This window comes from Chryseobacterium sp. GW821-FHT04C04, from assembly GCF_059420365.1.
In genome coordinates this window covers 1,192,574-1,250,244 of record NZ_JBWKTO010000001.1, presented here as the reverse complement: position 1 = coordinate 1,250,244, position 57,671 = coordinate 1,192,574, and the positions used below count along the sequence as shown (strand labels likewise).

Sequence of the window (57,671 nt, the reverse complement as noted above, 5' to 3'; positions counted from 1 at the left end):
TTTAATATATAAATATTTTCGTAAAAGACCGCCCCGGCGGTTTTTTTTGTATTTTTATGCTATAAATTTTGAATTGATTATTTTTGTACTTGAAATAACATAAATGAAGAAATATTTAAAGCTGCTTCGTGTGGAGCAATGGGTGAAAAACCTTTTTGTATTTGTCCCTCTATTCTTTTCGGGTAATATTACCAACATAGATCTGCTTCTCAAGAGCATTTTCGCATTTGTTATCTTTTCGCTTGCGGCAAGTGTTGTGTATATTCTGAATGATTATAATGATATAGAAGCAGACAGAAAACATCCTGAAAAAAGAAGAAGACCGTTGGCGAGTGGAGCTATTTCAAAATCAAAAGCTATAGGAATTCTTTTGGGGCTTGTCATTGCAGATATTGCTCTTGTATTTTTTACAAAGATCTATTTCCATGAACTGCTTTGGAAGTTTGCGATCATCATAGGATTTTATGTGGTGATGAATTTGGCCTATACTTTCAGGCTCAAGCATGTCCCAATCATTGATATTTTCATTATTGCCATAGGATTTGTACTGCGTGTACTGGCTGGAGGGTATATTACCGGAATCAGTATTTCACAATGGGCAATTCTGTTAACATTCGTATTGGCATTAGTACTGGCTATCGGGAAAAGAAGAGGAGAGCTTATCAATGCACAGGTTTCAGGAAAAACAAGACGGGCACTGGATGGCTATAACGTTCAGTTTGCAGATATTGCATTATCCATTTCTATTACGCTGGCTATTGTGTGTTATCTGATGTTTACTCTGTCACCGGAAGTTCAGGAAAGATTCCATGAGAGAGTTTTTTATACGGTAATTTTCGTAGTCTTTGCGTTGTTGAGATATCTTCAGCAGACATTGGTTTACAACAGAACGGAATCTCCTACAAAAATTGTGTACAGAGACCGATACATACAGGTTACCCTATTACTTTGGGTAGCTGCATTTTTAATTCAAATTTATTTTAAGAAATGAAGCCTAATTTCACACAGAAAGTTACAAACTGGGGAAATTTCCCGGTAGTGGAGAAAGAAATGAGATCTGAGGACAGTTTCAAAAAAATAAAGGAATTTGTACTCAATCACAACGAAATTATTGCAAGAGGGAACGGAAGATGCTATGGAGATGCTTCGTTGGGAGAATCTATATTTTCAACGAAAAAATTAAATAAATTCATCAATTTTGACCGTTTAAACGGAGTGATAGAATGTGAATCCGGGGTGCTGCTTTCAGATGTTCTGGAAATAGCAGTTCCACAGGGATACTTTCTGTATGTTACTCCAGGGACAAAATTTATATCAGTAGGAGGTGCTATCGCTTCTGATGTTCATGGAAAAAATCATCATGCGGAAGGTTGTTTTTCAGAATATGTGATTGAATTTAAGCTCATGACTGAGAAAGGGGAAATTATTACCTGCTCCAGAGAAGAAAATGTGGAGAAATTCTGGGCTACCATCGGTGGAATGGGACTTACAGGAATTATTCTTACAGCAAAATTTAAGCTTAAAAATATAGAATCCGCTTATATCCGTCAGGAAAGCATTAAAGCGGAAAATCTGGATGAAATTTTTAAACTGTTTGAAGAAAGTGAAAGCTGGACCTATACGGTTGCCTGGATCGATTGTCTTCAGAAAGGAAAAGATATCGGAAGAAGTATTCTGATGAGAGGAGAGCATGCTTTTCAACATGAGCTTCCCCAGAATTTTGCGAAAACTCCTTTACGGTTGAAGAAAAAATTACAGCCTACAGTTCCTTTTTATTTTCCGGGATTTGTATTGAATGCATTTACGGTGAAAATTTTCAACTGGCTTTACTATAAAAAACAATCTAAAAAAGAAGTGAAAAACTTCATTGATTACGAAACATTTTTCTATCCTCTGGATGCCATTAATAACTGGAATAAGATCTATGGAAAATCCGGTTTTATACAATATCAGATGGTAATTCCTAAAGAAGCAGGAAAAGAAGGGATGAAAAGAATCCTTGAAACGATCGCCAATAGTGGAAACGGATCGTTCTTAGCTGTTTTAAAACTCTTTGGAAAGGACAACCCTCAGGCGTATAATTCATTCCCTGTAGAAGGGTATACCCTGGCCCTGGATTTTAAGGTCAATTCAAAACTAAAAAAACTGGTAGATCAGCTTGATAGCATTGTTCAGGAATTCGGAGGGAGAATTTACCTTACCAAAGACAGCATGAGCAGATCATCATTGACCAATTATCTGAAAAATATTCAAAATCCTAAATTTGTGTCTTTACAGCACAAAAGAATCATAAACAACAATTCATAATGATAGTTCTGGGAAGTACATCTGAAGTGGCACAGGCTTTTGTGGAAAAAGCACTTCGGGAAGGAGAAAAATTTGAAAAGATCTATCTTTTTACCTCAAATAAAGAAACTACAGAACGGTTTGCAAGGCATATTGATGTCAAGTTTCTGCAGCAGGCGGAAGTCATCGAACTGGACCTGACAAAAGAAATAGATTACAATAGATTTGATAATATCAATTCAAATGTATTATTTTGTGCCGTAGGATATTTGGGCGAAGGAACAGAAGAAGGGTTGTATGATAACAGAAATACAGAACGTATCATAGATATCAATTACTCAAAGTTGGTTCCGGTGATGAATTATTTTGCCCATAAATTTGAAAACAGAAGATCCGGAACGATTATCGGGCTTTCTTCAGTGGCAGGAGATAGGGGAAGACAGAGTAATTTCATCTACGGAAGTGCAAAAGCTGCTTTTACAGCTTATTTGAGTGGTTTGAGAAACTATCTTTTTGATAAAAAAGTACATGTTCTTACGATAAAACCAGGATTTATGGCGACCAAGATGACGGAAGGTCTGCCTTTAAATCCAAAATTGACAGCAACGCCGAAACAAGCGGCGGCCTGTATTTATAAAGCCTTCAAAAAGAAGAAAAATGTGGCATATGTTTTGCCGGTTTGGAGTATTATTATGATGATTATCAGGAATATCCCTGAGTTTATATTCAAGAAATTAAAGCTTTAAGAAAAATGAAAAAATTGTATTGTTTTGATTTTGACGGAACCCTGACGTATAAAGATACCATGTTTATGTATCTTAAATTCTACGATTCTACAAAATACCGGATACAATTTTTAAGACACGTACCGCTCTTTATTCTGTTGAAGCTGAAACTCGCTGAAACAGAAAAAGTGAAAAAAAGCTTTATCGGTTCTATTTTGAAAGGACAGACTCAGGAAAAGATAGAATTGAAGTCTAAACAATTTTTTGAACAGCATTATCCTAAAATTGTGAGGGAAAATGCACTAGACTTTATAAAAAATATCGATAGGAATAATATACAGAGTTTATTGGTGACCGCTTCATTAGATATCTGGGTAAAACCTTTTGCCGAAGAACTGAAAATGGAGCTTGTTTCTACGCGGGCAGAGTTTAAGAACGGAGTTTTCACAGGAAATTTTGTAGGAAAAAACTGCAACGGGAAAGAAAAACTGGTACGAATTAAAGAAGAAATCAACGACTCTAAGTACGATAAAATTATTGCTTTTGGGGATACTTCAGGAGATCGTCCAATGTTGAAGTGGGCAAATGAGGGACATTACCAATTTTTTCATTAATTTTGGGAGATAAAATTGTAGAAAATGAAAAGCTTGTTAATTGCATCTGCACTCACTTTTATGAGTTGTGCAAGCACATCATCTCAGAAATCCCCTGATATGCAAGAAAATACAGAACTTATTGTTTCCCAGTCACAGGGAGGTACAGAACAGGCAGGCTTTAGAATCATTAAAGAAGAAAAAGATTTTCGCAATACAATCAAAGGAAGTTTTGGCGTTATAGGGACAGGAGATGATGGATCTTATGTCAAGTACCCGCAATTTCCTAAAGATAAAAAGGTTGTTCTCTACAATTTAGGTGGTTTCAGATCAGGAAGTCACAGTATCTCAGAAATTAAAGGGATCTCTGTGAAAAATAACATTCTGTATGTAGAAGTTCCGGCGGGAGAACCTTCCGGTGGAATGGAAATTCAGGTGCTTTCCAACCCATGGTTTATTTTCACTGTTCCTGCAGACTACCAATTTACCTCCGTAGAATTAAAATATTCAAAATAATAATGGATAAAATATATTTAGATAATGCCGCAACCACACCGCTTGCAGAAGAAGTTATAGATGCAATGGTTGGCACTATGAAGATGAACTTCGGAAACCCGTCTTCAACGCACAGCTTTGGCCAGGAAGCAAAAATCCTTATTGAAAATGTGAGAAGACAGGTTGCAGACTATCTTCATGTAAGTCCTGCAGAAATCATTTTCACTTCCTGTGGAACAGAATCCAACAATATGATTATCAAATCCTCGGTAGAACACCTTGGTGTAGAAAGAATCATAAGCTCTCCTCTGGAACATAAATGTGTTTCTGAAAGTATTCTGGATATGAAAAGCAGAAAAGGAGTAGAAGTAAACTACATCCGTCCCAATGAAAAAGGAGATATTGACCTGAATACATTAGAAGAGCTGTTAAAAGCTTCAGATAAAAAAACATTGGTAAGCTTAATGCATGCCAATAATGAAATCGGAAATATTGTTGATATTAAAAAAATTGCAGCAATATGCAAAGCAAATAATGCTCTTTACCATTCCGATACGGTGAAGACAATGGCCCATATGGAATTTGATTTTTCAGATATCCTTGTAGATTTTGCTTCTTGCAGTGCTCATAAATTCCATGGTCCAAAAGGAGTAGGCTTTGCTTTTATTAGAAAAGCTACTGGTTTGAAAGGAATTATTACGGGTGGACCTCAGGAAAGAAGCCTGAGAGCCGGAACTGAAAATGTTGCCGGTATCGTAGGGTTAGGTAAGGCTTTAGAGCTTTGCATCAACAATATGGAGGCTTATGCTGGTCATATCAGAGACATTAAAGAATACGCTATTGAAAAATTATCTGCAGAGGTTCCCAATATTAAATTCAATGGAAGAAGTGGAGAAATGGAGAATAGTGTTGACAGTGTTTTAAGTGCATTGCTTCCCTACAAAAATCCTTTAATCGGACTTCAGCTGGATATGAAAGGAATTGCAATTTCTCAAGGAAGCGCATGCTCTTCCGGTGCATCTAAACCTTCAATGGTCATGATGATGGTGCTTTCTGAAGATGAAATGGATCACTGTACTCCATTACGTATTTCTTTCAGCCATATGACTACAAAGGCAGAAATTGACGCATTGGCGAAGGCTCTAAAGGAAATTTCAAGCGATTACACTATAGAAAAAACTAATGTTGAGCATAGATAGTCTTATGCTCTAAAAATCGTAATTTTGAATATCCAATAGAGGATAAAAAAGAAAAATAATATTAATTAAAATAAAAGAAACAAAATGGCTTTAGAAATTACAGACAGCTCATTTCAGGATATGGTTTTAAAATCAGATAAACCAGTATTAGTAGACTTCTGGGCAGTATGGTGTGGACCTTGCAGAACTTTAGGACCAATCATCGAAGAGGTAGCATCAGATTTTGAAGGGAAAGCAGTAGTTGGGAAAGTGGATGTAGACAACAACCAGGAAATCTCTATGCAGTATGGGATCAGAAATATTCCTACAGTTCTTATTTTTAAGAATGGAGAAGTAGTAGACAAATTAGTAGGTGTGGCTCCAAAAGAGGTAATCGCTGAAAAATTAAGCGCTCACTTATAAAAAATAAAGTTTGATAATGAATGCCTTCCATGATTGGGAGGCATTTTTTTTGAAAATAATTTGCAGGTAACGAAAAAAGGTGTAATTTTGCAACCACGAAAAAGAAAGGAAGTTCTTTACAAATTAGATCCGGTAGTTCAGTTGGTTAGAATGCCGCCCTGTCACGGCGGAGGTCGCGGGTTCGAGTCCCGTCCGGATCGCAAAAGTTTTCAATTTACTTTTTAAAAAAATTAGATCCGGTAGTTCAGCTGGTTAGAATGCCGCCCTGTCACGGCGGAGGTCGCGGGTTCGAGTCCCGTCCGGATCGCAGAAGTTTTATCAATTTCTTTTAAAAAAATTGATCCGGTAGTTCAGCTGGTTAGAATGCCGCCCTGTCACGGCGGAGGTCGCGGGTTCGAGTCCCGTCCGGATCGCAACTATTAAATCAAAATAGTGAAAATGCTTTAAAACATCTGTTTTAAAGCATTTTTTGTTTTGTATCGGTTCAGAGAGTTAAAAAAAGCACAATCTGAAAGTGGACTGTTGAAACAGGTTAAAAAAGGTCACTGGAAATTCAGACAAAACCTGTTCAGGAGCAAGTTCAGAAACTGAATATCTTGTAATAAGGTTTTGCTAAGGTTAATTTTAAATCTTAAAAGCCACACAAAATGAACAAGACATTTAGTTTACTTTTCTATGTAAAGAAAGCTAAGGTTAATTCTGTAGGAGAGGCTCCTATTTACTTGCGAATTACCATTGATGGTAATCTTCGATTTGACCGATTCCAGAAGGAGGAAAATACAATATCAAATGATGGGAAAAGATCCTGAAAAAATCATACTCCAAAAGTTTACTCCATCTAATCAAAAGACCAGCTTCAATGCTGCATTTCTTTCACTTCTTCTTCACTGTATTTTAGAAATCCTATGATCTTATCCATAGAAACTCCCGTTTCCATAACTCGTTGTTCTATCAATCTGCCAATGTTAATTTCTTTAAAGTCAAAGTTTATTATGTTTAAAAATCCCCCCTCGTTTTTCTCATCATATATTTTTAAGTAAAGTGGGAATAATAATTCTGTGAGGGGGAAGGATATTGAATAATTAATATGAAGAAGAATGTTATATTTTAATAAATATTATGATACCTAATTGTTTAAAACCTCTAATAAAATAATTGTCACTATATATTAATTATTAAAGACTCCTCGTTTTGTTTGGGAATAATTCTTTCTTATCATTATATTTTATATAAGAAATCGAGGAGTCTACATTTAATTTCTAATTATCTTTAATATAAACATCTCCTTTAGCCTGAATTCCCCAAATCCCAAAATTATCAGTGCCTGCAACCACCGCTCCTGCACCTTCCTCTTCTCTTACTACCTGTACCCTAAATGTATATGTTCCAGGTGCAAGATTATTTATTGTATATAATACTGGAAAATTAAATCGAATAGTTGTTGCAACATCGCCCCCAGCCCAAGAACTCATCATTACCGAATTATATACTGCAGAGGATGCTCCTGTTTGAAGAATTTGGAAACGTAATGAACCTGTTTTATTTACACCAGTTAGAACATGGCCCCAACCTGTAAAGTTTAATGCTACTTTAGATAGTGCTGCACCAGGAGGAACGACAACAGTGACAGCACTATTATTGATTGTTGTATAAGTCGTCCCTACCGGTATAGCTTGAAAAGTATTTATTATACCATTTAGATCACTATTAACCAAGGACCAATTATTATTAATAACACTTGTAAGATCTATATCCCAACCGTTTATACCACTGGCAGTTATAATTACAAAAGTTCCGGGATTTATAGCAAATGTACTAACTGGGCCGCCGCCACCAAGACGCAACGTTTCACCTGTGGCAGCGGTTAAGGTCAGTAGATTAGCTACACTGTTATTTTTTATGTAATACTTTCTTCCTCTGAAATCTGCAGTGGTGTTATCCGTAGATGACTTAGTAGGTAAATTTAAAACTGAGTTCGATGTTCCAGAAAATGAGACGTGATAGTCGGTAGCATTAAGGGTTTCTGTTGCTGTTATTTCTCGAAAGTTACCTTCAATAGAACCTTTTACATCTAATGTACTAGAGGGTGCTGTTGTTTTAATTCCAACTTGCGAGAATAAGAAGAGTGAGCTTGTCACTGCTAATAAGGTAAAAATATTTTTTTTCATTGTGTTTCATTTTTTAATTTAATGTGCTTTTATTTATCGAACTTGTCTAAAGTTTCCTGATATATACTGCTTGTTTTTCAGAAGAAATACATCACCTTGTTTAAAATCGCATCTCCCTCCTGCCGCATTAAGGTAGTCTTTCCATCTATGATAAATACCAACTGATCATCTGTTATGTATTCTTCTGCTGGCTCATCTGCCTTAGCTGTGAGGTAAAAAAAAGGATAAAATGCTGTTTCCCCATATGCATTGGGAGTTATGAAGCTAATATCTTGGTATTACGGGAATTTTAGGTTTTCTATAAGGCTCAAATTAATTCTATTATTTATTTCTAAAAACAAATAAAATCATATATTTTAATCATTATAATTCAACAAATAGAGAAATATTTATTATATTCGTATACTAAATCATAAAAACTTTAATATGAACAAAAAGAACCAACAGTCTGCTTTCCTTCCTTCTTAAAACCTTTACTAAAGAATGATTATGGGGATATGTTTTAATTTTCGATACATCAATATGAACTTTTCAATTATTTTTTGAATGCCCTAAATCCAAAAAAGAGTTACCCTCTTTTTTATTATATCTTTTTCTAACACAACTTGTTTGAAAGCATGATACCACTTTTTAGAAAATATCACTCTTTCTTTTACTTTAGACAAGTTCATCAAATATATCTTAAATAACAATGATTTATAAATGGATTATTATACTTTTTTGTTTATAAGATCTTGATAAAAGATGACAGACTTTAGATTCACCTGATCATTACAGTACTGAATATTTTTGCAGCCTATCATCTGTTCAACATAAAAAAATGGCCGGAAGAAATTCCGGCCATCATTGTTATTAAACAGCGTTTTTATAATTACTTTTTAATAATTTTTACAATAGTTTCAGAGTTGTTAATTCTTACCAGATAAGCTCCGGTCAACAATGAAGCAACATCTGTCTGCTTATTGATAAATTTACCTTCTTTCATCAACTGTCCGGACATATTATAAATTTGATAATAGTAGTCCTTATCGTCTTTTGCTTCAATATATAAGATATCTTTTACAGGATTAGGATATAAAACAAGCTTATCATCTTTTACCTTTTCTTCGATAGCCACTTTACTGAAAGCAGTTCTGGCTTGAATTCCTGTATTGGGTGTTACAGGAATCCCTGGAAGCGGACCTCTGGGAGTACCATTATCTTCTTGTTTTACACATCTGCAGCTTAGAGATGCAAAAGGATCTATGTCGGTATTTTTTACATTATTTCTACTATAAATATCAAAATACATATAAGTAGATCTTCCTGTCATTTCACCATTTAGATTTGCATACCATACTCCTCCTGATGCACCAACAGCGGTACTTAGGGCAGCGGCATACATTACACTTCTGCTTCCTCTGCTAACGGCTTTTGGATAATTTCCGATGTTATACAAACTGTTCGTAAATGAATAACCTACTGTTTTCCCCCAAAAACTTGGTGCAGTTACACTGTAGATAGGGGCTCCATAATAACCTGCTTCTGTTCCGTCAATAGTTCTAAGGGCTTCAGGATTACTTTTAAGACTCCATGGAGAGGTCTTTGTTGTTCCTTTACCAAGAACCTCCGGGATTCTCCATCCATTAGGACAAGGGTCAAATACTGATTTTTTACCACCGATTCCCCATCTTTCGTCATATAAACTATGGTATTGAGTATCAAATAACCAGTCTGAAGCAAGAGTATAATGAGGGGTATTATCACCGCGATACGGATATGCAGTAACGGGCATCATTAGCTTTAATGGATTGGCAACGGAATATCCAAGAATTTTTTCTATTCTTACATCTATTTTATCAGTTGCAGTAATGCTGCTTTTATAGGTATTATAATTCACGATATTACTTGAATTATAATTCGCTTCTGTAAAGGTTGAATAAGTTACAACCCCGTTATTATTGGTTCCTAAGAATACATTGTATTTAGTACCGTTTATATTATTGAATATAGGCAGAGGGTCTTTTCTTCCCCATTGGTAATGTAATCCCTGCGAACTGTTGAGCTGACTTACCTGTGCCGGTACAGTTGGGTTATATGGACTTGGCATTGCCTCGGCAGCTCCTAAGTTCCTATCCATGATAGTTGTTTTCATGATAGTTCCATATGGAGTATAGTTGACATAATTATCAGTAGTGACAGGAGTGTCATTTACGTGAGTAAAAGAATTGACAGAATTATTGGTTACCCAAATATGCCAGCTCCAATATACAGGATTACTGATGGAACCATTATGCAAGGTAACTACAGCATTTCCGGATTGATTGGCATTCACCTTCACGTTGATATTAGCATCTTTAGAAGCTGTATTATCTAGGGTTAATTGTGTGACCAAAGCAGGGTTATCTGTCCAAAGTATATTCGCTTTTAAATCATTAAAGCTTGTCGTATTCAAAATTTGGGTATTCCCTAAATAATTACTTTGTACAGAAAAAGCTTTACTTACGGGTACTGAAATTACCTGATCAGCAGTAGATTTTGTAACCATATATGTATTAGGGTTATCTAATCCTGTTGTATAGGTTTCGGTTTCAGTAAAGAAAGTCGTTTCAAAATTATAGTTATTTTTTATAAACAACGGATCTTTGATACATCTGCAGGCATGTGCGTTATTGGTTGAATAGTCATCAGAAGGTCTATAACTATACAAACCATAGACATTAGGATAATTAGCAGCATCAGGTCGATAGTTATTCGCGATCTGGTCAGCAGCCGGAATTAATCGTAATGCACTTGCTATTGTTGAATAATCACCCAAAGTAGTCATTGTAGATGTCCACAGATAAGTTTCAAGCTGGTCAGTAAAAGTTGCTTTAGTGTGATATCTTCCATCTGTAGCAGCTCCTCTTCCTATCCATCCTGTTCCTGGAAATATCCCGATATTGTTACCACCAACATTGGTCATATCAAAACCAGACTGAGGGTATACTTTTATACCGGCAAGATAAGTTTTTAAATTAGATAACCCCGGCGGAATATTGGATTGAACCCCGTTCAAAGCCGACAATGGACTGTTTACCTTAGCTCCGAAAGGTGTAAAATCCATTCTTACATTCTTTGTTGATGAGGCCACCAATACTGAAGGTAACCTCCATCCATTCGGACAAGGGTCGTAAGAAGATTTATTTCTATACGGCTGCGGAACAGAAATATCTGTTGCCTGTACTCCCTGAGAGTTATCTGACCATAAGTTAACTTTACTCAACTCATTGGTTTGTAATCCCGGTACCTGCCCAAACCAGTTGTAATAGTAAGGAATATTGCTAATCGTTCCATAGGTGGATGGGGTAGTAGTACCGTCATCGTTGACGTACATCAGACTTAAAGGGTTTTTAACCGATGCTCTGATGTTATCCGTTATATTAGCAGCTGATTTATTAACAAACAGCCTCAGCTCATTGAAATTTTTATAGTCATTAAAAGGACTGTTGGCAAATCTCAATCTCGGTATTGCATCATCATATATAATCTTTCCTAAGCTGCCGGTTACCTGATAAAAACTGGCATCAGTATAAGTTAATGATGGAAACGGATCTTTTCTTCCCCATTGGTATAAAAGTCCTCCGTTTTTGTGCCAGCCATTTCCATTAAGAGTACTTCCGATGGCACCAAGGTTTCTATCCATCCAGCCCCATTCAGAGTTAGGAATAGTTTCTACAGTTCCATCACTCAATTGTCTCTTTACATCATCATAGCTTTTGTAGGTAGAGCCATTTGTTGGGTCATCTGTTACCCAAACATGCCATGACCAGAAAACTTCTCCATTTACTTTATAGGCAATTACGGCATTTCCTTTTTTAACCTTGTTTACAGGAACTTTTATTTTTGCATTTTCGCCCGAACCTATAATATCCAAAGTATAACTTTCTTTAGATTTTATCAATCCCATGTTATCTTCCCACAATACATCAGCTGTTATGGTTCCGGAAGGCACGTCGATCCCTTTTATATAATTCCCGTTGTGCCACATTTCATAGGCTTTTTTTACAGGAATATAAAGGCCGTCTACATTGTTGCCATCATTATCCTTACCTGTGAAAATATAACTGTTAGGAGCTTTGGTCCAGTCTGCTATTGTATTATCAGGCAGTGCTCCGGGATTAATTACAAAACAGGTGCTTGAACAATCTGGTGAATCAAATGCTGTTGAATTTCCAAAAATACCTACGTATTTTATGAATTTTTTGATTTCAGCTTCTACTTCCTGAAGTGGTCTCATCGGTCCGTTCCAGTCAGCACGTACTTTTCTGTTTCTGATGGCTCCAATACCATATAAAGAAGCTTTAGGAGTATTGCTCAGAAAGAAATTTTCAGATCCGGGACCTCTCTGTTTATCATATAAAGGAGGGTAGCCGAAATCATTCACTGTATTATAATTGCTTAATGCATTCACAGTGATATACTGTCCGGTAGATTTATATACCCTGAAACCTGTTATTTTGCTTACAACAATAACGACGGGCTCTTGATCCGAAATAATTTCCGTCAGTTTCTCGTTGATGTAATTGTAAAGGTTGTAATACCTGTTAACTAAAGCATTAGGGTTTGTAAAATCCAAATATCCTCTGCCCCAGGGTTCTCCGCCCTCCTCAGGAGGTAAAAACCAATTACTGAAGTTAATAAAGAAGCCCGAACTGGAAAACTTACCTGCAAATACATAAACAGGATCATGATAAGAAAACTCAAAAGGGCTTGTGTCACTGCCCTGGTAGATAAATTTCTGTGAGCTGGCAATCGTACCGAGATTATTAGGATTCTCAATGTTGATGACAGGTGCATTGGGATTCGTGTTATCTAACGTACCGTTTGCATTGACTGATAAAACAATATTATCCAGTTTCTTCGTCAAGTGGTGTGATTTTACCCTGTCTTTTACGCCGGAAACACTTCCGTTAGGATTAAACAATACGGTACCATTCTTTTTCGGAGTGAATAAGATTGTATATTCATTTTCATCCAGTTCACAGGCACTTGCTGAATAATCTCCCAACTTATAATGACTTACCGCTTTATTCCATGTTATACCGGTGAAATTATTGGTTTCAGAGCTTAGCTCAACTTTTAGATTATAGGTACCGCTGCTTGCAGAGGCTGGCAATTCAAAAGTGGCATTGAGATTTTCATTATACACATTGGTGGCATATAATGTTTTGCACCATGCACTGATCCATTCTCCCAGAGCATTCTGATATTTTACTGAAATCAAAACATCACTGGTGGTAACAGGTTTGCTGAACTGACCACTCATGACAACCGCTCCTTTTTGATTAACATTTTGTGAAATTACAATCAGAGGGTCCAGATCAAAAGTATAAGTCGTTACAGGAATGTAACTCCCCAAAATAATGGGGGCATTGCGAAAATGCCAATCCGTATCGCCTCGTGGAGAAGCATAAACGGATGCCGCTGAGCATAATACAGCCCAGATTGATAAGAAAGTTTTTTTTCTCATACGCATGTTTTTTTAGGTTATTATTCGATTCTATTTAATGAATAGCTTGTATTCACATTTTACAGTTGAAGTGTCCCAATCATAGAAAAGGGAAGAAATACAATAAGGTATACTTTTGTGGAATAGCAACTATTTGTAAATCAAAACATTACTTCTCGTGGGGGATCTCCAGAGCTGGACATCCATTACGACTGTTCATTTTTTCGTTGATGAAATTGAAGTTACAATATGAAAATTTGGATCATCATTGTAAGCTATCATTAGAATGTAACTTCCCAATTAAGTATGTCTATTGTAAGGATACCAGTTCGTGTTGTTCTATGAAGAACGATTGGCTGATGTAATAGAAAATAGTACAGCCCAGATTGGGGATAAAGGTCTTTTTTTTCATGTTTGTGTTTTTAGGTATTAGTTTTTATAAAAAAAATTGATAATCAACTTTTACAATTATACCAACTTACAATCAGGACAATTATGAAGAAATATCATAAAATAAATATTATATTAATAAGAATTTTCTATTGATTTTTTTACGCTTTTTGCAATGTTTCTTATCAAATATGGGTGTAAAGTTGTATTAATTGGTTAATAACCATTATGTTTGCAAATATACGATATTAAAAAAAACACACAATGAGTCAAAAAAATATGACTAACCCAAACTCGATAGAGAGTGAGGAGATATGTCCTGCAAAAAAACTTTTGAAAGTACTTTCAGGTAAGCTAAGGCCAGAAATATTTAGTCTGGCAGCTAAATCAACTTTACGTTTTAGTATGCTGTTACGGGAAATAGAAGGTGCCAATAAACAATCATTATCCATTGCACTGAAAGAATTGGAGGAAATGGATTTACTGGAAAGGGTTGTCATCAAACAGAAACCTTTACACATAGAATATTATCTTACCCCAAAAGGAAAATCATTGATTCCTATTTTCCAGCAATTGGAGGGGCTGGTATAAAAAAATTAAGGGATTTTCTCATAAAATAGAGATCGTAAAATAAAAAAACCGGTTCTCAACAGAACCGGCCTACTATTTATTTGCATGAAGAGTTTAAAGGATTATTAAGATAATCTTTCTGCTGAGGCGGCTGTACAAAGTAAGGCGTTCCATAGGTGTTTCCTGGGCGGAAAAAATCTGTGGAAATAACCTGTGCACCACTGCTGAATGCTGCTTTTGCTCTTGTGAAATCATTGGTTTTAGCCTCATAAGTTTCAATATCTGATCTTGTTCTGACCATAAAGCCTTGTTTCACAAGATCCTGTATCTCTTTCTGCCTTACGATGGCATTATCCCGCAATATAAATCCAGCGAAAGAATCATCGGGTTCACTGTTCAGGAACATTACTCTTTCTTTTAATGAACCCTCTATCAGATAAGGATTGTTCTTAGAAGACAACGTTCCGGCACTGCCGGGAAGCAGCATAAAAATAAATTTCCCTTTGCTGTCATTCAGTTTGGGCCAGTTATTATGTATTACAGCTTCTTTCAGTGTTTTGTAATTCCTCTGAACTTCTTTTGGAGTGATAATTTTATCTTTTCCAAGGTATTTTACAATCTCTCCGTCCAGCTCATCATATGCTTTTTTATCAAAAGGCAATACTTTCGTACTGTTTTCAAGAATCGGGAAACCTGAATCTTTTGCTTCGATCATCATAAAAACCGGAGTATGTCCGGGATGTTGATCAGACCATGTTTTAAGAGCTGTAAGCGCATCTTTTAAAGTCGGATAATGAGTTCTGAAATCGATATCTGCCATATGCAGCACTTTGAAACCTGGCTGATCCAGTCCTTTCGTATTAAAAGGTGCAAGATCAGTTACTCCCTTTGCTTTTAGTACCTCGTAGGTTGCAGGGTGGGTGAACCTGCCGCCTTCCGGATCATAATAAACATCTATTTCCAGTCCTCGGAGATTGGCATTGAGCTGTTCTGTAAAGTCAGGATGATTGTAATTCAGGCCTTCCTTCAGATCCATTCCGTATGGATGGTATTCTTTGAATTTGGCTTTTTGGTCTTCAGACATCATGCTGTTGTATTTCTGCATCATTCCGTTGATGATCGGGGTCACCAGATCCAGCACTTTGGGATCTACCGGCTGTGCATATGAATTATGAGTTCCTACAATCTGCAGTTGATTGATCCTTACATTCTGGCATTTATCCTGTGCCTGTACCAGTGCTGCCATACAAAATGCAGCTCCATATATATACTTTTTCATATGAATAAAAACGTTTGATTAAAAATTGAAGTTGAACCCCAGCTGTCCGCGTATTCCTGAGTAAGAAATATTTTCTACACGGTCTTTTGTTCCCATATAATAGCGGTTGGGCTCATTAAGAATATTGTTAAGCTCTATAAACAGACGGACCTTCTTTGTAATGCTGTAGGAAGTAGAAAGATCCATTGTAAAGTTTTTATCAAAATACTGATAATGATCTGCCCCTGCTGCGGCTCTGATTTCGCTTACATACTTTCCTTTATAATTCCCGGCAAGGCGTACCATCAATTTGCTGGTTTCATAAAAAAGGATGGTATTAAAAATATGCTTTGCCTGATTGGGAATTGTGGTCGTCATTGTTCCTGTCTGTTTGCCATTTTCGTACACCGGCATATCCATTTTAGAGGAGATATAGGTATAGTTTCCTTCGAAACCTATGTTTTTCAAAAATCCCGGAAGATTTTCAAAACGTTTGGAGATTCCGAATTCAAAACCAAAGAGCTTAGCGCCTTCCAGATTTTTTGGGGCTGTAAAAGTATAGGTTCTTCCTGCCAGATCAACCACTGATTGATCTTTGTAAATAAGATTCGTAATATCTTTATAGAACACGCCGGCTGTTATCAGATCCAGTTTTCCGAAGTAGTTCTCAAACATCAGGTCAAAATTGTTTGAAAATGTAGGATCCAGTTTGGTATTTCCCTGAGTAATGGTATTGGTAATATCATTCACAATGGTTCCGGGGTTAAGGTCGTTGAAATCCGGTCTCGCAAAAGAGCGGGTATAAGCAAGTCTCAGGATACGGTCACTGCTAATATTCCATTTCATATTGAACATGGGAAGCACTACATTGTAGGTTTTTGTATCCTTAATATCTTCCGTTTTATTGTCTTTATCAGAGACTACTTTTTTGCCCCAGAAAGTAACGTCATTATATTCATTTCTGAAACCTCCCAATACCTGAAGCTGCTCTGAAATTTTCCATGTTCCCATCAGGTAAGTGGCCCATACGTTTTCAGTACCTCTATAGGAACTTGTAATATTAGAATTGCTGTCTTTACTGCTTACCTGCATCAGCCCTAAACTGTTTTGTGTACCGGGATTGTACATCTGGTCGATCTGTGCATTGGTAATCTGATCGATGATCACAGCATTATAAGGATTGCCCAAAGGATTCATGAAACCTCCTTTGTATGGGAAACTTTCACGCTCAAGCTGGCTTAAATAGGTTATTGGAGATCCCGGAATTCCCAATGATGATTTAGGCATCCAAACCAATATGGAGCTGTCAACTATTTTATTCTTGTTGTTATATTTTGTTCCGAATTTAATCTCAAAATTATCCGCTGCTTTATATTTGATATCAATCTGTCCTCTAAGATCCGTTTCACTGTTATGATTCTGGCTTAGGATAATCTGATTCAATTTGAGTTTATCTGCCGCTATTGCCTGTTGATTATACGGAAGCGTATATCTTCCGGTATCACCTATACCGTCCGGAGCATCCATTGCCATATATTTTCTTCCGTCAGCAGATAAATTTCCATAGGTCATAGGCTGTATGAAATTAATGATAGGATAACCCCTTTGATCCTTTTCAAGATTATCCGGCGAATTGAACTTAAACTCAGAACGCGCTTTGGATAAAGACCAATCTACCTGCATACGCTGTCCTACCTGATGATTACCACCCAGCTGCATAGAATAGAGATCTGTAAGATAATCTGCATGACGGGCCTGCAGCATGACATTTTTACTATCAAAATTAAAATAGGTTTCCCTTACCGACTGACTGTCTTTATATTGGCTGTATAGCGCTTTTGCATATAGCTTATTCCTGCTGTCTATCTCATAATCCAACCCCAAATTGAATCCCAGCGTTCTCCGGTTCGCCAGATAATCACGAAGCTGAAGTTGATTGATCGAATAAGAGGCTGTTTTATCTTTCAGTCCATAGTTGTAAATATTCCTCATCTGATCAATAGCGGTAGAGCGCTCCCAGATCACTGCTGAGGTAATGAATTTCAGCTTATCAGTAATTTTATTTCCGTAGACAATGGAAGTATTGTAGCTAGGAGATTTTGACATGTTGACGTATCCTGTAGCCATACTTACAGCCAAAGTCTCCTTATTGGGGGAGGTTTTCGTGATAAAATCAACATTTCCTCCAATGGCATCACCATCAAGATCCGGAGTCAGGGCTTTGGACAAACGGACATTTTGAATAAGTTCTGAAGGAAAGATATCCATCTGGACTCCGCGGTTGGCATTATCACCGCTGGCACTCGGCATTCTGTTGCCATTCAGGGTAGAAGAGGTCCATTGTATAGGGGTTCCTCTTACGGCTACAAAACGTCCTTCACCCATATCCCTTTCAATAGATACACCCTGCATACGCTGTACAGCATCGGCAGCATTACGGTCCGGCAGTTTTCCTATGGCATCTGCAGAAAGTACCTCAGTGATTGTATTGGAGTTTTTCTTCATGGTAATCGCCCTGGCCTGTGATGCTTTATACATACTGGTAACGACTACCTCCTGAAGGCTGTTTTCTTTAAACTTAGCTCCAAATTTAATTAATCCAAGATCTACCTCCTTTTTATCCGTAATCGTAAAAGGAATATAAACATTATCATATCCTTTGTATTCTACAACAAGCTTATAACTTCCGTCATAAACATTATTAAGAACAAAAGAACCGTCAGTATCAGAAGTGACCTTCTGTCCGCTGTTTTCAATATAAACCAGGGCATTGGGAAGGTTTCCCTGACTGTCCACTACAGTTCCGTGTAGGGTGGTTTGAGCAAAGGCCAGAGACCCAAGAAGAAAAAATGCTGCTTTTGTTAAAAAAAGTCTTTCTCGTGACATCCTTATAAAGTTTGGTGCAAAGATGTCAGCTCCTTCAAAAGTTTTGGTTCATTTAAATTTTATACAACTGTATCTGTTGAGTTTGAAGCGAACTGTATTGTAAGTCAGTAAGTTGCTAATATTAAATAATTGTAACTAATGAACAAGCTGAGAGGGAAGGCAGTCGAATTCCTTCTTAAAATATTTATAAAAAGTAGATTTGGATTTAAAACCGCATTGAAACGCAAGATCCGTTACACTGGCGGAAGGATCTTCCGATAAAATCTGCTTAAAGTGCTGTATCCGGCTTCTGTTGGTATATTCGTGGAAATTGGAATGAAGATGTTTGTTAAAAGTGATGCTTAAATCCGCTTTGCTTATTTTCAGATGACCGGAGAGCTGATCCAATGTAAATTCCTCATCCAGATAGACATTGCTTTTCTGATAGAAAGAGGTGATGGCATTTTGTACAGCATCAAAATCTATTTTTGAAAGATCTTTATACTGATAGGTTTCTTTTGGAATAGAAAAAAGAGCTGGAGTTTGCTGTTGCTGCAGTTTATGCTGGTACGTTAAAATATAAACGTACAAAATCCACCCGAATTGGAAAAGAAACAGTAGGCTGTAGATCTTCTGATAGATTAAAGTATCCCAACCCAATTGGTAAACTGTCCAGAAAACTATAACCCCCATCAATACATAACAAACCAGATAACGAAAATTACCGGCTGCTGGATGGGTAATGTTTTTGTGGTATTTGGTCAGTAAGTAAATACATAAAACCAAGCATGCAATCCAATAATAACTGTAATAAACGAAGTAGGATTTATAAGTTCTGATCGCCAAATCTGCCCAGGAAAGATCGAGCATCTTTGCAGAAAGAGCAATGGCATGATGAATAACAACCAACGTTAGCGGAGCAATCAGGTATTTGAGTTTGTCTCTCCACCTGGCATGAATTAAATACGTTGTAATATACAAGAAAATAAGTCCTTTAAAAACGCGAAGGCTTCCCGGAATTTCATACAGAACAGATTCGTAACCGAATTTTTGAATGATGAAATATTCATACCCCATATCCAGTGTGACCACTCCGATATACAATAGTAACATATTCAGTACAGATTCCCTGTTTTTGATAAGAGAAATGAGTAAAGTAAGGGTGATAAGTGCCTGTAGTACAACTACCATAATGATGTATAACATGATAACTGATATTTTGCCAAAATTATAGATAATATGGGCATAGCATCTTTAACAAATTATTAAATATCAGTTCTGAAAAATAGAGGGTAATTAATATGTAAATTTTAATAATTTTTTTTCGGTTTTGTATATTGAACGGATATTCCTATTTTAGCTAGTAAGCACCAATCGAATGTCCAAAAGAAAATTTATTGTCTTCTCAATACTTAAGACCTGGCTGATTTCTACAATAATCTCCATAGTGCTTTTGATTTTATTTTTTAATGCAACCAAAGAAGTAAGAGACGAACCAAGGAATTGTGATATGAGCGGTCTTGCCTATGTTTTTATAGTTTTCTGGATATTATTTCTGAGCATACTCTCTTTAAGCAGTCTGCTTTCTCTTTTAAAGCCATTCTATGGGAAAATTAAAACCATATTGTGTTGGTTTTTGCTGCCTGCGATAGCTTCTATTTTTTCCTTTTTTTCCATTACAGATGGAAAGGTAGATGGTGAAGAAACGGTGGTTTTCCTGATTATGAATCTGCCATGGCTGGCTTTTTGGATATTTTACTATTACAGACTGAATACTCGTTTCAATATAACTTCCCACTGATATGACTTTCATGAAAAAACAATTTCAAAACTGGACGCTCTTCTTTATTGCAGGAATCATTGCTATCATTGCAGGATTGATTATTTCCATTATTCTCATCACTGGAAACTCTGCAGCCGATGGATTATTCGGAATGTACTTACTGTTCAGCTTAGTTCCGGTGTTGCTGGTGATGATCATAGATAGAATTCTGGTATGGAAGTTCGGGAATAAAAATGTCAATAAAGTTCAGTTTTCAATACTGCTCTTAATCGTGTTTTTATGGATTGTAAGATTTGTATTGAACCTGTTTATGTAAATTGGTCGTTATGAAAAACCTGTTTTTATTTTGTATCATAATGGTTTCTGCAATGATCTCCGCACAGCCGTTTACCCTGAAATCGGTAGGAGAAGCGAAAGAGTTTACGCTTACCCTTTATTACGGATCAGAAGGGAAGGGAGCTTTCGTGCAATATTCAGGGAAGAAAGACATCATTCCTTTGCAGATAAAAAGCTTTAAAGTTGATAAAGACGGGAGAAGTGACGGACAGCCGGATATCTATTATTATATCTGGAATGAAGTGATTGGTGGAAAGGTAAACGGAGTATACAGGTTTGAAATAATGAATCATACTGCTTCGAATATTAGCTATATAAGAGGAAAAGATAATAGAAAGTTTAAGCTTGAAATGGTTGAAGATGAGAAATATGATGGAAGTGACAAATATCTGCTTCACGGTGCTGTGCTTGCCTTTAATCATTTTTATAACAATCATTTCACCATTGATTATCCTGATGGTAAAAAAACAGCTATAGAGCTCCCTTCTCCGGATACCCCATCATTTGCCAGACAGAGTATTGTAGCAGATTACAACTTTGACGGGTATGAAGATATTGCATTTTCTGTTCCTGATGAAGGAATGGGCGTTTACAGAATATTTGATATTTATCTGTATAATCCTGGGAACAAACGCTTTGAAAAGCTTAAAGAACCAGATTATTCCCGTTCAAGCTGTTCCTGTCTCTGTGATGTGGCTGTAGAAAAAGATAAAAAGCTTTTAAAAACAGGATGCAGAGGGGGAGCAAGGTGGCACCAGGATATCTACCGCTTTGGTAAAAAAGGAGTTTTAGAATGGGTGGCTACGAAAGAACAGACGGAAGAATAATTTTACCTGTAAAAGTCATGAAACCTCCTTGTAGCTGTAATATTTATAAAATCAATCAGATACAATTTTATAAAGCATCCGTTTTTTTACGGTATTTTTAAAAATGGCTTTTATGATTCAATTTTAGGTCTGATATTTGTACTGGGTAGCCAAACTAGACGGCCAATTTATTTATGAAAAACATATCTGTGAAAAAGTCCTTTATCTATGCATGTTTATGCGCTGTTTTCCTTGTTTCCTGTAAAAAAGAAATAGAGAAAATAAGCGATACTTTTAAAGATACAGTTTCTGCTTCGGAAACACCGGAGGCAGAAAAAGATTCTATAAAGAAAGATTCTGTTCCTGTAGTGAAGAAAGAATCTATTCCACCTGCCATGCAGGAGAATGGCTTTTATAATGCATTTGTTCTTCCAAAAGATAAAAAGATGCGGGATTCTGTGTATGCAGAATTCAGCAAAAAATTCAGTGTAGGAGAGCGTACTGCTATTTTAGCTTTAAACAGACTCGATTCTAAAAGTAAATGGAATTCCGATACATTGGTAGTTCCTGCGAAAATAGATACAACATTAATGGCTTATTCACCATTTCCAATGCAATTGGATGTTCTAAGCGGGGTGAAAAAGTTTGTTATCTTCTCATATCCTATACAGGCTTTTGCGGTATATTCCAATGGAAGTCTTGTCAAATGGGGACCTACAAGTATGGGAAAAAAAGCGGCTCAGACAACAAGAGGACTTACTTTTGCGAACTGGAAAAAGCAATTGGCAATTTCTACGGTGAGCAGTGAATGGAAACTTCCTTATAATTTTAATATTCACAATATTGGAGGAATCGGATGGCATGAATATACCCTTCCGGGATATCCTGCGTCACACTCATGTCTGCGATTATTAAGGAAAGATGCCCAATGGTTGTATTCCTACGCAGATACCTGGATTCTGAATCCGGGGGGAGCAACTACCAAAGCCAAAGGTACGGCAGTAATGGTATTCGGGGATTATAATTGGGGTGGAAGAAAACCATGGCGAAAACTTTTGGATGATCCGAATGCCAACAATATATCCGTTGAAGAACTTACGAAACTTCTGGAACCGGATGTTCCTAAAATGCTGAAAGAACAAAGCAACAGAGAAAAAGTAGCGGATTCTATCAAAGCAGCAAAAGCGATGGCGACACCGATTCAGAATGAAAAGCCTGTAGAATCACAGTCTAATTAATTTTCTTTTCAAACTGCAGAGTAGATTCTTCAGCAAACCTTCTCAGCTTAATCATTTCATCTTTACCCTTATGCTGCCCGAATCTTGCAGCAATATAAGTAAGAAGAATAAAAAATAACATCACAAAAGAAGCGCTCAGTGCCCAAGGGTATTCAGCGCTTTTTATTTGCTTTTCTACGTAATACATGGTGAAAAAGGTCATCCAGAGAATAGAAAAGGAAAAATAAAGGAACATAAAGAAGGTCCACACTGCAGAACTGGGACCAAATACTCCACGTATTGCCGTATGCTCATCTTCCATTTCTATCCGTAAAGCAAGACGAGGCTTCCAGTAATTGTCGTATTCCGTTTTCACCCAGATTGTTGCAACTTCCTTATTGATATTGCCGGAAAATTCATTTTTATGATCTTCCATATATTTTTTCAAACTTTCAGCATACTCTTCTTTTGTAAGATGAGTAAACATTTTAAATCTGGGTCTTGTTCTTATTCTGTCTAAGGTGCTTTCTTCAGTATTCATATTGTTATTCTTGATAAGGAATCGGGTCTTCCAGTGCGAAACTCAACGTCAGTTTTTGATTTTTTCTTTGAATAACCATGTTGATATTTCGGCCTTCATTAGATTTCATCAATTCTACAATTTTTTCCAGGGTCATATTTGAAGTTTGCTCACCATTGATGCTGAGAACTCTGTCATCCTTTTGCAGGCCTGCTACATCTGCAGGAGAATCCTTTCTTACTCCGGCAATGGAAAATATAGGTTTTAAACTGAATTTATACTGGAAAGAGTCTTTATAAACCTCCGTGGCTACCATGTTAGATTTTTGGGTCTCAATTTTTAACTTGTCTTCCTGCCATTCCAGCCCGTCCTGTTTGAAGTCCAGTCCGCTCATATTAAAATGAAAAGGATCGTCAAAATATCTGTTTTTTCTCAAATACAGCTTTTTGTTAGGGTAATCAAAAACTACAGTAAATCTCCTCATAATTTCACTTCCCACAGAACCTTTTCTGCTTTCCACCAATTTGACATGCTGAATAGAAAATTCATCCGGCATAGCGGTAAGGGGCTTTTCAAACTTAAAGCTTCCAAGATAAAAATTATGAATCCGGCTTCTTTTGCCATAGATATCTCCATTGAAACCACGCCCAAGAAAATCATCAATATTGGGTCTGTTGTAAACAAAATCCTTAATAAGAGTAGGGAAGAGCCATATAGCATCACTGTTGCCAAGGTCTATCAGCAGTTTTGAGTCTTTCTTTTCATTCGTCATTTCTACACCCGCATACAGATAAGGTTTATCTTTTTCAATAGTCACTGGAAATTCTTCAAAACGTCTGATTTTCTTTTTGATAAGATCAGAGTTTTCATAGACCGTTATTTTTTTTGAGGCATAATCAATGTAAATAGGATGGTCTTTGAAAAAATGATAACCGATTACTCCATTTACAGGAATTCCTACGTGAGGCGAAATATTAAATTCTTCATCAATAATGATATAGAGAGACATGGAAGTATTGACAATTTCAGTTCCTATTTTTCCCAAATTGCGGTCAGATTTTAAGCCATCGATACTTAAGCTTCCTCCAAGACCGGAAAATTTAACTTTTTCAACATTGCTTAGTTTGAGTTCCTTATTTTCCAGACTGAAAAGAATGGTCTCTGATACTCCCGTATCAAGCAGAAAGGTAAGTTCTGCACCATTGACATTAATAGGAATAAAGATAAGGTTGTTGATCAACTGAAAAGGAATAACCGCTTTTTTAGTATTAATCAACTCAAAAGAATTCTGGGCATTTATAAAAATGCTTAGAAATAATCCCAGTAAAAGCAATTTAAATTTCATTTACTGAATTTACTGAATTTATCTGTATAATAACAAAAAAACATTCCAAAAGCTGGAATGTTTGTACAAACTACAATGAAGTAGTGTTATTTGTTGAATTTATTTTAATTGGGATTCTGCTTATTTGGAGAAAAATTCCATCAGATCCATATAATTCTTTTGATTGACACCATGTCCGCTCATATATTCTCTGAAAGTAAAATAGCAGCTAAGGTCATAAAGAAGGTCTGCCGCTTTTCTTCCCCATTCAAGTGGGATTACAGCATCATCAGTACCATGAGAAATGAAGAAACGAAGTCCTTCAAGTTTCTTTTTATCTTTTACAATACCATCCAGAATTTTATCTTCAGGATAACTGCTTAAACAGGCAACATAATTGAAAAGTTCAGGATGCTTCAAAGCCAAAGCATAACACAATATTCCTCCCTGGCTGAAGCCGCACAGATGAGCCTTACTTTCCGTCAGTCCATAATGGTTGATGATCTTTAATATACTTTCCAGTGCTGCATGTAAAGATTCCTTCGCCTGAGGGACATCAATAAAGTTTTCTGGATTGTTGAAATTAATATCATACCAGGAGTATCCTTCAAACTGAGTATCATGCGGAGCTCTGAAACTTACAATGATCCAGTCATTAGGAAGAGTTTCTCTGAAACTAAAAAGATCCTGCTCATTACTGCCATAGCCATGAAGCATAAAAAGAATAGGCGTGCTGGGTGTAATCGTTTCCGGTTCTCTTACTAGATAATCTAAATTCATACAGCAAATATACTTAAATTACCTTCAGAATTTTAACTTTTATTATTCATACAACGAACTTGATCAGTATAATGCCGTATGTTTAATGATTGATTCTTTGAAGTGTATTTTTGAATTTTGTGAGTACTTTTCCTTTTTATTAATTTGATATTATTTAGAATTTTTTGTTGGAAAATTTTCATAAAAGTTATTTTTATATTAATAAAAAACTTATATTTGAAACATTAAAAAATCTATTTGGAGAAATGAAGCAATTTTACAATTCAAAAAGTTTACTTAGACTTTCTTTTTTATTCGTTTTATTATTTTCTGTAATTACTGTTGTGAATTCTTGTAAAAAAGATGACGACGAGGAATTTAAGGATCATGTGGTTCAATTCGAAGTGAAGACAACTGCCGGAGGAAATATTATAAGTGTTGTAACACAGGTTGGTACAGCGCAAAATACTATATACAATACTCCGCAATCACCTGTAACTTCGCCTTGGACAAGTGGAGAATTCTTTGTGAATTCCAGTCAGGCACAGCTGAATCTTGATGCCAACGCGTCAATGCCGGATGATAACTCCGAATTGACTATCAATCTTTACATAGATGGAGAAGTGGCAAGAACAGTGAAGAAAAAAGGTAAAGGAGTATTGGTTGCTTCTATCGATTACAGTTTCTTAGAACCATAAAAATATTAAAATATTTATATACAAAAGACCGCTCTCAGAGCGGTCTTTTTATTTTTCAATCAAATGTTGCTGTACTGCAAGATTGATAAGTTCTGTTGAATTCTTTGCCTGAAATTTCTGAAGCAGATTCTTACGGTGGGTATCTACAGTAAGCGGACTTAAGAACAGCTCTTCGGCAATCACATTACTTGTTTTTCCCTGTGCTACCATCTGCAGGATTTGTTTTTCCCTTTTGGTAAGCCGGGGAATGGGCAGGTCATGTGGAGAAAGGCGGCTGATGATCTGTTTGGTTTCATTGCAGAAAACAATATCTCCGGAAAGGGCTCCTTTGATGCATATGACAAGTTCATCAATAGAAGTATTCTTGAGAAGATAACCATTCGCCCCGTTTTGTATAGACTGCATGATGATGCTCCGTTCAGAACGGTTGCTGAACATAATCACTGAAGTACAGGGGGATATTTTTTTTATTTCTCTGCAAAGTTCTGTTCCGTTGGCATCAGGTAGACTAATATCCAGAAGAGTAATATCCACCGTATTTGACGAGATAAAGCTAAGCATTTCCGAACCTGAAGTAAAGCTTCCGGCTACGTTGAAAAAAGGCTGGCTGTTCAGCATCATTCTAAGACCTTCGATGACAATAGGGTGATCATCTACGATGATAATATTTATTGTTTCATTCTCCATGGATGTTGAGTTCTATATTAATGACTGTCCCCTGATGATCGGAATGTATTTCCATTTTCCCTTTCAGGTAATTGACTCTGTTTTTCAGATTGCTGAGTCCCATACTTTTGGTAGTGTTTTCTATATTTTTATCAAAACCTTTTCCGTTATCTTCAATGGTGATCAGGAAATTGTCACCGGATTGAGAGCATTGAAGCAAGATGCTGCTGGCTTCGGCATGTTTTACTGCATTGGCCAGTAATTCCTGTACAATTCTGTAAATATTAAGCTGAATATTTAAAGGCAGTGCTTTGTCAATATCAATAGCCTGAAAATCAATTTCGAGATTTTTCCTGATGTAAAATTCACACAAATCATGTAAAGCAGTTTCCAACCCAAAATTGAGCAATGATTCAGGCATTAAATTTCTGGCTACATGCCGGAGCTCACTCACAGAGTTGTCCAGCTGGCCTAATATTTTATAAAATTCCTGATCCTTTTCTGGATGCAGATGATGGGAAGACCATGTAGAAAAATTGATTTTAACTCCGGCAAGCATTCCGCCGAGGCCATCATGAAGATCTCTTGCAATACGTTCTCTTTCTCTTTCTTCACCATCAAGTATGGCTTTGGTAAGGGATAATTCTTCTTTTTGTTTAATGTCTTCTATTTTCTGTTCGTTTATTTTTTTATTTTTTCTGAAAATGATAAAAAGAAAGCCTAAAAGGCTTAATGCTAATAATAAAACAAGACCCATTCCCCATAAGTAAGAGTTCTTCTTGTTTACCTCCAGGTCTTTTTGATTTTTTTCAGCATTTAAAGTCGCTATTTTTCTTTCTTTTTCAGCGGTATTGAACTTAGATTCGAGTTTGTTGATTTCAAGCTTTACATTCTCTGTATTCAGGCTGTCGTTGAGTTTAGAATATTTCTGCTCCCATAGGAGTGCTTCTTTGGTATTTCCTGTTTCTTCATTGAGTAAAGAAAGCTGCTTATAAAAAGTCTTCCTGTTGTTAAGATCAATGGCCAATGATTTTTCGGTTAAAACATCTTCCAAAGTAGTCTTAGCTTCCTTATATTTTTTAAGTTTCTTTAAAATATCATATTTGTTGAAATAAAACATTTGAGCCAGAAGATTCTGATTGAATTTCTTTGCGTAAAAAATTCCTTTTTCTATAATCGGGAGTGCTTCTGCATTTTTTTGCCGGGTAATATAGAAAAGTGTTTTACTGTAATAATAGAAAGCATTGGATGAAGATTCCGGATAAGGACGGATGAGTTTTTCTGCTTTATGTAAAAACTTTTCAGCTTCATCTCCATTGGCCTGATAGCAGAAATTGTTGGCAGAATTGAGGTAGGTGAAAAATAATTCAGCGGACTCCGGATATTGTTTTTCAAGGATTTTCAATGCTTTATTATTGTAATCTTCTGCCTTTTTAAACTGGGCATTATAAGTAAGGATTACGGCAAGCTGAGTGTATAAGAAACCTAAATTTCTGCTGTTTTCATATTTTTTAACCAGCGGAATACTTTTTTCAAGGATAATCTTGACCAAAGGAATGTAGCCTTCTTTATCCTTTTGGGTAACTCCATAGCTGTACCAGGCTAGTGCCTGGAAAAAATAAGATTCTTCATTTTTGAATTTAGATAAAGATTTGATAGCCTGCTGATAAGAAACTGCAGCTTTCTTTTTGTTCCTGTCCAGATTATATTGCCCTTCGTAATAATAATATTTTGCTGAAATAAAAGGATTGCTTTGAGCCAGTATCTTCCCATTTCCAAGATATTTTTTACTCAAAATAGAATCACTGTTTCTATAATAATTTGATAAAAGAAAAAAGGCGGTTGCTTTTGACGTATCGGGAAGGCCGCTTTTTGTAATATGTTGCAAGCTGTCTATATAAGATCTCTCATTAAGCGGAATGATTTGCTGGGATTGCAGCTTAAAAAATAAGAATAGGCTTAATAGGGCAAGTAATCTCTTCATTATGGGTCAATTCTGTAAAATATTTCTTTAAATGCTCAATTTAATTAAAAATTTTATGATAAAAAATACCTGAATTTAGGTAGAAAAAATTACTGATTTTTCAGGATTGATAGACATGGATGATGCTCATAGCTTTGCAAACATCAAACCAGGAATCATAGAATATTCAATATAGTAATTAAAATTTAAACAAAAAGATTATGAAAAAAATGAGAATGAATCAGCTGTTAAGAGGTGCATTGGTTGCAGTAGTGGCCGCAATGTTTATTGGATTTACAGCTTCATGCAGTAACGATGATGATGACAACAATGTGAATGGAGCAGGGAAAAGTCATAAAGTAGTTTTTAAAGCGATTGCTTCTTCGGGAAGTAATATTGATGTGGCGGTGTACGGAATTGACGGTAACCCTACCACAGCATCAAGTCTTAGTGGAACAACCTGGAGCAGCCCTGAAGTAACGTCAGAGCCAGGAGCATACAATGCCAATGTTGCTGTAAATGCAATTGGATCCAATGCTTCCTCTACTTTGAAGGTTCAGATCTGGGTAGACGGAGAATTGAAAAAAGAGGGAACTTCCAGCGGGCAGTATTTATCAGCTTCTGCAAGCTATACATTTTAATATCAAATTTTAGGACAAAAAACAGGCGCTGAGATTCATTTCATCTCAGCGCCTGTTTTTATATGGTGTTTAAGATTATCCTACCTTAACAATAAAGTAGCTTTTCTTACCTTTTTGCAGCAATAGGAATTTACCGTCGATAAGATCCGTTTCATTAGCTGTAAAAGTATCATTTACTTTTTGCTTATTGACAGAGATTGCGTTCCCTTTGATCTCTCTTTGTGCTTCGCTCTTAGATTTTAAGAATCCTGATTTTTCAGAAAGAAGATCCACAATATTCACTCCTAAAACATCCGCTTTTGCAATTTCTTTCTGAGGAACCCCGTCAAAAACCTCAAGGAATATTTCCTCATCAAGACTTACCAGATCTTCAGCAGTAGAACGTCCGAAAAGAATTTCAGAAGCCTTCAGTGCCTTTTCATATTCTTCTCTTCCATGAACCCAAACTGTTACCTCTTCAGCAAGTTTCTTTTGTAGTTTCCTTTCGTGTGCAGCAGTTTTATGTTCTTCGATCAAAGCTTCAATTTCTTCTTTTCCTAAGAAAGTGTAAAACTTGATGAATCTTTCAGCATCATCATCAGTAGCATTCAGCCAGAACTGGTAGAATTTGTAAGGAGATGTTTTCTTTTTATCAAGCCAATAGTTTTCGCCGCTTTCAGACTTCCCGAATTTGGAACCGTCCGCTTTTGTAATCAAAGGAACCGTTAATGCAAAGGCTTCCCCCTGAGCTTTTCTACGGATCAATTCTGTTCCTGTAGTGATATTTCCCCACTGGTCAGAACCTCCCATCTGTAGCTTTACATTATTATTTTGGTATAAGTGAAGGAAATCATATCCCTGAATTAACTGGTAGGTGAACTCTGTAAAACTCATTCCGTCAATACCTGCGTCTCCGGAAAGTCTTTTCTTTACTGAATCTTTAGCCATCATATAATTGACGGTGATATTCTTCCCGACATTTTTAGCAAAATCAAGGAAAGAAATGTTCTTCATCCAATCATAGTTGTTGACCAACTCAGCTTTGTTAGGCTCATTTCCATCAAAATTTAAGAATTTTGAAAGCTGATTCTTTAAACAGTCAACATAGTGTAAAAGAGTTTCTTCATCCAGAAGATTTCTTTCAGCCGATTTCCCGGATGGATCTCCGATCATTCCTGTAGCACCTCCTACTAAAGCAATCGGTTTGTGGCCGTGCTGCTGGAAGTGCGCTAAAATCTTAATCTGGATAAGACTTCCGATATGTAAAGAATCGGCAGTAGGATCAAAACCAATATATGCAGTAGTTACCTCTTTATTCAGTTGTTCATCGGTTCCTGGCATCATATCGGCAAACAGACCACGCCATTTAAGTTCTTCTATAAAGGAATTCATTGATTTTTAACTTTAAAATTTTAAGTTGCAAAGATAGTAAATTCAGAAAGATTAAGGGTAAAAAAGCGAAAGGACGATAGGGCAGGAATGTAAAATAAGAATATCATAAAAACTTTCCAGCCGGTCACTTTGAAAATACGATGGCTGAACCTTTTTATCCCTTTGTTTTTCACCCCAAATAATCTATATTTGTTATTAATGAACGACGAACAGCTATTCCTGCTCATACAGAAGGCCAAGGATAAAGACCAGAAGGCCCAGACTAAACTCATTAATGTTTTTTGGGTGGATGTTTTCTCTTTTGTGATGAAAAAGGTGAGAGATGAAAATGATGCCGATGAAATCACGGTGAATGTCTTTTCAAAAGTATTGTCAAAACTGGATATGTTCGATCCTCATTTTCAGTTTAAAACCTGGGTGCTCACTATTGCCCAAAATACGGTAATCGATTTCTGGAGAAAGAAGAACCGCGACAATGAAGATGCCGTTGAAAACTTAGATGAGGTTAAAAATCAATACGCAAAATCTCCTGAGGAACTTCTGATTTCTCAAGAAGAACAAAAAAAAATCATCAAAACCATAGAATCCCTGGATGCCAATTACCAGGACATCATCAAATTGAGATTTTTTGAAGAAAAGAGCATCAAAGAAATTGCTGAAGAGCTGGGAATCTCCGTTGCCAATACCAAAGTACGGGTAATGCGTGCCAAAAAAGTCTTAGCCGAACTCTTGAAGAATAATGAGTTTGATGATAATTAAGCGTCAGATAAATCAATGGTATTCAATAGAAATGGGCTTTAGCCCATTTACTGAAAATTCAAATTTACAATTGGCTTCAGCCAAAACTTAAATTTAGAAGACATTGATTAGAAATAAACTTCTTCCTTTGTTTTCGGAAGTATGATTTTTCGTTGCTTCTCCTGATTCCTGTTTTGAAGATTGATCTTTAATCCTTTCTGAATATAAGTTTCCTTTAATGATTTTCCATACTCAGCTGTATTTTCTACTTCTTTTGTATAGTTCAGTTGTCCTGTAGAAAGATTGAAATCTGTATCTTTCCAGTAATCTCCAGGTCTTCCCGAAGAGGAAGAGGTTCCTATTAACTCAAAATGTCCGTTCTGAAATCTATACTTATCTGTAACATCCCATTTCCAGCTGCTTCCTCCGGCCTGGATAATGGTTAGAATCCCTTTTTCAATTCCAGAGCTTTGATAAGGATCACCCATCATACCTCCCGCATTGCTTTCCATAACAGCGTTTCTTGATTTTTCCAGGATAGTCCATTTTCCGTTCACTTTTTTCAAAATTTGAATTTCACGGATTTTTCCCAGTTCGCCCTCATCTTTTGTCGTATATATCATTACTTTTTCAGGAATTTTATCCCCATCAAGATCTCCATCTACCGTTTCGAGGAGAGTAGAACCTGCTGGCTGAAATTGTTTTTGAGCCAGGCAGAATATTCCGGATACAGCAAATAAAAGGCAGAATGTTTTTCTCATAAAGATATTTTGAAGACCTAAATATACAAATGAAATTCTGAATTATTAGTTTCATCAATATTTCCGGTTGATGGTTTCCATTAAAAAATCCTTAACTTTGAACTTCAATTTTAGAAATGGAAAATTTAGTTCAAGACACTACCGTTCAAAAACCAAAATGGATCCGCGTAAAACTTCCTACCGGAAAGAATTACAGAGAGCTTAGAACTTTGGTTGATAAATATAAATTAAATACCATTTGCCAAAGCGGAAGCTGCCCGAACATGGGAGAATGCTGGGGTGAAGGTACAGCCACTTTCATGATTTTAGGAAATATCTGTACGAGAAGCTGTGGATTCTGTGGCGTAAAAACAGGAAAACCGCTGGATGTAAACTGGGATGAACCTGAAAAAGTAGCAAGATCAATCAAATTAATGAAGATCAAACATGCCGTTCTTACTTCTGTAGACCGTGATGATCTGAAAGATATGGGATCTATTCTTTGGGGGGAAACAGTAAATGCGGTAAGAAGAATTTCTCCGGGAACGACCATGGAAACTCTAATTCCGGATTTCCAGGGACTTACAAAACATCTAGACAGATTAGTAGACGTAGCCCCGGAAGTGATCTCTCATAATATGGAAACGGTAAAACGTTTGACAAGAGAAGTGAGAATCCAGGCTAAATATGAAAGAAGTCTTGAAGTTTTGAGATATCTGAAAGAAGCAGGACAGAGAAGAACAAAAACTGGAGTAATGCTGGGATTGGGTGAAACCAAAGATGAGGTTTTCCAAACCATTGAAGATATTAGAAATGCTAACGTAGATGTTATTACGATGGGACAATACTTACAGCCGACTAAAAAACATCTTCCTGTAAAAAAATTCATCACGCCGGAAGAGTTTGATGAGTTTGGAGATTTTGCAAGAAGTTTAGGTTTCAGACACGTTGAAAGTTCGCCTCTTGTAAGAAGTTCTTACCACGCAGAAAAACATATTCATTAAAATACAGACCGTTCAGAAATGAACGGTTTTTTGTTTTTTAGGGAGTAGGTTGCAGGGATTAGGTGTTAGGAATGAAGACCTCCGGTTGTCATGAATGCCGGCCATCATTCTCCTCTTTTGGAGGGGTGGCAAAAATTCAAAGAATTTTTTGACGGGGTAGTTTAGAATATTATGAGATACATTACGCATCAATAAAAGAGGACTTCAGTCCGCTTATTATAGAATTAAATAAGCGCTGCATTATTTTATACACACTACAAATTCATCCTATTTATTACAAGCCGTTTCCTTAGTAATTACCCCAATTCGTCCATTAACTTCAATAGGTCTGAAATGTTTTTTCTTGAATTCGGAAGGAGTTTCTCCTGTATGCTGTTTGAATAATTTATTAAAATAAGAAAGGCTCTCAAAACCCACCTGAAAGCAAACCTCTGTCACAGAATAATCTTTCAACAGAAATATTTTGGCCTGATTGATCCTGTAATTATTTACAAAATCGGTGAAGGTCATATTGGTCTGCTTTTTAAAATAACGGCAGAAAGCAGGAGTACTCAGACTCACAACTTTTGCCACTTCATTTACATTAGGCTTTTGGTCATAGTTTTGGTGAATATAGTCGTAGATGGTTCCCATCCTGATTTTATCATTCAAAAACCATTTAATCCGGGTATCTTCTTTATTGAGTTCTTTTACTTCAGTTGAATCGGCAAGGATCTGTAGAATATCAATCAGCCCCATTAAAGATTCAAAGGAGTTTTTGTCTTTAATCAGCTGTAGTTTTTCAACCACTGTGTTTTTGGTTTCCCCTGAAAATGACAATCCAAGATAGGAACGTTCCAAAAGAGCTTTAATATTCTCAAATTCCGGAACAGGAAGAATAATATCCTGAAGGAAACTTTCGCGCATCTGCAGCACCAGCTGTTTACATTCGGTCTGAATACCGTAATCAAAATTAAGATGAGGTACATTAGACCCAATCAATAAAAGATCACTGTCTGTAAAGCCGGAAATATTTTTCCCAACGTGCCGGATTCCATTCACTGCTTCTACATAGACCAGCTCGATTTCCGGATGATAATGCCAGAAAAAACAGTTTTTCAGAGAAGGAGCAAATAGCTTGAATGATTTACCCTTTTCAAATTCAATAATTTCTTTCTGGATTTTCATCTTGTTCTGATTTGATGGTTTCTGGATATAAAATTAAATAAAAAGGTTAATATGGAGCAAATTTTTATCATTCAAAGAGGTGTGAAATTCAAACTTTCTTTCGATTTTTGCACTTTCAAAATAAAGGTGCTCAAGTGTTTTTAATTTGAAAGAAATTCATTCAGAAAAAAGATTTAGATACAATGAAGATTGATAAAAGAATAATACCACTAGCCATCGGTGGTTTGGGAATAGGAACTACGGAATTTACCGTAATGGGGCTGCTGCCGGATATTGCAAAAACGTTACAGATCACGATCCCGCAGGCAGGACATTTAATTTCTGCTTATGCGATGGGAGTAGTTATCGGAGCACCTATCCTTATTGGGTACTCTGTAAAATTTCCTCCGAAAAAAGTTCTGATGGCTTTTATGATCCTTTTTACCCTATTTAATGGCCTTTCTGCTATTGCTCCAGGATACAACAGTATGCTGGCGATAAGATTCCTGTCCGGGCTTCCTCACGGAGCCTTTTTTGGAGTAGGAACGGTAGTAGCCTCAAGAATGGCCGGGAAAGGAAAAGAAGCATTTTATATATCCATGATGTTTACCGGGCTTACGGTCGCTAACCTTGCTATGGTTCCTCTGGTCACTTATATTGGACATACTTTCCATTGGAGGTTTTACTTTGCTATCGTAGCGGTCATCGGTCTCTTCGCTATTTTATTTTTAAAACTGTGGCTTCCTGCAATGGAATCCAACCAAAATACGCACTTCATGGAAGAATTGAAGTTCCTTAAAAATAAACAGTCGTGGCTGGTACTTGCCATTACGGCGATCGGGTTTGGAGGACTTTTCACATGGTTGAGCTATATTACCCCTTTAATGACGGTGGTTGCCGGAATCAAAAGCAGCCAGATGGCATATGTTATGGTTCTTGCCGGAGCCGGAATGGTAGTCGGTAACCTGGTCGGAGGTATTGTTTCAGACAAATTGGGACCTGAAAAAACCTGTGCTTTGCTGATCTTCCTGATGATGATTTCTTTGGGAGGAGTTTTCTTCCTGGCCGAACATCAGAATATTGCACTTATACTGACATTTATGTGTGGAGCTTTATCCATGTCGATTGCATCACCCATCAATATTATGATGATGAAAGCCGCTCCAAAAAGTGAAATGATGGCAGCTGCTTTTATGCAGGCAGGTTTTAATATTGCCAACGCTATGGGAGCCTTCCTGGGAGGAATTCCTTTAGAATACGGGTATTCGTTCAAATATCCATCATTGGTAGGAGTAGGGATGACCTTTATAGGAGTGATTGTAAGTGTAAGGTATATCTATCTGTATGGCTCGGGAGCTCAGAAAGAACAAGAAGTTGCTGCAGAATGTGTGTCATGTGACAAATAAGAATACAATTGATCGTATTTAAAATAAAAAAAGAGCCTGTTTTTCGCTGAAAACAGGCTCTTTTGTATCAAATAAATTTTATGCCTCTACTTCATCTCCGTTTTTGCACCAATAGAGGGCATTGTATAAGTTTTCTTTCGGGAAAGATTTAAATTCTCCCGGCATCAGAACACTGAAAATACTGGTAAAATTACGTATACCTTCTTTATCCGTAACAATGGCTGACCGATTCCAATTGGTAAGGTTTTTCAATCCTAACAGCAAATCTTCAAGCCATGCACCCATGGTAAAATTATCCAGATCGGTATCCAAATACAATAAATAATTCAGCTCACCAAACTGTTCTACCTTCTCTTTTACACGCGGAATTACCAGTTTTTCAAAATCCTCTTTCGTTACTTCTCCCGTTGCATTGAATGCCGCAACATTCTCCGGGGCTTCTGGAATAATTGTTATCATAATGAATATTTTTTGGTGGTTTGATTTTAAAAACTAACAATAACTACACCATAATTTGATGGGAAATTGTTAAAAAAGGTATAAATATTGTTGTTTTTAGTGTAAAATATTAATATGAATCTCAAATCGAATGAACCTTTTTGGCTTTTAAAAAACGGATTAATGAAATCCTATCCGTCTCTAAAATCAAACAAAGAATGTGAAGTTCTTATTATAGGAGGCGGGATCACAGGGAGTCTTATTGTCCATCAGATGATAGACGACGGCTATGATACGATTCTTATTGATAAACGGGAACTTTGCAATGGAAGCACCTCTGCTACAACTTCAATGCTGCAATATGAAATAGATGTTCCTCTCTATGAACTGATAGGCAAAATAGGTGAAAAGGGTGCTGTTTTAAGTTATAAAGCGTGCAGTGATGCGATTGACTTGATAGAAAAGCTTTCAAAACTGATCAAATCGGATGCAGGTTTCAAACGAAAGAAATCCTTGTATTTTGCTTCAAAAAAGAAAGATGTTGATTGGCTGAAGAAAGAATATAAAGCGAGAAAAGAAAACGGATTTGAGGTGCAATGGCTGGAATCAGAAAAGATTTTAGAACAATTTGAATTTGAGAATACATATGGCGGTATTTTGTCAAAACAAGGGGCTAGTATTGATGCATTTCAGTTTGCTCATGAGCTTTTTATGCATAATGTAAGAAAAGGATTGAAGATCTTTGATAAGACCGAGATGGTAAAAGTGGAGGAGCATAAAGGATTTAACCTGGTGACAGTAGACAGCGGATTTCAGATCAAAGCAAAAAAGATCATGTACTGTATCGGCTATGAAAGTAAAAACCTGCTGAAAGAACACTTCGTTAACCTGAAAAGCACCTATGCTGTTGTTTCTGAAATAGACAAAAACAAGTTTAAAAATATCAGAAGTACATTGGTCTGGAATACCGATGATCCGTATCTCTACATGCGGACTACCGATGACGGAAGGATGCTTATCGGAGGAGGAGACGAAGACTTTTATAACGCTGAAAAACGGGACGCTCTTCTCAATAAAAAAGAAAAAGAGATCCTTAAAAATCTAAAGAAAATAAAACCTGATTATCCCTTTTATACCGATTTTGTCTGGGCTGGAACTTTTGGAGAAACCAAAGACGGACTCCCTTATATTGGTACCCATGAAAAATTCAAAAATTCCTATTTTGTATTAGGTTTTGGAGGAAATGGGATTACTTTTTCAGCAACAGGGATGGAGATGGTTTCTCTGTTTATGAAGAATAAAAAACATCCGTTGTCAAGGTATTTTAAATTTGGGAGATAATATTGGGATTTTTAACCACAAAAGTCACAAAAGTTTTTAGAGGCTTTGTTTATTTCAAGTCTAAAACTTTACGGATATAAAGTACACATAAGTCTAAAAATCTATGATTTTTAATCCACAATAAAGGGTATTTAGATTTCTTCGGAATGACAAATTGTATGGGTAGTCTTGTATTCAATCGAAGGTACTCAATTCCCCTCCTCCGGAGGGGTGGCAAAAATTCAAAGAATTTTTGACGGGGTGGTTTTACCCATTATCCAGCATAAAAAAAGCGGGCCTCAACCCGCTTTAAAACTACAAACTATACCCATTCTTTTTAGCCAGTTCAAGAATAGAACTTTCAATGGCTTTTCCCAAATCATCAGAATCATCATTTCCGCGTTTCTTCATTTCTCCGTCAATATAAGTCTGACGCTTTTTGGAAAGCTCCTCAATTTCTTTCTGAATTTTATCACGGGCTGCAGATTTTACAGCAATTGTTTTTTGAATTTCTTCCTTGCTTTTTCCTTTCAGCTCGGCAGGAAGTTCACTTTCTTTTACATGGGCAATAAATCCTGCATCCTTTTCAGCTTTATCCACCAGATCCCAGTGATCATTTTTGTAAGCATTCTTTTTAGATTTGGCAACGGCTCTTTCCACCAGGTTGGATGCTGACTGTGATGCTGCATTTTTATCCTGTGTAATCTGCTTAAGCCTGTAATCCGAACCATGACTTCCATAATACATGTAAGTGTCATTCAGTTTTGCATTGCATTCGGAAATTTTGATATCATAAGGCGTTTCAATATAGAGTACTTTTCTGTCACTGTCGATATTGAAATATTTTCCACCTCCTAATGATGCTCCATTTTGCCACGAAGTCTGAATGCCTTCCTCCCGGCTTCCGCAGAAAATGGTGTTGGTATAGATATTTTTCCCTTTTGCTTTTGAAACAACATCCTTATAATTTATTTTTCCCTGATCAAATGCTTCATTCCCTGCAATATAAATCAGTTTCATGCTTTTATCATTGCTGTCCCAGTTCAGGTTGGCGGAAGCATCACGAATAACAGCTCCGCAATATTCACTGCCGCCATTAGTTTTTAAGGCGAATAGTTTTTCGGAAATAAGATCAAGATCCTGAGTAAGAGGAGCAACCTGGCGGATGTAATTTTCATCACGGATTCCGTCGTTTCCATATTCATACAGGGCAATTTCAATCTGGGGAGCCTTTCCGTTATATTTTAGAGTGGTCAAAGTATTCACAATATTCCAGAGTCTGGATTTTGCCTGATCAATCAGTCCGTCCATACTATTGGAAGTATCCAGTAAAAGAGCGACCTGAATTTTATTGTCCTTTAAGGTTGAGCTGGCCGGAATCATTGTTACTTTTTGTCCCGGTAAATGACTGTCAACATTACTTTTTACAGAGCGGTTGTCCGGAATAGTACCGGAGCTTAAAAAAGCTGTACCCGCTGCAAGTGCTAAGATTTTTAAAGTTGTCATATTGTTGTTTTTTTATTGGTTATCTGCTGTAATACTGAATCTGCATCTCTTTCGGATACTTCACTTCATAGGAGAATGTAATCTTCTCTGAACTTCCTGAACCGATGTTCTTGTTCCAAAGGATGCTGCCGGTTTTATCATCAAGGCTTCCATCACCAAGGTTCAGCGTTTTTACCAGGATCTTAGAATTTTCGCTGATCGGAAGCTGATCAAGAACTTCCAGCTCAATACTTTCTTTTGTATTATTTCTGATGCTGATCTGATAAGACTCTGTTTCCCATTTGTTGGAATTCATTGCCTTTTGAGACGTTTTATCTTCAAGCTTGATTCTTTTTACCGTAATTCTTTCATCTACACCAAGAGAAATCGGGAATTCGTCTTTCACATAATTGCTGGTAATATTGGTTTTTCCGATATAATTATCTTCAAAATAAATATTGGCTTCCCCATTGATGAGGTTGAGGTTCTGCCAGTTCTTTACAAAAGCCATCAGGAATACCTGATTATTAAGTTTCGGAACCGTGTGGTATTTGTAAGTGGCATCAATCTGCTTTTTATCCAGGATTACATACTGTTCTTTTTCCTGGCTTACAATGGTCTGGTTATAATTCAGCTCATAGATCACGTTCATTTGGCTGTCAGAAACTGAAGCTATCGGAATTTGGCTTGGTTTTGCGGCTACATCTTCTCTCATCTGATACGCATTAGCCGCTGAAGTTTCCTTTTTAAGCTTATAGGCTGCTATTTCCATCTGGGAATTGTACGGCGTATATTCAGCTACATACAGCGGAGATAGAATAGGTCTGTCCTGATTGTATGACGGTCTGTAAGTAGAGACGAACAACTTTACATTTTTCCAGTCCTGTCCGGTTTTCTGATAAATTTTACCCTTATAAACCATTTCAAGAGGTTTTTTTACAGACTGAGCCCGCAAGTCGTAGGAAGGAACCCATCCGGCATCAGAAACGATGTAGCTTACCCCAAGATTCAGATTCGTTTCACTGTCTGCAAGGATTTCCAGTAAAAGCTCTCTGCGGTTGGTATTTTTATGAGTTTGCTCTTCAGCAGACTGGCTGTTGAGCTTTGCAATACTTTCATCCAGAACCGTTTTCTGCTCGTCAAGGAGAAATACCTGATTATCGATCTCCAGCATTCGTTTTCTGTAAAACTCAGTAAGCTTAATAAGCTGTTCCTGTGGAGTAGATTTATCATTGGTAGATACTTTCAAATTATCATTAATGATCCGTTGTTCTCCTGTCAGGTTTTTGATCTGAATATTCAGAAGGCTTACTTGCCTTTGAAGTTTTTTGGTCTCTGTTTTAAGTTTCTTTTCATTGTCTGACAATTCATCATTTTTCAAAAAATTATTTTGAGGAGTAATGGAAAGAAGTGTTGTATTTTTTTCAAGGTTGATTTTGTACGTATTCTCATCCAGATTATTGGGGAGATTGACGATTCTTATTGTATTTCTACCTTTCTGAAGGCTTACATTGGTAGTCCCAAAAACCTTAGCTCCCTGAAGAAATACGGTGGCCTGTTTTACTTCAATTTCTTTTTTAATTTCCTGTGCTTTAATAAAGGAAACGGAAAATGTAATTACTATTAAAAGATAACGTTTCATCGTTTATTATTTTAAATTTCTAAAGTAAAATTATCCCTATTTAAGGCTGAAAATCGGGAAACTTGGTGAAGTGGAGGTTTGACTTGGTGAGTGTGTCACAGGTAAAAAAATAAAAAACAGCTCCCAAAGGAACTGTCTTTTTAAATCTGTTATTTTTAAAGGATTTCGTATCGTGTTTTGATGCTGTATTTCAGCTTGATGTTTTCAATATTATCAAAAGAATAATCTACCGGGGCATCAGCCATTTCCAATTGTACACTGTTCATTCTGCCTTTATAAGCGGCCGGCATGATCATATCGCTGGTGTAGTCTTCTATTTCTACAATTTCAAGGACACTTCCTGTCTTTTTACCCATACTTTCCAGTAAATAATCTGCTTTTTCTTTAGCGGCTTTCAAAGCGTTGATTTTCACTGCTTTTCTGAAATCTGCAATTTTAGTACTTTTTACCTCTGCAATGTTCAGGCTGGTTACCCATTTTTGGTTCAAATCTTCAAAAATTTTACTAAGACTTGATTTTGTACTGGCCTTAAACTGATAGTTCTTTGAAAATTTAGCCGTTTTAGAATAGATATTCTGGTACATCGACTTGAACTTGATATCCTCGTTCTTTACTCCGGCATTCTTTAGCGTTTCAAATAACTTCTTCTCATTATCTGCCAGATCATTTTTGTTATCTGCTTTTATTCCGACACTGAAGATAATTTCATCCGGTTCTACTTCCATTTCGGCAACGCCTGTTACTTCAATTGCGTTCTTCTTTACTTCCTGAGCATTTACAAAGCTTCCAAGAGTTAAAATTCCGATTAATAAAAAATGTTTCAATTTCATAATTTCCTGTTTTTGATTTTAAATTCTGATGTAAAATTACGCACATCAGATACTGGAAATTGGGAGACTTGGTGAAATGGAGCTTTCACTTGGTGAGCCAGTGGAAAAAGAAAAATTGTTCCGAAAAATGTTATTTTGAACCATTAAGATCCTTTAAGCTATTAAGATTATGAAGAGAGGCTTCTTTTATACATAAACAGAATCAAGAGGCTTAATTTTACTTCATCTCTTCAATTTCTTAACGCTTTGTTTTCTCTTTATTTTTCTTCAGATCATATTTTACACTAAGGTTCATGATATACTGTATGCCCACTTCAGGATCCGCATTATTGATCACTTTATCAAAGCCGGTATAATCTGTACCGTCATAATAAAAAGTCCTAGATTTCCTTTCTTCCTTTTTGACATACCTGCTGTCATATCCATAGGTAACATTAGCACTTTCAAAAGCCACATAATTCTGATATTGGTTTTTAGGAAAAGCATACGTAAAACCTGAAGTAGCAACAGGGTTTCCAATAATTTCCTTTTTAAATAGGCTAAAGTAATTTTCCTTCTTTTTATCAAAAACAGCATAAGCTTCCTTGAGAAGGTTTTCCTGGATTTTATCAATATCATTGTTCATATAATCTACTTTAATAACATCATAAATCTGGAAATCTGAAGCCTCGGAGATCAGTTTTTCAATCATAGCGTGTTTGTTTACCGTAATAATGATATTTTTTTTGGTTTCAAAACCATCCATTTTCTGAGTAGCAACCTGTGCCTCTTTATTGATATTATAATCATAGATTTTAGTTTGTGATATAAAATCCACAAAAATATCATCACTTTTGATTCCCATTGATGATATCCTTTTTATAAAACCATTAATCCTCTTGTTGATATTTTCAATGGCAATTTTGGGAGTGGGAGCCTCTTCATTCAAGCCCAGCGTAAGCTTGTAACGGTCTGCAGTTTTGTTCATCAATACTTTTACATTCACAATCAACGTAGAATCGGTGGTGAAATAACTGTTGGTATTGTTATATTCAAGTATTTTCTGAGGAGGGGAATAGTCGTAATTATTTTTGTCTTTGTAGATTTGATTTCCTCCGACCTGTGCTTTTGAAAAGGGTAAGAATGAAACAATGATGAAGAATAAAAAGGTAAATGTTAGTTTTTTCATGATTTTTAAATTTGAATTATGACGCAAACTTAATCTTAGGGTCACATTATCAATGGGTAAACTTGGTGGAAGGGGAATTTCACTTGGTGAATAGTTTTTGAGCAGACTATATATATGTATATCTTTGTTTTATGAAAATGCTTAAACTCTTTACAATCTTTTTATTGGTGCTCCTGGGAAATATAATACGTTCCCAAACCACGAATAATAGCAGTGCTGCTGTGGAAGAAGTTCAGGTAGAAACAAAGAAACTGAAAAAAGCAATTGATACTAAGAATGAACCCGCCCAGGCCGATTCTTATTATAGTATTGGCGAAACATTTTTTAATGGCGGAAATTTTCCCAAAAGTGAAGAATATTACACAAAAGCCAAAAATCTGTATGAAAAACTGAATGACAAGCCTAATATTGAAAAAGCCACCCGAAGATTGGCTCAGTCACAGGAAAAACAGAACAAAATAACACCCGCCATCAGTAACTACAGCAGAGTAGCACAAATGGGGTACAGCGAAAAAAGTAAAGCGGTCAATTCTAATGACGTTACGAGACTTTCTTCTCCGACACCAGAACTTAGGGCTGAAGCGATTCAGAATAATATCAATCTGAGTAAAAAAGAAAATGAACAAGGCGATCTTGCCGAAAGCTACAGTCAATTGGCTGATGTCAATTTAAAGCAGAAAGATGTTTCCAGTGCCGAAGAAAACCTGAATACAGCCTATAAAATTTCTAAAAAAGAAGCTCCTCAACAGGCATTGGCAATCAATCAAAAGCTGGCTGATCTTTACGTTGAGAACAAAAATTATGATAAAGCTATTGAAGCTAAAAAAAAGGTTCTGAAAGAAGATTTTGTAAAAGACAATTCACAGGAAAAAGTCAATCAGATTCAGGAACTGGCGGATATTTATATAAAAAAAAATGATCCGAAAGAAGCGGTGGATCTTTTGAAAAATGCCTACGGAATTGCTTTAGATAAAGGACATACGCTGGAAGCTCAGAGAAGTGTAAAAAAACTGGACAGTCTTTATGCAATTTCAGGAAATATTGATGCTTCGGTTCAGCTGTACAGAGATTTCCTGGGAAAACTCCCAAATCTCGTTTCTAAAGACAGAAGTCTGATCGATAATAAAATTCTGGAAGATACCGAACAGCGAATTTCGCAGCTGGAAAAAGAAAAAGAACTGAAAGATGAGCTTATCAGAAAAAAGAATGTCTTTAATTATAGCCTGATCGGAGCTCTCATTCTGCTGACCGGATTGATTATTTTTATTTTCAGAACACTGAAGAAAGTTCAGACGAAAAATAAGAAGATTGCTCTTCAGTCGCTGCGCAGGGAGATGAATCCGCATTTTATTTTTAACAGTTTGAATAGTGTCAATCACTTTATCGCAACCAATAACGAACTGGAAGCCAATCAGTATCTGACGAAATTCTCCAAGCTGATGCGTGGGGTGATGGAAAATTCCACAGAGGATTTTATTCCTTTCCAGCAGGAGCTTGATCTTCTTCAAAACTATCTGGCTCTGGAAAAGACCCGTTTTGCAGATAAATTCGATTATGAAATTGAAGTGGATGAAGATCTCAATATGCAGAATCTGCAGATTCCGGGAATGCTGATACAGCCGTTTTTGGAAAATGCAATCTGGCACGGACTCCGCTACAGAACAGAAAAAGGGCTTTTAAAATTAAGCTTTGAAAAGAATGGAGCTGATCTGAACATTCTCATCGAAGACAACGGAATAGGAATCGAAGAAAGTAAAAAGCAGAAAACCCAGCACCAAAAAACAAGAGAGGGGAGAGGAATGAAAAATACTTTGGAAAGAATTCAGCTGCTCAACGATTTGTACAAAAAAGATATTACCTGCTCTGTAAAAGATAAAGAAAATACCAACGGGGTTTTGGTTACGATAAAAATTAAAATGCATTAACCTTAGCTCAGGTTAATGCATTTCATTTATAAATTGGTAATTAAATTCATTTATTTAATATACTTTTTCTTCAAAGCTGAAAAGTTGGTTTTAATCTCCTCCAGTTCATAATAAGCCGGAATGACTTCAGCTCCTGAGCGGTTGATAAAACCATAAGTTCCCGTTATATTTTTTACCAGCGCCAGATCTTCTGCATATTCACCAAACGGATTAATCTTTGAATACACCGGCTGCACAATAACTTTCCCGCTTTTATCCGAAATTCCATAGGTTCTGGAATTGGTTTTTGTCAATCTCCAGTTTTTATTGATCTTGCTGATATCCTCTCTTTCTGACATTTTTATTTGTGAAAAAGAAAGACTGAAAATAGTCATACAGAGTAGGATAAGAAATTTTGATTTCATGTTGTTTTTGTTGGGCTTAAATGATTATAGTTTTTAGTAAAGCCTAAATTAATAAAAAAATAGCACTTATTGAATCATGCATTAATTTTATCAAAGTCCTGTAAACACCGAAAAATTCACTTTTTTAATACCTCTTATCTTCTATCTGCTACCTGCCGTCTGAAAAACCCTGTAACCATTTTGAAACAGAAATTGTCTTAAAGATAAAAACGTAACCCAAAATGACTACTACCAGTAAAACAGCCAGACTCGCGGGATTTTTTTATCTCATTGTTATAGTAACCGGATTTTTCAGTTTAATGTACGTTCCGTCAAAACTGATTGTCTGGGAAAACCCTGCCTTGACCTTTCAAAATATCTCTTCTTCAGTACAATTGTTCAGACTAAGTATAGCCAGCAGTATCATCTGTTATATCGCTTTTACTTTACTCCCTTTGGCTTTGTATCAACTGTTGAAAGAGGTGAATGGAAATTATGCAAAACTAATGGTCATCCTAGCTCTTATCAGTATTCCTATTTCCTTTATCAATCTGCAAAGTAAATTTTCTGTCCTTACCATTATTGAAGGAACAGATTATCTAAAAGTTTTTGATGTAAAACAGCTGCAGGCTCAAATGATGATGTTGCTGAGCAATTATAACAAAGGAATCTTAATCGCTCAGGTTTTTTGGGGTTTATGGCTTTTTCCCTTTGGTTATCTTGTGTACAGATCCGGATTTTTGCCCAAGATTTTAGGTGTTTTTTTAATGCTCGGTTGTTTGGGATATGTGATCAACGTTTTGGGAAGAACTGTGGTTCCTCATTTTTCGGAGTATTCAATATCAAAATATATCACATTACCTGCTACGATAGGAGAGATAGGAACCTGTTTGTGGCTGCTGCTGGTTGGGGTAAGAAATAAAAAAGTAAATCAACATTAAAAATAGAAACGATGAACAATTCTACAAAATTTGAAGATATACAGGTTAATGTCAAAATCATACTTGCCGGTCTTTGGGCTTCGGTTACTTTATGCTATCTGTACGGGGATTATTTTGAGTTGTATACTCCCGGAAAGGTACAGGGGCTTGTGGAAGGAACTCATTTATTAGATTCCCCTCCGAAATTATTTCTTGCTTCAGTCGTTTTGGCGATTCCAGCTGTAATGGTATTTCTTTCTCTGATCCTAAAACCTGCAGTCAACAGGATTCTTAACATCACCTTTGGATCATTTTTTACTCTGGTCATGTTGTTTATTGGGATTACTTCCTTCTCGGACTGGTATTTGTTTTATACCTTTCTAGCCATAGTAGAATGCATTATTACAATATTGATTGTCAAATATGCCTGGAGCTGGAAAAAGTATAGTCTTTAGAGAAACGTGGATTTGCTAAGATTGTAGGGTTGGCTAAATATTCCTAATTTGCACCTGAAATCTATTACCTACCACCTAATATCTAACCTGAATGAAAATAAAAGCTGTCATTGTAGATGATGAACTCATAGCAAGGGAAGTTTTACGAAGCTATCTTACCAAATACTGCCCGCAGGTGGAGATTCTTGGTGAAGCTGAAAACATTAAAGATGCCGTTCCGTTAATTGCCGAAATGCAGCCTCAATTGGTTTTTCTGGATGTAGAAATGCCTTTTGGAAATGCTTTTGACGTTCTGGAAGCAACCAAAGAATTTTCCTATGAAACTATTTTCATTACTGCATTTTCACAATACTCTTTACAGGCTTTAAATAAATCAGCAAGTTATTATATTTTAAAACCTATTGATATTCAGGAATTAATTCTGGCAGTCAACAAAGTAGCAGAAAGTCTTGAGAAAAAAGATGAGCTCAACCGGAATAAAATTCTTCTTGAAAACCTGAAATTAAAACCCGAGAAACAGCAGCTCATTCTTCCTACTTTACAGGGATTTGATGTAGTAAAGACCGAAGATATTGTAAGACTTCAGGCTGATGGAAACTTCACTCAGGTGTATCTTACCGATGGTTCAAAGAAAATGGTTTGCCGTTTTCTAAAACACTTTGATGATCTTTTGGAAAACCCTTTTGTAAGAGTTCACCGCTCCCATATTATCAATACAGGTTTTGTAAAATCCTATCATAAAAGCGGAACGGTAATGTTGTCTGACAACACAGAAATTGAGGTTTCAGGAAGCTTTAAAGATAATTTCCTGAAGGTTTTTTCATAGAATTTATTGTTCCTTAACAGCTTAAAGGCATTATTTTTGACGTTTTCACTCTAATCACACAAATATTCCAGTCATGAAAACCATTCATAAAATTATCCTTCCCGTTTCGTTGGGAGCATTAGGTCTTATCATTTTCAATTCATATTCTGTGAGAATTCCCAGAGGGGCATCAGCTGTAAAGAATTTTGATCGTAAAAAATATCTTGGCAGATGGTATGAGATAGCACGTTTCGATTACAGGTTCGAAAAGAATATGGATAATGTCACTGCAGAATATTCAGAAAATCCTGATGGAACCATTCAGGTTAAAAATAAAGGCTACGATTATAGTAAAAAAGTATGGAATGAATCTATCGGTGAAGCAAAATTTGTTAAAGATCCTACAGAAGCCCGCCTGAAAGTTTCATTTTTTAAACCGATCTGGGCTGGTTATAATGTCATTGATATTGATGAAGACTATCAATATGCTTTGGTGGCAGGAAGCAGCTTAAAATATCTTTGGATTTTGTCCAGAACCACTACCATTCCTGAAAGTATCCGTCAGCGTTTCATTCAGAAAGCAAAAAAAATAGGTTATAATACCAATGAACTGATCTGGGTAAAGCATAATCAATAAAAAGGTTAAAGGGCAAAATCACAGAAAAGCTAATATAGGCTTCTATGATTTTGCCCTTTCGCTCTTTAGTTTTTAATATACTCTTTCCATTCCTCAAAACGATGATCAATCACCTGTTTCATCAGATCATAGTTTTCATAGGTATCTTCTATGTGATAGAAAGTTTCATACTGATAGTCGTTTTCCTCTGCTTTAGCATCAAAAATATTAACGTAGTCATCAGCAAATGAACTGGATCTGTTTCCGAAATCTGTATCGTCTGCATAATAATCCTTTGCAAAAAGATTTCCAAGCTCATTCAGGTCATATTCAGAGAATTTTCCGTCACATGAATCCATAATGAATTCTGCACCAGTGATTTCTCTTCTTTTTAATTTTTCAATTTCTTCTTCGTTATCTTCTTTCAGTTCATCAGAAATCATATTGTTGTGAATGCACCAGTTCAGGAACATTCCTGTATGGGTTGCTCCGTTTTTCTGAGGAAGTCCTTCGGGAAAATCACCACCATAATGCCATGAAGCATCATCATATTTAGACATAATTCGTATTGTAGTTTTAGATAATTTCGTCAAAAATAGAAAAAATCAATTTATATTGCCGCTGCCACAGAAATTTCCGTCATTTGCAGAGAATTTTTTTCAACAAAAAAACATATGGAAAAAGCTGTTCTGATTACTATCGGGGATGAAATCCTTTCCGGAAACACGGTAGATACCAATTCTAATTTTATTGCTGCTGAACTTAAAAATATAGGAATCAAAGTGACTCAGATTCTTACGATCTCAGACGAAATTGAAACGATTAAAAATACGCTGAGTACAGCTTTTGAAGGTGGAGACTTAGTCATTACAACAGGAGGATTGGGGCCCACCAGGGATGATAAAACCAAAAAAGCCCTGGCAGAGTTTTTCAATGATGAAATTGCCCTGGATGAAGTCACTTTCAATCATCTTAAAGGTTATATGGAAAGAAGAGGACGAGCCGATATTCTGGAAAGAAATAAAGAACAGGCCTTTGTTCCTACCAAATCCATTGTTTTTCAGAATCATTACGGAACGGCACCATGTATGATGATGGAGCTTGACGGAAAACTGTGTTATAGTCTTCCAGGCGTTCCTTACGAGGTAAAACCCCTTATCAAAGATCAGATTATTCCTTATTTACAGCAAAGATTCAAACTTCATTATATTCATACCAGAATTGTTTCTGTAGTAGGAATTCCTGAGAGTATTCTTGCAGACACCATTGAAGACTGGGAACTGGCACTTCCGGAGAATATTGCTTTGTCTTATCTTCCTGTGGGAACCCGTGTAAAGCTTCGTCTGACGGCTTCCGGTGATCATGAAGAAGAGCTGAAAAAGATAACAGAAGAGGAAATCCAGAAATTGCTTCCTCTGGTAGAAGGCCATGTGATCGCCGTATCTGAAGATAAAATCGAAAATATTCTGGCAGAAATGCTTACCGAAAGAAAATTAACGATTTCTACTGCAGAAAGCTGCACCGGAGGAGAGCTGGCAAAAATGATCACTTCAGTTTCCGGCAGTTCAAAATATTTCCTTGGCGGAATAGTGCCCTATGCTACCGAGAGAAAGATTAAAATTTTAAATGTTTCCAGAGAAACCGTAGATCAGTTTACCGTAGTAAGCGAGCAGGTGGCTCAGGAAATGGCAAAAGGGTGTCAGGAATTGTTTGAAACACATATTTCCCTTTCTACGACTGGTGTTGCCGGTCCCGGAAAAGGAGAAGATGGTCAAGATATTGGAACAGTTTATTACACCATAAGAATTAATGACGAGGAGACAACCTCCAAATTATATATGCCACATCTGGAAAGAGTAGATTTTATGAATTTTGTTTCCCAAAAGGTGATTCAGGATTTGGTAAGCCTTCTTGTCGACAGGTAAATATAATTCATACTTTTTAATTTTTTTTTAATTAATTTCAGTATAGTTTTTCACACTTTTTGAGCGCTCTTCAATAAATTTCAAAAATCGTGGAAAATTCCAAACAGATTTTTCAGACCAACAGCAAGAAACGTTGGAAAAGCGTACAATGGGGAAGCCGTGTTTTTATCTTTATAGGAATACTGCTTCTGCTTGCTTTAGGTCTGATGATGACCCTGGACAGAAGTCCTAAAATTCCTTTTAAAGAAGATTATAAAGCTGTCATTACAGCCAACAAACCTTATCTTCAGGAGAATAAAATTTCCAAAGAATATAAAGGATTCAGAAGCTTTATTTCTGAAAAAACAATCCATACCAGCCTCGATAAAATTGAGAAAGCAAGAGCCGAAAGATATAAAAATCAGAACCGAAACTGGGCTCAGTTTCCGGGAGGAATCCGGTCTGCATTTTATGTGGCGTGGGATCCTCAGTCGCTGATGTCTCTGAAAAGAAATATCAGACACGTCAATCTGGTTTTCCCTGAATGGTTTTTCCTTGATCCTAAAACGGGAGACCTGAAAACCAATGTAGACCCTGAAGGATATAAAGTGATCAAAAGAACAGGAGTTGCTGCCATGCCAATGCTGAGTAACAACTTCGACAGAGAATTCCGTTCCGAAGGACTGGTCAAAGTGCTTAATGATCCGCAGAAAAGAACCCATCTGATTCAAAAGATCACTCAACAATGTAAAAAATACCATTTCAAAGGAATTAATATCGACTTTGAAGATATGAACCTGGATTCTGACACCAATCTGATTGCTTTTATGAAAGAACTTTCAGAGACGTTCAAGCAGAATCAGTTGTTGGTAACAATGGATATTATGACGGATAATGATGATTATAATATTAAGAATCTAGATCCATATGTAGACTATTTTATGCTGATGGCTTATGACGAATATTCTGCAGGAAGTGATGCCGGTCCGGTTTCTTCACAAAAATGGATAGAAGCTCAGACAGGTAAAATCTTAAAACAAACCTCTCCTCAAAAAATCATTCTTGGGTTAGGTGCTTATGGTTACGATTGGAGTTCTAATAAAGATGACAATACTTCGGTTACCTACATGCAGGCGATTACAAAAGCGAGTGCAAGTAAAGCTGTAATTGACTTTAATGACAATACCTTTAATTTAAATTATTCCTACACCGATTCTAAAAATTTCACCCACACAGTATTTTTCAATGATGCCGCCTCTATTTTTAATACGATGCGTTTCTCATCAGAATATCCATTGGCTGGAACTGCACTCTGGAGACTGGGAAGTGAAGACAGCAGAGTCTGGAATTTCTATGATAAAGACCTTACGGGGGCAGGTCTTTCCAAATTGAATTTGAAAACCCTGGAAAATGTAAAAGGCCAGACCATGGTGGATTATATCGGAGACGGAGAAGTACTGGATGTTCTGAATACTCCCCATGATGGAAAAATTGCACTGGAAATTGATCCAAAAGAGAAAATTATCACAGATGAAAATTACATCACCTATCCAAGTTCTTACGAAGTAAAAAAATATGGAAGTGCTCCTCAGAAAGAACTCGTCCTCACTTTTGATGACGGCCCGGATGAAACCTACACTCCACAGGTACTGGATATTTTATCCAAATATCACGTTCCGGCAGCATTCTTTTTGGTAGGATTAAATGCAGAAAAGAACCTTCCGCTTGTTAAAAGAATCTACCGGGAAGGACACGAGATCGGGAATCATACTTTTACCCATGAGAATGTGGCAAAAGTGAGCCCGGAAAGAGCTTTACTTGAAATGAAACTGACAAGACTGCTGATCGAATGTATCACAGGCCACAGCACCATTCTGTTCAGAGCACCCTATAATGCAGACTCTGAGCCTACCACATCAGAAGAGATCATTCCGGTAGCACTGGCAAGACAGCAAAACTATCTGGATATCGGGGAAAATATAGACCCTGAAGACTGGCAGCCGGGAATAAAAGCAGATGAGATCGTAAAACGAGTGATGGCAGGAATCAAACAGCAGAGAGGAAATATCATTCTCCTTCATGATGCAGGTGGAGATACCAGAGAAGAAACGGTGAAAGCTTTAAAAATCCTTATTCCGACTCTTCAGAAACAAGGATATCATTTTACAAACCTCACGAATATTCTGCACAAAAGCAGAAGCGAACTGATGCCTGAAGTTCCCAAAACAAAGTCTTATTACATCATGCAGCTTAACCTTGTGCTAGCTACAGCGATCTATGGAATAAGTCATTTTCTGGTTGCTTTATTTACCATTTTCATCGTATTAGGGTTGATCAGACTATTACTGATGGCATACTGGGCTTTTAAAGAAAGACAAAAAGAGAAAAAACTAGGAGAATTTCCTGTGCTGGAATCTTATCCGAAAGTTTCCATTATTGTGCCTGCTTATAATGAAGAAGTGAATATCGTTTCGTCTTTACAGAATTTACTGAAACAGACCTATCCGAATTTCAACATTATTATGGTAGATGACGGAAGTAAAGATTCTACATATGAAAAAGCATTGGAAGCCTTCCCGAATCATCCGAAACTGAAAATTTTCACCAAAAGAAATGGGGGAAAGGCAACTGCCTTAAACTTTGGAATCTCTGAAACGGATGCTGAATATGTAGTATGCATTGATGCAGATACCAAACTTGAACAGGATGCTGTAAAATATCTGATTGCAAGATTTTTAAATGCAGATCCGGAAGAGAAAATTGCCGCTGTAGCAGGAAATGTGAAAGTTGGAAACAGAGTCAATTGGCTCACCAAATGGCAGGCTATAGAATATACGACAAGTCAGAATTTTGACAGACTGGCCTATGCCCATATTAATGCCATTACAGTGATCCCAGGAGCTATTGGAGCGTTTAAAAAATCTGTTATTATTGAGGCTGGAGGCTATTCATCAGATACTTTAGCAGAAGATTGTGATATTACTGTGAAAATTTTAAAAGCAGGATATACGGTGGCTAATGAAAACAGAGCGGTTGCAGTTACTGAAGCTCCGGAAACGACGAACCAGTTTTTGAAACAGCGTTTCCGATGGACCTATGGAATCATGCAGATGTTCTGGAAACAGAAACAGACTTTCCTTAACCCCAAATATAAAGGATTGGGACTTTGGGCAATGCCGAATATTTTATTATTCCAATACATCATACCATTTTTCTCACCGCTGGCAGATGTGATTATGTTTTTGGGAATTCTATCCGGAAACGGAGACAAAATATTCTCCTATTATCTGATTTTCCTCTTGGTGGATGCTTCATTAGCTTTAATCGCATTCATGATGCAGCGGGAGAAATTAATCAATCTGTTGTATATTATTCCTCAGAGATTCGGGTATAGATGGCTGATGTATATTGTATTATTTAAAAGTTTAAGAAAGGCATTGAAAGGCGAAATGCAGTCCTGGGGGTTTCTGAAAAGAACTGGAAATGTAAAAGAGATAGCCACTTCTTAAGACGTTGGGAAGCTGGCGAGGAGGAAGCTGGAAGTTATGAAAATCATAGAATAACTTCCAGCCTTATTCTTCCATCTTTTATAAATTCTTATCATGCTATGACGTTATTTGTTTAAATTTGTTTTCTTAAAACGTAACAAATACAAAATAAATCATACATATTCTAAAAATTGTTATCATAATGAAAAAAATAACGCTTTCTTTGTTTTTAATAGCAGGGATCTGTACTCAAACTACCATGAGCGCACAAGCTAAAACTGCTAAAGTAGCAGTGAACAACACAGACAAAGGTTTAGACCTTAGCTTGATGGACACTTCGGTGCGTCCTCAGGATGATTTCTACAACTATGTGAGTGGAACTTGGATGAAAACAGCCAAAATTCCATCGGATAAACCAACTTGGGGAAGCTTCAACAAACTAGCTGACGATACGGATAACAATTCCATGACGATCCTGAACTCTCTTTTGAAAGATAAATTTGCTGACGGAAGCGAGGGGAAAAAGATCCAGGATCTGTATGCTACTTATATGAACATGCAGAAGAGAAATGCTGACGGGATAAAACCTATTCAGGAAAATCTGAATAAAATTGATGCTATAAAAAGCCTGACTGATCTTCAAAACTACCTTACTTCGGTAACAAAAGAAGGTGAAAACGTTTTTTACGGATGGGGAGTGGATGCAGACCTTAAAGACTCTAAAATGAATGCCGTTTACTTAGGAAACGCTTCTTTAGGTTTAGGAAGAGATTACTATCAGAAAGTAAACGAAAAAAATACAGAAGCTATTGCTGAATATCAGAAATATGTAGCTTCAATGCTAAAAGAATTAGGATACAAAAATGCTGATGAAGCAGCAAAAGGTATCGTTAATTATGAAAAAAGCATCGCAAATACTTACCTTACCAACGAACAGAGCCGTGATAATACACTTCAGTACAATCCTAAGACGATGGCTGAGCTTTCTGCTCTGGTAAAAAATGTTGATCTTCCAGGTTACCTTAAAAAAGTAGGGGTAAATTCTGACAAAGTAATTATCAGTGAATTAGGATTCTATAAAAACTTCGATAAATTAGTAAATGCAGAGAATCTTCCTGTTATCAAAGATTATCTGAAATTTCATATGATCCACGGAAGTGCTTCTTACTTAAGTGAGAACTTAGGAAATATGAAGTTTGCTTTCTATGGTAAATACCTTAGAGGACAACAGGAACAAAGAGCACTTAACAAGAGAGGTTATGAACTGATCAACGGTTCTTTGGGTGAAGCTTTTGGAAAATTGTATGTTGAGAAATACTTCCCTGCACAAGCAAAAGCTCAGATGGTAGAATTGATTGACTATTTAAAGAAAAGTTTCGCAGTTCATATCAACAACTTAGCTTGGATGTCTGCAACGACTAAAGAAAAAGCAATGCAGAAATTGAACAAATTCACTGTAAAAGTTGCTTATCCAGACAAATGGAAAGACTATTCAAAATTAAATATTGTTTCTGAGGCTAAAGGAGGAAACCTGTATCAGAACCTTCAGAACATTGGTGAATGGCAGTACAATAAAGACCTAGCTAAAATTGGTAAGGCAGTTGATAAAACAGAATGGGGAATGACTCCACAGACTGTAAATGCTTACTATAACCCGGTAAACAACGAGATTGTATTCCCTGCTGCTATCCTTCAGCCGCCATTCTTCAATCCTAACGCTGATGCTGCGGTAAACTTCGGAGGTATCGGCGCCGTTATCGGTCACGAAATGAGCCATGGATTTGATGATTCAGGGGCACAATTCGATGCTGATGGTAACCTGGTAGACTGGTGGACTCCGGCAGATAAAGCTAATTTCGAAAAAGCGACAAAAGCTCTTGCTTCTCAGTATGACAAATATGAGCCGGTAAAAGGAACTTTTGTAAACGGTACTTTCACAAACGGTGAAAACATCGCCGACTTAGGAGGTGTAAACATCGCTTATGATGCCCTTCAGATGTATTTAAAAGACAAAGGAAATCCAGGGAAAATCAGTGGATTCTCTCAGGATCAGAGATTCTTCTTAAGCTGGGCTACAGTTTGGAGAACATTGTCAAGTGAGAAATATATGGTGAACCAAGTGAAAACAGATCCGCACTCTCCTGGATATTTCAGAAGTTTCGGTCCGTTGATCAACGTTGATGCCTTCTATAAAGCATTTGATGTGAAAAAAGGAGACAAACTATACAAAACTCCAGAAGAAAGAATTAAAATCTGGTAAAAATAACAACCGCTCAGCAATGGGCGGTTTTGTTTTTTTTAGGTAGCAGGTAATAGGTAGCAGGTAATAGGTAATAGTTGGCAGGTAAAAGGTTATAGGGATTACGGAGTCGAAAGAGTTATATTTGTCGTAACGGCTTCCATGATCCCCATCTTCGGGAGGGGTGGCAAAAATTCAAAGAATTTTTGAAGGGGTGGTTTTTGGTCAACAGATCAGCCTCAACCTTCTCCATCATTTCCAAAAGAACACCCCAAAACTTAAAATCTTAAACTCAAAACTTTAAATTTTTAACCTTAAATCATCAATTTCCCACTTCATATACCAATTATCATTCATTACATATCATTAAAGTTTGTATATTTGATACGTTTGTGTAAAATCAAAAATTATCTTTAATGAAAAAGCTAAATATTGGAATACTTGCCCTTTCGGGTATTGTATTTCTCAATTCGTGTGGTGCAGCAAAGACTGCAGGGACAGAGAATAAAACAGAAGCTACGGCTAAAGTTACTGAACCGATAAAAGAAGAAGCAAAAGAAGAAGGGATCAATTTATCATATATGGATACAAGTGTCCGCCCGCAGGATGACTTTTTTAGCTATGTGAATGGAAATTGGGTGAAAACTACTCAGATCCCTTCCGATAAAGCAAATTGGGGATCTTTCAATGCTTTGAGAGAAAATGTGGATGATGCTTCATTAGATATATTGAATAAAATCCTTACGGAAACCTATCCAGCTGGATCAGAAGGACAGAAAATCCAGAATCTTTACGCTTCTTTTATGGATACCAATAAAAGAAATGCAGAAGGTTTGGCTCCTATCAAAGCTGATCTTGCCAAAGTAGATGCTATTAAAAGTCTTGGTGACCTTCAAAAATACCTTTTGGAAGCGACAAGATTAGGCGACAACTCTTTCTATGGATGGAGAGTGGGTGCCGATATGAAGAATTCCAATATGAATGCGGTATATCTTGGCGGCCCGGATCTTGGTTTGGGAAGAGACTATTACCAAAAAGTAAATGAAGCCAATACTAAAACATTGGCAGAATATCAAACATATGTTGGGAAGCTATTCGGAGTGTTAGGATATAAAAATAATACTCAGGCTGCACAGAATGTGGTAGACTTTGAAAAACAGCTTGCCAATTACTTATTAACTCTTGAGCAGAACAGAGATGCTAATTTAAGATACAATCCTAAAAATGTATCTGAATTATCAGGCCTTGTTAAAAATGTAGATCTTGCCAAATATCTTAAGGATGCAGGAGTCAATACAGACAGAGTGATTATTGGTGAACTGAAGTATTATCAGAATATGGATCAGTTCGTAACACAGAAAAACCTTCCTTTACTGAAAGATTATCTGAAGTACCATATCATCAATGGAAACGCGAGCAATTTAGATGAAAACTTAGAGCAGATCAGATTTGATTTCTATGCTAAATACTTGCAGGGACAAAAAGAGCAGCGTCCAATGGATAAAAGAGGTCTTACCCTTGTAAATGGTGTTTTAGGAGAAGCTTTTGGTAAACTGTATGTTGACAAATATTTTACTCCTGAAGCTAAAAAGCAGATGGAAACTTATATTGACTACCTTTTAAAATCATTCAAAACCCATATCGCGAATATAGACTGGATGTCTCCTGAAACCAAAGTGAAAGCTCAGGAAAAACTATCCAAGTTTACAGTGAAAATTGCTTATCCCGATAAGTGGAAAGACTATACTCAATTGAAAGTAGAATCTCCAAAACAAGGAGCAACATTATATTCTAATCTTCAGAATGTATCTGCTTGGCAATATCAGAGAAGTTTAGACAAAGTAGGAAAGCCTGTTGATAAGACAGAATGGGGAATGTCTCCACAAACTGTAAATGCTTACTACAGCGGATCAAACAACGAGATTGTATTCCCTGCGGCTATTCTTCAGCCACCTTTCTATAACCCTAAAGCTGATGCAGCGGTGAACTTCGGAGGTATTGGTGCCGTTATCGGTCACGAGATTTCTCACGGATTTGACGACAGTGGTTCCCGTTTCGATGGTGATGGCAACCTGAACAATTGGTGGACGGATGCAGACCGTAAAAACTTTGATGCAAAAGTAGGTCAGCTAGCTGCTCAGTACAGTGCTTATGAACCTGTAAAAGGAAGCTTTGTAAACGGTAAATTTACAAGTGGAGAAAATATTGGTGACTTAGGTGGAGTAGCTGTTGCTTATGATGCTCTTCAGATGTATTTAAAAGATAAAGGAAATCCGGGCAAAATCAGTGGATTTACTCAGGATCAGAGATTCTTTATGAGCTGGGCAACCGTTTGGAGAACAAAAGCTACCGATCAGTATATGATCAATCAGGTGAAAACAGATCCGCATTCTCCGGGAATGTTCAGAGCTTTTGGACCACTGGTCAATCAGGATTCATTCATCAAAGCATTTGATATCAAACAAGGAGATAAATTGTATAAAGCTCCTGAGGACAGAATAAAAATCTGGTAAT

Annotated in this window: 48 protein-coding genes and 3 tRNA genes; 30 read left to right on the top strand and 21 right to left on the bottom strand. The window is 36.6% G+C overall.

Annotated elements, in window-relative coordinates:
* Positions 1–103 precede the first annotated feature (103 nt).
* The 11 genes from AC07UM_RS05620 to AC07UM_RS05570 all read left to right on the top strand — a co-directional run bounded on the left by AC07UM_RS05620 (position 104) and on the right by AC07UM_RS05570 (position 6,509).
* Positions 104–991 (top strand): decaprenyl-phosphate phosphoribosyltransferase, encoded by an 888-nt coding sequence (locus tag AC07UM_RS05620; protein ID WP_494684782.1) that lies wholly within the window; start codon positions 104–106, stop codon positions 989–991.
* The gene (locus AC07UM_RS05615; protein WP_494684781.1) at positions 988–2,307 is read left to right on the top strand and encodes an FAD-binding oxidoreductase; all 1,320 of its coding nucleotides are present in this window, start codon (positions 988–990) and stop codon (positions 2,305–2,307) included. Before AC07UM_RS05620 ends, AC07UM_RS05615 begins: the two co-directional genes overlap by 4 nt.
* Positions 2,307–3,032 (top strand): SDR family NAD(P)-dependent oxidoreductase, encoded by a 726-nt coding sequence (locus AC07UM_RS05610; RefSeq protein ID WP_494684780.1) that lies wholly within the window; start codon positions 2,307–2,309, stop codon positions 3,030–3,032. Before AC07UM_RS05615 ends, AC07UM_RS05610 begins: the two co-directional genes overlap by 1 nt.
* Before the next feature lie 5 nt (positions 3,033–3,037).
* On the top strand, positions 3,038–3,625 hold the full coding sequence (locus AC07UM_RS05605; RefSeq protein ID WP_124530535.1) for an HAD family hydrolase: 588 nt from the start codon (positions 3,038–3,040) through the stop codon (positions 3,623–3,625).
* Between the two features lie 24 nt (positions 3,626–3,649).
* Positions 3,650–4,120, top strand: a complete 471-nt coding sequence (locus AC07UM_RS05600) for a hypothetical protein (RefSeq protein ID WP_494684779.1) — start codon at positions 3,650–3,652, stop codon at positions 4,118–4,120.
* Positions 4,121–4,122: 2 nt separating this feature from the next.
* Positions 4,123–5,298, top strand: a complete 1,176-nt coding sequence (locus tag AC07UM_RS05595) for a cysteine desulfurase family protein (protein WP_494684778.1) — start codon at positions 4,123–4,125, stop codon at positions 5,296–5,298.
* A gap of 84 nt (positions 5,299–5,382) precedes the next feature.
* Positions 5,383–5,700, top strand: a complete 318-nt coding sequence (gene trxA / locus AC07UM_RS05590; RefSeq protein WP_103231720.1) for a thioredoxin — start codon at positions 5,383–5,385, stop codon at positions 5,698–5,700.
* A gap of 126 nt (positions 5,701–5,826) precedes the next feature.
* A tRNA-Asp gene (locus AC07UM_RS05585) sits at positions 5,827–5,900 on the top strand.
* Between the two features lie 33 nt (positions 5,901–5,933).
* Positions 5,934–6,007: transfer RNA gene (locus tag AC07UM_RS05580), tRNA-Asp, on the top strand.
* A 32-nt stretch (positions 6,008–6,039) separates the two neighbouring features.
* A tRNA-Asp gene (locus AC07UM_RS05575) sits at positions 6,040–6,113 on the top strand.
* Positions 6,114–6,347: 234 nt separating this feature from the next.
* A complete protein-coding gene (locus AC07UM_RS05570) occupies positions 6,348–6,509 on the top strand; it encodes a hypothetical protein (protein ID WP_494684777.1) in 162 nt (53 codons plus the stop codon).
* A 450-nt stretch (positions 6,510–6,959) separates the two neighbouring features.
* Here the strand turns inward: AC07UM_RS05570 and AC07UM_RS05565 are convergent, their stop codons facing one another.
* Complete coding sequence (locus AC07UM_RS05565; protein WP_494684776.1) at positions 6,960–7,868, bottom strand: hypothetical protein; 909 nt, start codon at positions 7,866–7,868, stop codon at positions 6,960–6,962.
* Between the two features lie 871 nt (positions 7,869–8,739).
* The gene (locus AC07UM_RS05560; RefSeq protein ID WP_494684775.1) at positions 8,740–13,359 is read right to left on the bottom strand and encodes a T9SS type A sorting domain-containing protein; all 4,620 of its coding nucleotides are present in this window, start codon (positions 13,357–13,359) and stop codon (positions 8,740–8,742) included.
* A 633-nt stretch (positions 13,360–13,992) separates the two neighbouring features.
* Between AC07UM_RS05560 and AC07UM_RS05555 the strand changes: the two genes are divergently transcribed.
* Positions 13,993–14,319: a winged helix-turn-helix transcriptional regulator gene (locus tag AC07UM_RS05555; protein ID WP_494684774.1), complete on the top strand. Its 327-nt coding sequence runs from the start codon at positions 13,993–13,995 to the stop codon at positions 14,317–14,319.
* Positions 14,320–14,395: 76 nt separating this feature from the next.
* Here the strand turns inward: AC07UM_RS05555 and AC07UM_RS05550 are convergent, their stop codons facing one another.
* The 4 genes from AC07UM_RS05550 to AC07UM_RS05535 form a co-directional block, all read right to left on the bottom strand.
* Positions 14,396–15,577, bottom strand: coding sequence for a phosphatidylinositol-specific phospholipase C domain-containing protein (locus AC07UM_RS05550; RefSeq protein ID WP_494684773.1), 1,182 nt, complete (start codon positions 15,575–15,577; stop codon positions 14,396–14,398).
* Between the two features lie 18 nt (positions 15,578–15,595).
* On the bottom strand, positions 15,596–18,442 hold the full coding sequence (locus AC07UM_RS05545; protein WP_494684772.1) for a TonB-dependent receptor: 2,847 nt from the start codon (positions 18,440–18,442) through the stop codon (positions 15,596–15,598).
* 135 nt (positions 18,443–18,577) lie between these two features.
* Positions 18,578–19,627: an AraC family transcriptional regulator gene (locus AC07UM_RS05540; RefSeq protein ID WP_494684771.1), complete on the bottom strand. Its 1,050-nt coding sequence runs from the start codon at positions 19,625–19,627 to the stop codon at positions 18,578–18,580.
* Between the two features lie 385 nt (positions 19,628–20,012).
* Positions 20,013–20,234 (bottom strand): hypothetical protein, encoded by a 222-nt coding sequence (locus AC07UM_RS05535; RefSeq protein ID WP_494684770.1) that lies wholly within the window; start codon positions 20,232–20,234, stop codon positions 20,013–20,015.
* On the opposite strand from AC07UM_RS05535, the gene AC07UM_RS05530 reads away from it, so the two are divergent.
* The 3 genes from AC07UM_RS05530 (at position 20,233) to AC07UM_RS05520 (ending at position 22,584) form a co-directional block, all read left to right on the top strand.
* A complete protein-coding gene (locus AC07UM_RS05530; RefSeq protein ID WP_494684769.1) occupies positions 20,233–20,520 on the top strand; it encodes a hypothetical protein in 288 nt (95 codons plus the stop codon). The genes AC07UM_RS05535 and AC07UM_RS05530 overlap by 2 nt on opposite strands.
* Before the next feature lie 10 nt (positions 20,521–20,530).
* The gene (locus AC07UM_RS05525) at positions 20,531–21,367 is read left to right on the top strand and encodes an XAC2610-related protein (RefSeq protein WP_494684768.1); all 837 of its coding nucleotides are present in this window, start codon (positions 20,531–20,533) and stop codon (positions 21,365–21,367) included.
* A 188-nt stretch (positions 21,368–21,555) separates the two neighbouring features.
* Positions 21,556–22,584, top strand: a complete 1,029-nt coding sequence (locus AC07UM_RS05520; protein ID WP_494684767.1) for a L,D-transpeptidase — start codon at positions 21,556–21,558, stop codon at positions 22,582–22,584.
* On the opposite strand, the gene AC07UM_RS05515 is transcribed toward AC07UM_RS05520, so the two are convergent.
* From AC07UM_RS05515 to AC07UM_RS05505, 3 genes are all read right to left on the bottom strand, one after another.
* Positions 22,577–23,104: a hypothetical protein gene (locus tag AC07UM_RS05515; protein ID WP_103235417.1), complete on the bottom strand. Its 528-nt coding sequence runs from the start codon at positions 23,102–23,104 to the stop codon at positions 22,577–22,579. The two genes, AC07UM_RS05520 and AC07UM_RS05515, sit on opposite strands and share 8 nt — an antisense overlap.
* Before the next feature lie 4 nt (positions 23,105–23,108).
* Complete coding sequence (locus tag AC07UM_RS05510; RefSeq protein WP_494684766.1) at positions 23,109–24,428, bottom strand: PDZ domain-containing protein; 1,320 nt, start codon at positions 24,426–24,428, stop codon at positions 23,109–23,111.
* Positions 24,429–24,548: 120 nt separating this feature from the next.
* Positions 24,549–25,187 (bottom strand): alpha/beta hydrolase, encoded by a 639-nt coding sequence (locus AC07UM_RS05505; RefSeq protein WP_494684765.1) that lies wholly within the window; start codon positions 25,185–25,187, stop codon positions 24,549–24,551.
* A gap of 245 nt (positions 25,188–25,432) precedes the next feature.
* On the opposite strand from AC07UM_RS05505, the gene AC07UM_RS05500 reads away from it, so the two are divergent.
* Positions 25,433–25,864, top strand: a complete 432-nt coding sequence (locus AC07UM_RS05500) for a hypothetical protein (RefSeq protein ID WP_494684764.1) — start codon at positions 25,433–25,435, stop codon at positions 25,862–25,864.
* A 48-nt stretch (positions 25,865–25,912) separates the two neighbouring features.
* Here AC07UM_RS05500 and AC07UM_RS05495 read toward each other — a convergent pair whose 3' ends face one another.
* A complete protein-coding gene (locus AC07UM_RS05495) occupies positions 25,913–26,551 on the bottom strand; it encodes a response regulator (RefSeq protein ID WP_494684763.1) in 639 nt (212 codons plus the stop codon).
* On the bottom strand, positions 26,541–28,514 hold the full coding sequence (locus AC07UM_RS05490) for a sensor histidine kinase (RefSeq protein WP_494684762.1): 1,974 nt from the start codon (positions 28,512–28,514) through the stop codon (positions 26,541–26,543). Before AC07UM_RS05490 ends, AC07UM_RS05495 begins: the two co-directional genes overlap by 11 nt.
* 200 nt (positions 28,515–28,714) lie before the next feature.
* Between AC07UM_RS05490 and AC07UM_RS05485 the strand changes: the two genes are divergently transcribed.
* On the top strand, positions 28,715–29,134 hold the full coding sequence (locus tag AC07UM_RS05485; protein WP_494684761.1) for a hypothetical protein: 420 nt from the start codon (positions 28,715–28,717) through the stop codon (positions 29,132–29,134).
* Positions 29,135–29,209: 75 nt separating this feature from the next.
* Here AC07UM_RS05485 and tyrS read toward each other — a convergent pair whose 3' ends face one another.
* A complete protein-coding gene (gene tyrS / locus AC07UM_RS05480; RefSeq protein ID WP_494684760.1) occupies positions 29,210–30,505 on the bottom strand; it encodes a tyrosine--tRNA ligase in 1,296 nt (431 codons plus the stop codon).
* Positions 30,506–30,703: 198 nt separating this feature from the next.
* Between tyrS and AC07UM_RS05475 the strand changes: the two genes are divergently transcribed.
* Entirely contained in the window at positions 30,704–31,264 is a 561-nt protein-coding gene (locus tag AC07UM_RS05475) for an RNA polymerase sigma factor (RefSeq protein ID WP_103233542.1), read from the top strand.
* A gap of 107 nt (positions 31,265–31,371) precedes the next feature.
* On the opposite strand, the gene AC07UM_RS05470 is transcribed toward AC07UM_RS05475, so the two are convergent.
* The gene (locus AC07UM_RS05470; protein ID WP_494684759.1) at positions 31,372–32,004 is read right to left on the bottom strand and encodes a hypothetical protein; all 633 of its coding nucleotides are present in this window, start codon (positions 32,002–32,004) and stop codon (positions 31,372–31,374) included.
* A gap of 116 nt (positions 32,005–32,120) precedes the next feature.
* On the opposite strand from AC07UM_RS05470, the gene lipA reads away from it, so the two are divergent.
* A complete protein-coding gene (gene lipA, locus AC07UM_RS05465) occupies positions 32,121–32,987 on the top strand; it encodes a lipoyl synthase (RefSeq protein ID WP_103233544.1) in 867 nt (288 codons plus the stop codon).
* Positions 32,988–33,254: 267 nt separating this feature from the next.
* Here lipA and AC07UM_RS05460 read toward each other — a convergent pair whose 3' ends face one another.
* Positions 33,255–34,154, bottom strand: coding sequence for an AraC family transcriptional regulator (locus AC07UM_RS05460; protein WP_494684758.1), 900 nt, complete (start codon positions 34,152–34,154; stop codon positions 33,255–33,257).
* A 182-nt stretch (positions 34,155–34,336) separates the two neighbouring features.
* Between AC07UM_RS05460 and AC07UM_RS05455 the strand changes: the two genes are divergently transcribed.
* Positions 34,337–35,539, top strand: coding sequence for an MFS transporter (locus AC07UM_RS05455; RefSeq protein WP_124530501.1), 1,203 nt, complete (start codon positions 34,337–34,339; stop codon positions 35,537–35,539).
* Positions 35,540–35,617: 78 nt separating this feature from the next.
* On the opposite strand, the gene AC07UM_RS05450 is transcribed toward AC07UM_RS05455, so the two are convergent.
* The gene (locus tag AC07UM_RS05450) at positions 35,618–35,998 is read right to left on the bottom strand and encodes a SpoIIAA family protein (protein ID WP_002981039.1); all 381 of its coding nucleotides are present in this window, start codon (positions 35,996–35,998) and stop codon (positions 35,618–35,620) included.
* A 162-nt stretch (positions 35,999–36,160) separates the two neighbouring features.
* Here AC07UM_RS05450 and AC07UM_RS05445 point away from each other — a divergent pair, with 162 nt between their 5' ends.
* Positions 36,161–37,318, top strand: coding sequence for an NAD(P)/FAD-dependent oxidoreductase (locus AC07UM_RS05445; RefSeq protein WP_494684757.1), 1,158 nt, complete (start codon positions 36,161–36,163; stop codon positions 37,316–37,318).
* 294 nt (positions 37,319–37,612) lie between these two features.
* Here AC07UM_RS05445 and AC07UM_RS05440 read toward each other — a convergent pair whose 3' ends face one another.
* The 4 genes from AC07UM_RS05440 to AC07UM_RS05425 all read right to left on the bottom strand — a co-directional run bounded on the left by AC07UM_RS05440 (position 37,613) and on the right by AC07UM_RS05425 (position 42,422).
* Positions 37,613–38,803 (bottom strand): VWA domain-containing protein, encoded by a 1,191-nt coding sequence (locus AC07UM_RS05440; RefSeq protein WP_494684756.1) that lies wholly within the window; start codon positions 38,801–38,803, stop codon positions 37,613–37,615.
* Positions 38,804–38,822: 19 nt separating this feature from the next.
* A complete protein-coding gene (locus AC07UM_RS05435; protein WP_494684755.1) occupies positions 38,823–40,424 on the bottom strand; it encodes a DUF4139 domain-containing protein in 1,602 nt (533 codons plus the stop codon).
* Between the two features lie 155 nt (positions 40,425–40,579).
* Positions 40,580–41,254: an SIMPL domain-containing protein gene (locus tag AC07UM_RS05430; protein ID WP_109738797.1), complete on the bottom strand. Its 675-nt coding sequence runs from the start codon at positions 41,252–41,254 to the stop codon at positions 40,580–40,582.
* A gap of 238 nt (positions 41,255–41,492) precedes the next feature.
* Positions 41,493–42,422 (bottom strand): SIMPL domain-containing protein, encoded by a 930-nt coding sequence (locus AC07UM_RS05425; RefSeq protein WP_494684754.1) that lies wholly within the window; start codon positions 42,420–42,422, stop codon positions 41,493–41,495.
* Positions 42,423–42,553: 131 nt separating this feature from the next.
* On the opposite strand from AC07UM_RS05425, the gene AC07UM_RS05420 reads away from it, so the two are divergent.
* Positions 42,554–44,347, top strand: coding sequence for a tetratricopeptide repeat-containing sensor histidine kinase (locus AC07UM_RS05420; protein WP_494684753.1), 1,794 nt, complete (start codon positions 42,554–42,556; stop codon positions 44,345–44,347).
* A 50-nt stretch (positions 44,348–44,397) separates the two neighbouring features.
* Here AC07UM_RS05420 and AC07UM_RS05415 read toward each other — a convergent pair whose 3' ends face one another.
* Positions 44,398–44,685: a WG repeat-containing protein gene (locus tag AC07UM_RS05415; RefSeq protein ID WP_494684752.1), complete on the bottom strand. Its 288-nt coding sequence runs from the start codon at positions 44,683–44,685 to the stop codon at positions 44,398–44,400.
* A 287-nt stretch (positions 44,686–44,972) separates the two neighbouring features.
* Between AC07UM_RS05415 and AC07UM_RS05410 the strand changes: the two genes are divergently transcribed.
* From AC07UM_RS05410 to AC07UM_RS05395, 4 genes are all read left to right on the top strand, one after another.
* A complete protein-coding gene (locus AC07UM_RS05410) occupies positions 44,973–45,671 on the top strand; it encodes a DUF4386 domain-containing protein (RefSeq protein ID WP_494684751.1) in 699 nt (232 codons plus the stop codon).
* 11 nt (positions 45,672–45,682) lie between these two features.
* Positions 45,683–46,105, top strand: a complete 423-nt coding sequence (locus AC07UM_RS05405) for a DUF6326 family protein (RefSeq protein ID WP_494684750.1) — start codon at positions 45,683–45,685, stop codon at positions 46,103–46,105.
* Positions 46,106–46,196: 91 nt separating this feature from the next.
* Positions 46,197–46,931: a LytR/AlgR family response regulator transcription factor gene (locus AC07UM_RS05400; protein WP_494684749.1), complete on the top strand. Its 735-nt coding sequence runs from the start codon at positions 46,197–46,199 to the stop codon at positions 46,929–46,931.
* A 73-nt stretch (positions 46,932–47,004) separates the two neighbouring features.
* Entirely contained in the window at positions 47,005–47,547 is a 543-nt protein-coding gene (locus AC07UM_RS05395; RefSeq protein WP_494684748.1) for a lipocalin family protein, read from the top strand.
* Between the two features lie 65 nt (positions 47,548–47,612).
* Here AC07UM_RS05395 and AC07UM_RS05390 read toward each other — a convergent pair whose 3' ends face one another.
* Complete coding sequence (locus tag AC07UM_RS05390; protein WP_103232798.1) at positions 47,613–48,086, bottom strand: DUF7832 domain-containing protein; 474 nt, start codon at positions 48,084–48,086, stop codon at positions 47,613–47,615.
* Positions 48,087–48,200: 114 nt separating this feature from the next.
* Between AC07UM_RS05390 and AC07UM_RS05385 the strand changes: the two genes are divergently transcribed.
* The 4 genes from AC07UM_RS05385 to AC07UM_RS05370 all read left to right on the top strand — a co-directional run bounded on the left by AC07UM_RS05385 (position 48,201) and on the right by AC07UM_RS05370 (position 57,670).
* Positions 48,201–49,451: a CinA family nicotinamide mononucleotide deamidase-related protein gene (locus AC07UM_RS05385; protein ID WP_494684747.1), complete on the top strand. Its 1,251-nt coding sequence runs from the start codon at positions 48,201–48,203 to the stop codon at positions 49,449–49,451.
* 89 nt (positions 49,452–49,540) lie between these two features.
* Complete coding sequence (locus tag AC07UM_RS05380) at positions 49,541–52,939, top strand: trifunctional glycoside hydrolase family 18/polysaccharide deacetylase/glycosyltransferase family 2 protein (protein ID WP_494684746.1); 3,399 nt, start codon at positions 49,541–49,543, stop codon at positions 52,937–52,939.
* Positions 52,940–53,120: 181 nt separating this feature from the next.
* On the top strand, positions 53,121–55,178 hold the full coding sequence (locus AC07UM_RS05375; protein WP_494684745.1) for a M13 family metallopeptidase: 2,058 nt from the start codon (positions 53,121–53,123) through the stop codon (positions 55,176–55,178).
* 395 nt (positions 55,179–55,573) lie between these two features.
* Positions 55,574–57,670, top strand: a complete 2,097-nt coding sequence (locus AC07UM_RS05370; protein ID WP_494684744.1) for a M13 family metallopeptidase — start codon at positions 55,574–55,576, stop codon at positions 57,668–57,670.
* Position 57,671 lies beyond the last annotated feature (1 nt).

Excerpts from the sequence above, each read along its gene's own strand:
- AC07UM_RS05620 (WP_494684782.1), top strand. The coding sequence starts at position 104 with ATGAAGAAATATTTAAAGCTGCTTCGTGTGGAGCAATGGGTGAAAAAC.
- AC07UM_RS05615 (WP_494684781.1), top strand. The coding sequence starts at position 988 with ATGAAGCCTAATTTCACACAGAAAGTTACAAACTGGGGAAATTTCCCG.
- AC07UM_RS05610 (WP_494684780.1), top strand. The coding sequence starts at position 2,307 with ATGATAGTTCTGGGAAGTACATCTGAAGTGGCACAGGCTTTTGTGGAA.
- AC07UM_RS05605 (WP_124530535.1), top strand. The coding sequence starts at position 3,038 with ATGAAAAAATTGTATTGTTTTGATTTTGACGGAACCCTGACGTATAAA.
- AC07UM_RS05600 (WP_494684779.1), top strand. The coding sequence starts at position 3,650 with ATGAAAAGCTTGTTAATTGCATCTGCACTCACTTTTATGAGTTGTGCA.
- AC07UM_RS05595 (WP_494684778.1), top strand. The coding sequence starts at position 4,123 with ATGGATAAAATATATTTAGATAATGCCGCAACCACACCGCTTGCAGAA.
- trxA (WP_103231720.1), top strand. The coding sequence starts at position 5,383 with ATGGCTTTAGAAATTACAGACAGCTCATTTCAGGATATGGTTTTAAAA.
- AC07UM_RS05570 (WP_494684777.1), top strand. The coding sequence starts at position 6,348 with ATGAACAAGACATTTAGTTTACTTTTCTATGTAAAGAAAGCTAAGGTT.
- AC07UM_RS05565 (WP_494684776.1), bottom strand. The coding sequence starts at position 7,868 with ATGAAAAAAAATATTTTTACCTTATTAGCAGTGACAAGCTCACTCTTC.
- AC07UM_RS05560 (WP_494684775.1), bottom strand. The coding sequence starts at position 13,359 with ATGAGAAAAAAAACTTTCTTATCAATCTGGGCTGTATTATGCTCAGCG.
- AC07UM_RS05555 (WP_494684774.1), top strand. The coding sequence starts at position 13,993 with ATGAGTCAAAAAAATATGACTAACCCAAACTCGATAGAGAGTGAGGAG.
- AC07UM_RS05550 (WP_494684773.1), bottom strand. The coding sequence starts at position 15,577 with ATGAAAAAGTATATATATGGAGCTGCATTTTGTATGGCAGCACTGGTA.
- AC07UM_RS05545 (WP_494684772.1), bottom strand. The coding sequence starts at position 18,442 with ATGTCACGAGAAAGACTTTTTTTAACAAAAGCAGCATTTTTTCTTCTT.
- AC07UM_RS05540 (WP_494684771.1), bottom strand. The coding sequence starts at position 19,627 with ATGTTATACATCATTATGGTAGTTGTACTACAGGCACTTATCACCCTT.
- AC07UM_RS05530 (WP_494684769.1), top strand. The coding sequence starts at position 20,233 with ATGAAAAAACAATTTCAAAACTGGACGCTCTTCTTTATTGCAGGAATC.
- AC07UM_RS05535 (WP_494684770.1), bottom strand. The coding sequence starts at position 20,234 with ATGAAAGTCATATCAGTGGGAAGTTATATTGAAACGAGTATTCAGTCT.
- AC07UM_RS05525 (WP_494684768.1), top strand. The coding sequence starts at position 20,531 with ATGAAAAACCTGTTTTTATTTTGTATCATAATGGTTTCTGCAATGATC.
- AC07UM_RS05515 (WP_103235417.1), bottom strand. The coding sequence starts at position 23,104 with ATGAATACTGAAGAAAGCACCTTAGACAGAATAAGAACAAGACCCAGA.
- AC07UM_RS05510 (WP_494684766.1), bottom strand. The coding sequence starts at position 24,428 with ATGAAATTTAAATTGCTTTTACTGGGATTATTTCTAAGCATTTTTATA.
- AC07UM_RS05505 (WP_494684765.1), bottom strand. The coding sequence starts at position 25,187 with ATGAATTTAGATTATCTAGTAAGAGAACCGGAAACGATTACACCCAGC.
- AC07UM_RS05500 (WP_494684764.1), top strand. The coding sequence starts at position 25,433 with ATGAAGCAATTTTACAATTCAAAAAGTTTACTTAGACTTTCTTTTTTA.
- AC07UM_RS05495 (WP_494684763.1), bottom strand. The coding sequence starts at position 26,551 with ATGGAGAATGAAACAATAAATATTATCATCGTAGATGATCACCCTATT.
- AC07UM_RS05490 (WP_494684762.1), bottom strand. The coding sequence starts at position 28,514 with ATGAAGAGATTACTTGCCCTATTAAGCCTATTCTTATTTTTTAAGCTG.
- AC07UM_RS05485 (WP_494684761.1), top strand. The coding sequence starts at position 28,715 with ATGAAAAAAATGAGAATGAATCAGCTGTTAAGAGGTGCATTGGTTGCA.
- tyrS (WP_494684760.1), bottom strand. The coding sequence starts at position 30,505 with ATGAATTCCTTTATAGAAGAACTTAAATGGCGTGGTCTGTTTGCCGAT.
- AC07UM_RS05475 (WP_103233542.1), top strand. The coding sequence starts at position 30,704 with ATGAACGACGAACAGCTATTCCTGCTCATACAGAAGGCCAAGGATAAA.
- AC07UM_RS05470 (WP_494684759.1), bottom strand. The coding sequence starts at position 32,004 with ATGAGAAAAACATTCTGCCTTTTATTTGCTGTATCCGGAATATTCTGC.
- lipA (WP_103233544.1), top strand. The coding sequence starts at position 32,121 with ATGGAAAATTTAGTTCAAGACACTACCGTTCAAAAACCAAAATGGATC.
- AC07UM_RS05460 (WP_494684758.1), bottom strand. The coding sequence starts at position 34,154 with ATGAAAATCCAGAAAGAAATTATTGAATTTGAAAAGGGTAAATCATTC.
- AC07UM_RS05455 (WP_124530501.1), top strand. The coding sequence starts at position 34,337 with ATGAAGATTGATAAAAGAATAATACCACTAGCCATCGGTGGTTTGGGA.
- AC07UM_RS05450 (WP_002981039.1), bottom strand. The coding sequence starts at position 35,998 with ATGATAACAATTATTCCAGAAGCCCCGGAGAATGTTGCGGCATTCAAT.
- AC07UM_RS05445 (WP_494684757.1), top strand. The coding sequence starts at position 36,161 with ATGAAATCCTATCCGTCTCTAAAATCAAACAAAGAATGTGAAGTTCTT.
- AC07UM_RS05440 (WP_494684756.1), bottom strand. The coding sequence starts at position 38,803 with ATGACAACTTTAAAAATCTTAGCACTTGCAGCGGGTACAGCTTTTTTA.
- AC07UM_RS05435 (WP_494684755.1), bottom strand. The coding sequence starts at position 40,424 with ATGAAACGTTATCTTTTAATAGTAATTACATTTTCCGTTTCCTTTATT.
- AC07UM_RS05430 (WP_109738797.1), bottom strand. The coding sequence starts at position 41,254 with ATGAAATTGAAACATTTTTTATTAATCGGAATTTTAACTCTTGGAAGC.
- AC07UM_RS05425 (WP_494684754.1), bottom strand. The coding sequence starts at position 42,422 with ATGAAAAAACTAACATTTACCTTTTTATTCTTCATCATTGTTTCATTC.
- AC07UM_RS05420 (WP_494684753.1), top strand. The coding sequence starts at position 42,554 with ATGAAAATGCTTAAACTCTTTACAATCTTTTTATTGGTGCTCCTGGGA.
- AC07UM_RS05415 (WP_494684752.1), bottom strand. The coding sequence starts at position 44,685 with ATGTCAGAAAGAGAGGATATCAGCAAGATCAATAAAAACTGGAGATTG.
- AC07UM_RS05410 (WP_494684751.1), top strand. The coding sequence starts at position 44,973 with ATGACTACTACCAGTAAAACAGCCAGACTCGCGGGATTTTTTTATCTC.
- AC07UM_RS05405 (WP_494684750.1), top strand. The coding sequence starts at position 45,683 with ATGAACAATTCTACAAAATTTGAAGATATACAGGTTAATGTCAAAATC.
- AC07UM_RS05400 (WP_494684749.1), top strand. The coding sequence starts at position 46,197 with ATGAAAATAAAAGCTGTCATTGTAGATGATGAACTCATAGCAAGGGAA.
- AC07UM_RS05395 (WP_494684748.1), top strand. The coding sequence starts at position 47,005 with ATGAAAACCATTCATAAAATTATCCTTCCCGTTTCGTTGGGAGCATTA.
- AC07UM_RS05390 (WP_103232798.1), bottom strand. The coding sequence starts at position 48,086 with ATGTCTAAATATGATGATGCTTCATGGCATTATGGTGGTGATTTTCCC.
- AC07UM_RS05385 (WP_494684747.1), top strand. The coding sequence starts at position 48,201 with ATGGAAAAAGCTGTTCTGATTACTATCGGGGATGAAATCCTTTCCGGA.
- AC07UM_RS05375 (WP_494684745.1), top strand. The coding sequence starts at position 53,121 with ATGAAAAAAATAACGCTTTCTTTGTTTTTAATAGCAGGGATCTGTACT.
- AC07UM_RS05370 (WP_494684744.1), top strand. The coding sequence starts at position 55,574 with ATGAAAAAGCTAAATATTGGAATACTTGCCCTTTCGGGTATTGTATTT.